At 71.1% G+C, this 57671-nt stretch carries 48 protein-coding genes and 1 pseudogene (2 of these 49 only partly in view); 17 read left to right on the forward strand and 32 right to left on the reverse strand.

What is annotated here, in order from left to right:
- Positions 1-233 carry the 3' portion of a DHA2 family efflux MFS transporter permease subunit gene (locus MKK55_RS14150; protein WP_243935383.1) on the forward strand. The gene continues 1429 nt to the left of window position 1, outside the view, so only the last 233 of its 1662 coding nucleotides appear in the window; the start codon falls outside the window, past its left edge; it ends in the stop codon at positions 231-233.
- A gap of 183 nt (positions 234-416) precedes the next feature.
- The gene (locus MKK55_RS14155) at positions 417-2159 is read left to right on the forward strand and encodes a pyrroloquinoline quinone-dependent dehydrogenase (RefSeq protein ID WP_243935385.1); all 1743 of its coding nucleotides are present in this window, start codon (positions 417-419) and stop codon (positions 2157-2159) included.
- 10 nt (positions 2160-2169) lie between these two features.
- On the opposite strand, the gene MKK55_RS14160 is transcribed toward MKK55_RS14155, so the two are convergent.
- From MKK55_RS14160 to MKK55_RS14180, 5 genes are all read right to left on the reverse strand, one after another.
- The gene (locus MKK55_RS14160) at positions 2170-2430 is read right to left on the reverse strand and encodes a hypothetical protein (protein WP_147727069.1); all 261 of its coding nucleotides are present in this window, start codon (positions 2428-2430) and stop codon (positions 2170-2172) included.
- Positions 2431-2494: 64 nt separating this feature from the next.
- A complete protein-coding gene (locus tag MKK55_RS14165) occupies positions 2495-3823 on the reverse strand; it encodes an O-antigen ligase family protein (protein ID WP_243935388.1) in 1329 nt (442 codons plus the stop codon).
- A 123-nt stretch (positions 3824-3946) separates the two neighbouring features.
- Entirely contained in the window at positions 3947-4852 is a 906-nt protein-coding gene (locus MKK55_RS14170) for an alpha/beta hydrolase (RefSeq protein ID WP_243935395.1), read from the reverse strand.
- Between the two features lie 85 nt (positions 4853-4937).
- Positions 4938-5951: a transglycosylase SLT domain-containing protein gene (locus MKK55_RS14175; protein WP_409566057.1), complete on the reverse strand. Its 1014-nt coding sequence runs from the start codon at positions 5949-5951 to the stop codon at positions 4938-4940.
- Positions 5952-6330: 379 nt separating this feature from the next.
- Positions 6331-7689 carry a CoA transferase gene (locus tag MKK55_RS14180; RefSeq protein WP_243935397.1) on the reverse strand — a complete coding sequence of 453 codons (1359 nt, stop codon included), beginning with the start codon at positions 7687-7689 and terminating at the stop codon, positions 6331-6333.
- An 88-nt stretch (positions 7690-7777) separates the two neighbouring features.
- On the opposite strand from MKK55_RS14180, the gene MKK55_RS14185 reads away from it, so the two are divergent.
- The 3 genes from MKK55_RS14185 to MKK55_RS14195 are packed head-to-tail and all read left to right on the forward strand — an operon-like array spanning position 7778 to position 10822.
- Positions 7778-9400 (forward strand): ABC transporter ATP-binding protein, encoded by a 1623-nt coding sequence (locus MKK55_RS14185; protein WP_147843085.1) that lies wholly within the window; start codon positions 7778-7780, stop codon positions 9398-9400.
- Positions 9401-9404: 4 nt separating this feature from the next.
- Positions 9405-10622 carry a phosphopentomutase gene (locus MKK55_RS14190; RefSeq protein WP_243935405.1) on the forward strand — a complete coding sequence of 406 codons (1218 nt, stop codon included), beginning with the start codon at positions 9405-9407 and terminating at the stop codon, positions 10620-10622.
- A gap of 11 nt (positions 10623-10633) precedes the next feature.
- The gene (locus tag MKK55_RS14195; protein WP_147842954.1) at positions 10634-10822 is read left to right on the forward strand and encodes a DUF1192 domain-containing protein; all 189 of its coding nucleotides are present in this window, start codon (positions 10634-10636) and stop codon (positions 10820-10822) included.
- A gap of 10 nt (positions 10823-10832) precedes the next feature.
- Here the strand turns inward: MKK55_RS14195 and MKK55_RS14200 are convergent, their stop codons facing one another.
- The 4 genes from MKK55_RS14200 to MKK55_RS14215 form a co-directional block, all read right to left on the reverse strand.
- A complete protein-coding gene (locus tag MKK55_RS14200) occupies positions 10833-11552 on the reverse strand; it encodes a cytochrome c biogenesis CcdA family protein (RefSeq protein ID WP_243935408.1) in 720 nt (239 codons plus the stop codon).
- Positions 11553-11562: 10 nt separating this feature from the next.
- Positions 11563-11952, reverse strand: a complete 390-nt coding sequence (locus MKK55_RS14205; protein ID WP_243935410.1) for a thioredoxin family protein — start codon at positions 11950-11952, stop codon at positions 11563-11565.
- A 61-nt stretch (positions 11953-12013) separates the two neighbouring features.
- On the reverse strand, positions 12014-12832 hold the full coding sequence (locus tag MKK55_RS14210) for a quinoprotein dehydrogenase-associated SoxYZ-like carrier (protein ID WP_243935316.1): 819 nt from the start codon (positions 12830-12832) through the stop codon (positions 12014-12016).
- A 146-nt stretch (positions 12833-12978) separates the two neighbouring features.
- Entirely contained in the window at positions 12979-13281 is a 303-nt protein-coding gene (locus tag MKK55_RS14215) for a hypothetical protein (RefSeq protein WP_243935412.1), read from the reverse strand.
- A 247-nt stretch (positions 13282-13528) separates the two neighbouring features.
- Here MKK55_RS14215 and MKK55_RS14220 point away from each other — a divergent pair, with 247 nt between their 5' ends.
- The 5 genes from MKK55_RS14220 (at position 13529) to MKK55_RS14240 (ending at position 16990) form a co-directional block, all read left to right on the forward strand.
- Positions 13529-14155, forward strand: a complete 627-nt coding sequence (locus MKK55_RS14220; RefSeq protein WP_147727475.1) for a TetR/AcrR family transcriptional regulator — start codon at positions 13529-13531, stop codon at positions 14153-14155.
- A gap of 83 nt (positions 14156-14238) precedes the next feature.
- On the forward strand, positions 14239-14709 hold the full coding sequence (locus MKK55_RS14225; RefSeq protein ID WP_147842950.1) for a DUF2852 domain-containing protein: 471 nt from the start codon (positions 14239-14241) through the stop codon (positions 14707-14709).
- A gap of 125 nt (positions 14710-14834) precedes the next feature.
- Complete coding sequence (gene upp / locus MKK55_RS14230) at positions 14835-15470, forward strand: uracil phosphoribosyltransferase (protein WP_147727477.1); 636 nt, start codon at positions 14835-14837, stop codon at positions 15468-15470.
- 81 nt (positions 15471-15551) lie between these two features.
- Positions 15552-16562, forward strand: a complete 1011-nt coding sequence (locus MKK55_RS14235) for an NAD(P)H-quinone oxidoreductase (protein WP_243935414.1) — start codon at positions 15552-15554, stop codon at positions 16560-16562.
- Between the two features lie 122 nt (positions 16563-16684).
- Positions 16685-16990: a hypothetical protein gene (locus tag MKK55_RS14240; protein ID WP_243935416.1), complete on the forward strand. Its 306-nt coding sequence runs from the start codon at positions 16685-16687 to the stop codon at positions 16988-16990.
- A 25-nt stretch (positions 16991-17015) separates the two neighbouring features.
- Here the strand turns inward: MKK55_RS14240 and MKK55_RS14245 are convergent, their stop codons facing one another.
- The 8 genes from MKK55_RS14245 to MKK55_RS14280 all read right to left on the reverse strand — a co-directional run bounded on the left by MKK55_RS14245 (position 17016) and on the right by MKK55_RS14280 (position 25689).
- Positions 17016-17897, reverse strand: coding sequence for a 3-hydroxybutyryl-CoA dehydrogenase (locus MKK55_RS14245; protein WP_147727480.1), 882 nt, complete (start codon positions 17895-17897; stop codon positions 17016-17018).
- A gap of 213 nt (positions 17898-18110) precedes the next feature.
- Positions 18111-19064, reverse strand: a complete 954-nt coding sequence (locus tag MKK55_RS14250) for an electron transfer flavoprotein subunit alpha/FixB family protein (RefSeq protein WP_147858070.1) — start codon at positions 19062-19064, stop codon at positions 18111-18113.
- A 66-nt stretch (positions 19065-19130) separates the two neighbouring features.
- Positions 19131-19880: an electron transfer flavoprotein subunit beta/FixA family protein gene (locus tag MKK55_RS14255; RefSeq protein ID WP_147842944.1), complete on the reverse strand. Its 750-nt coding sequence runs from the start codon at positions 19878-19880 to the stop codon at positions 19131-19133.
- A 210-nt stretch (positions 19881-20090) separates the two neighbouring features.
- A complete protein-coding gene (locus MKK55_RS14260) occupies positions 20091-20663 on the reverse strand; it encodes a cob(I)yrinic acid a,c-diamide adenosyltransferase (protein ID WP_147728509.1) in 573 nt (190 codons plus the stop codon).
- 47 nt (positions 20664-20710) lie between these two features.
- Positions 20711-21343, reverse strand: a complete 633-nt coding sequence (locus MKK55_RS14265) for an acyloxyacyl hydrolase (RefSeq protein ID WP_147842942.1) — start codon at positions 21341-21343, stop codon at positions 20711-20713.
- 131 nt (positions 21344-21474) lie between these two features.
- Positions 21475-21660: a twin transmembrane helix small protein gene (locus tag MKK55_RS14270; RefSeq protein WP_147728507.1), complete on the reverse strand. Its 186-nt coding sequence runs from the start codon at positions 21658-21660 to the stop codon at positions 21475-21477.
- 92 nt (positions 21661-21752) lie between these two features.
- Positions 21753-24371 (reverse strand): TIGR02302 family protein, encoded by a 2619-nt coding sequence (locus tag MKK55_RS14275; protein ID WP_243935418.1) that lies wholly within the window; start codon positions 24369-24371, stop codon positions 21753-21755.
- 109 nt (positions 24372-24480) lie between these two features.
- Positions 24481-25689 (reverse strand): polyhydroxyalkanoate depolymerase, encoded by a 1209-nt coding sequence (locus MKK55_RS14280; protein ID WP_243935419.1) that lies wholly within the window; start codon positions 25687-25689, stop codon positions 24481-24483.
- A 224-nt stretch (positions 25690-25913) separates the two neighbouring features.
- On the opposite strand from MKK55_RS14280, the gene MKK55_RS14285 reads away from it, so the two are divergent.
- Positions 25914-27140: a TetR/AcrR family transcriptional regulator gene (locus MKK55_RS14285; RefSeq protein WP_243935421.1), complete on the forward strand. Its 1227-nt coding sequence runs from the start codon at positions 25914-25916 to the stop codon at positions 27138-27140.
- 25 nt (positions 27141-27165) lie between these two features.
- On the opposite strand, the gene MKK55_RS14290 is transcribed toward MKK55_RS14285, so the two are convergent.
- The 4 genes from MKK55_RS14290 to MKK55_RS14305 all read right to left on the reverse strand — a co-directional run bounded on the left by MKK55_RS14290 (position 27166) and on the right by MKK55_RS14305 (position 32581).
- Entirely contained in the window at positions 27166-28317 is a 1152-nt protein-coding gene (locus MKK55_RS14290) for an acyl-CoA dehydrogenase family protein (protein WP_243935426.1), read from the reverse strand.
- Between the two features lie 171 nt (positions 28318-28488).
- The gene (locus MKK55_RS14295; protein ID WP_147726369.1) at positions 28489-29685 is read right to left on the reverse strand and encodes an acyl-CoA dehydrogenase family protein; all 1197 of its coding nucleotides are present in this window, start codon (positions 29683-29685) and stop codon (positions 28489-28491) included.
- 26 nt (positions 29686-29711) lie between these two features.
- A complete protein-coding gene (locus tag MKK55_RS14300) occupies positions 29712-30896 on the reverse strand; it encodes an acetyl-CoA C-acyltransferase (protein WP_243935428.1) in 1185 nt (394 codons plus the stop codon).
- Positions 30893-32581 carry an AMP-binding protein gene (locus tag MKK55_RS14305; RefSeq protein WP_409566058.1) on the reverse strand — a complete coding sequence of 563 codons (1689 nt, stop codon included), beginning with the start codon at positions 32579-32581 and terminating at the stop codon, positions 30893-30895. The genes MKK55_RS14300 and MKK55_RS14305 overlap by 4 nt, the downstream gene beginning before the upstream one ends.
- Before the next feature lie 187 nt (positions 32582-32768).
- On the opposite strand from MKK55_RS14305, the gene MKK55_RS14310 reads away from it, so the two are divergent.
- Together MKK55_RS14310 and MKK55_RS14315 are read left to right on the forward strand one after the other, a co-directional pair.
- Positions 32769-33962: a CaiB/BaiF CoA transferase family protein gene (locus tag MKK55_RS14310; RefSeq protein ID WP_243935432.1), complete on the forward strand. Its 1194-nt coding sequence runs from the start codon at positions 32769-32771 to the stop codon at positions 33960-33962.
- Positions 33963-34047: 85 nt separating this feature from the next.
- The gene (locus MKK55_RS14315) at positions 34048-36144 is read left to right on the forward strand and encodes a 3-hydroxyacyl-CoA dehydrogenase NAD-binding domain-containing protein (protein WP_243935434.1); all 2097 of its coding nucleotides are present in this window, start codon (positions 34048-34050) and stop codon (positions 36142-36144) included.
- A 49-nt stretch (positions 36145-36193) separates the two neighbouring features.
- On the opposite strand, the gene MKK55_RS14320 is transcribed toward MKK55_RS14315, so the two are convergent.
- Genes MKK55_RS14320 through MKK55_RS14335 form a run of 4 tightly spaced genes read right to left on the reverse strand, consistent with a single transcriptional unit; the run spans position 36194 to position 40059 of the window.
- Positions 36194-36976, reverse strand: a complete 783-nt coding sequence (locus MKK55_RS14320; protein ID WP_243935436.1) for an SDR family NAD(P)-dependent oxidoreductase — start codon at positions 36974-36976, stop codon at positions 36194-36196.
- Between the two features lie 4 nt (positions 36977-36980).
- Entirely contained in the window at positions 36981-37757 is a 777-nt protein-coding gene (locus MKK55_RS14325; RefSeq protein WP_409566059.1) for an SDR family oxidoreductase, read from the reverse strand.
- Positions 37754-38815, reverse strand: coding sequence for a phosphotransferase family protein (locus MKK55_RS14330; RefSeq protein ID WP_243935440.1), 1062 nt, complete (start codon positions 38813-38815; stop codon positions 37754-37756). The genes MKK55_RS14325 and MKK55_RS14330 overlap by 4 nt, the downstream gene beginning before the upstream one ends.
- On the reverse strand, positions 38812-40059 hold the full coding sequence (locus tag MKK55_RS14335) for an acyl-CoA dehydrogenase family protein (RefSeq protein WP_243935441.1): 1248 nt from the start codon (positions 40057-40059) through the stop codon (positions 38812-38814). The genes MKK55_RS14330 and MKK55_RS14335 overlap by 4 nt, the downstream gene beginning before the upstream one ends.
- 1091 nt (positions 40060-41150) lie before the next feature.
- On the opposite strand from MKK55_RS14335, the gene dnaE reads away from it, so the two are divergent.
- Positions 41151-44684 carry a DNA polymerase III subunit alpha gene (dnaE, locus tag MKK55_RS14340; protein ID WP_243935443.1) on the forward strand — a complete coding sequence of 1178 codons (3534 nt, stop codon included), beginning with the start codon at positions 41151-41153 and terminating at the stop codon, positions 44682-44684.
- Between the two features lie 810 nt (positions 44685-45494).
- Positions 45495-45638, forward strand: coding sequence for a hypothetical protein (locus MKK55_RS14345; RefSeq protein ID WP_187274632.1), 144 nt, complete (start codon positions 45495-45497; stop codon positions 45636-45638).
- A 40-nt stretch (positions 45639-45678) separates the two neighbouring features.
- On the opposite strand, the gene MKK55_RS14350 is transcribed toward MKK55_RS14345, so the two are convergent.
- Together MKK55_RS14350 and MKK55_RS14355 are read right to left on the reverse strand one after the other, a co-directional pair.
- A complete protein-coding gene (locus tag MKK55_RS14350) occupies positions 45679-46383 on the reverse strand; it encodes a gamma-glutamylcyclotransferase (protein WP_243935444.1) in 705 nt (234 codons plus the stop codon).
- Positions 46384-46422: 39 nt separating this feature from the next.
- The gene (locus tag MKK55_RS14355) at positions 46423-46848 is read right to left on the reverse strand and encodes a hypothetical protein (RefSeq protein WP_409566060.1); all 426 of its coding nucleotides are present in this window, start codon (positions 46846-46848) and stop codon (positions 46423-46425) included.
- A 150-nt stretch (positions 46849-46998) separates the two neighbouring features.
- Here MKK55_RS14355 and recO point away from each other — a divergent pair, with 150 nt between their 5' ends.
- Positions 46999-47724, forward strand: coding sequence for a DNA repair protein RecO (recO, locus tag MKK55_RS14360; protein WP_243935472.1), 726 nt, complete (start codon positions 46999-47001; stop codon positions 47722-47724).
- Positions 47725-47769: 45 nt separating this feature from the next.
- A complete protein-coding gene (gene parC, locus MKK55_RS14365) occupies positions 47770-50016 on the forward strand; it encodes a DNA topoisomerase IV subunit A (RefSeq protein WP_243935474.1) in 2247 nt (748 codons plus the stop codon).
- Between the two features lie 141 nt (positions 50017-50157).
- Here the strand turns inward: parC and ada are convergent, their stop codons facing one another.
- The 5 genes and pseudogenes from ada to mgtE all read right to left on the reverse strand — a co-directional run.
- A complete protein-coding gene (gene ada, locus MKK55_RS14370) occupies positions 50158-51234 on the reverse strand; it encodes a bifunctional DNA-binding transcriptional regulator/O6-methylguanine-DNA methyltransferase Ada (protein WP_243935600.1) in 1077 nt (358 codons plus the stop codon).
- Positions 51235-51378: 144 nt separating this feature from the next.
- Positions 51379-52198 (reverse strand): annotated as a pseudogene (locus MKK55_RS14375) (DNA-3-methyladenine glycosylase family protein); the annotation flags it as partial.
- 68 nt (positions 52199-52266) lie between these two features.
- Positions 52267-56043, reverse strand: a complete 3777-nt coding sequence (locus MKK55_RS14380) for a PAS domain S-box protein (protein ID WP_243935602.1) — start codon at positions 56041-56043, stop codon at positions 52267-52269.
- A 73-nt stretch (positions 56044-56116) separates the two neighbouring features.
- Positions 56117-56446, reverse strand: coding sequence for an Hpt domain-containing protein (locus tag MKK55_RS14385; protein WP_147727214.1), 330 nt, complete (start codon positions 56444-56446; stop codon positions 56117-56119).
- A 128-nt stretch (positions 56447-56574) separates the two neighbouring features.
- Positions 56575-57671, reverse strand: the 3' portion of a protein-coding gene (gene mgtE, locus MKK55_RS14390) for a magnesium transporter (protein ID WP_147727215.1). Its footprint extends 304 nt past the window's final position; 1097 of the gene's 1401 nt are visible here — the last part of the coding sequence; its start codon lies off the right edge, out of view; it ends in the stop codon at positions 56575-56577.

Here is a 57671-nt window from a genome sequence, read left to right on the forward strand (position 1 = left end):
ACCAGGAGACCATGCGGCAGGCGACGCAGTACTTCACGGTGCACGGCACTCCCGGCGTCGACGCGCAGGGGCAGGCCACCGCCTGGATCGGGCAGCAGCTCGCGACGCAGACGGCGTTCTTCGCCTACATCGACGTGTTCTGGGCGCTCTGCCTCGTCTCGGCCTCGGCGGTGCCGCTGGCGATGATCCTCAAGCGGGTCGAGCGCGGCGGCGACGCGCCGGCGGGGCATTGAGCGAACGCCCTCTGAGATCCGGTGCGGCCGCGGATCGATGCGCCGGCGACGTTCGTCCGGTTCGACAGTTCGCGGGATAACGCTTACCGGCTGCAACCAGAAGAAATCATCTCGGCCCTGCGCGCCGAGCGGGAGGAAGCCGGCGTGCCGCGTTCATCCAGGACGACATCGACCGTTGCCGCCATGTCGCTCCTTGCGCTCGCCCTGCCGGCGCGGGCCGCCGAGCCCGCCGGCGATTGGCCGACCTTCGGGCACGACCATTCCAACCGGAATTTCTCCGATCTCACGGCGATCGACCGGAGCAACGTCGGGCGGCTCCGGCCGGCCTGGATGTTCCAGACCGGGGTGACCGGCTACTTCCAGGCCCAGCCGGTGATGGTCGACGGCGCGCTCTACCTCTCGACCACGCAGAACAACGTTGCGGCGCTCGACGCGAAGTCCGGCCGGGTGCTGTGGACCTACACCCACAAGCCGCGCACCGAGAAGATCTTCGGGCCGCCCTCGAACCGCGGCGTCGCCGTCTCCGACGGCCTCGTGTTCCAGGCGACGATGGACGGGCGGGTGATCGCGCTCGACGCCAAGTCCGGAAAGGTCGTGTGGGACCACGAGGCCGTGCGCCCGGAGGAAGGCGAGTCCGAGACCGCATCGGGGCTGACGGCGCAGCTCGGCGGCAAGCCGGTGCAGGGCTCGAGCCGCCTCGGCTTCAAGATGCCGCCGCTCGTCGCCGACGGTCTCGTCATCGTCGGGGTGAGCGGCGCCGGCTACGGGCTCCATGTCGAGGACGAGAAGGGCGGCCTCGACGGCGGCTCGGTCGTTGGGATCGAGGGCGGCTACGGGCGCCGCGGGTGGCTCGCCGCCTACGATGCGAAGACCGGCGAAGAACGCTGGCGCTGGTACGTCACCAAGGCCGACGGCTGGGAGGGTGGATACGTCGAGACCACCGCCGACGGCGTCCCGCTGCATCGCGACGTCGCCGCCGAGAAGGCGGCAGCGCCGGCCAACCGAGAGGCATGGCGGGTCGGCGGCGGATCGCTCTGGATGACCCCGGCCTTCGACCCGGATCTCGGCCTGATCTATCTCGGCACCGGCAACCCGGCGCCGCAGAATTTCGGGCTCTCGCGGCCGGGCGACAACCTCTACACGATGAGCCTCGTGGCGCTCGACGCGAAGACCGGCGCGCTGCGCTGGTACTATCAGCAGGTGCCGCACGACGAGTGGGGCTACGACGTAGCGAGCCCGCCGTTCCTGCTCGACCTGAACGGGAAGGACGGCCCGGTGAAGGCGGTCGCCTCCGCCAGCAAGACCGGCTGGATCTACGTCCACGACCGCGCCACGGGCCGGCTGCTCGAGCGCTCGGCCCCGCTGATTGCGCAGAAGAATCTGTTCGCCCCCCCGACGGCGGAAGGCACCGTGGTCGCGCCGGGCCCGCTCGGCGCCGTGTCCTGGCCGCCGACGGCCTACGATGCCGCGAGCGGTCTCGCCTTCGCACAGGTCCGGCACGGGGCGACCACCTACACCGTCAAGACCGTGCCCGGCGGCCCCGGACGGCCGGAGATCCGCTACACCGAGACCGGCGAGGCGAAGGGCGAGCCGAGCTTCAGCACGCTCACGGCGGTCGACCTCGCCAAGGGCGGCACCATCGCCTGGTCGATGAGGTCCGAGAGCCGGCTTGCCGGCGGCACGCTGGCGACGGCGGGCGGCCTGGTCTTCTCCGGCGAGGAGGACGGCCATCTCGACGCGCACGATGCCGGCACCGGCGAGATCCTGTGGCGGTTTCAGTGCGGCGCCGGCATCAGCGGCCCGGCGATTACCTACAGCCTCGACGGGAAGCAGTACGTCGCGGTGGCGGCCGGCGGCTCGTCCTTCACCAAGGCTTCCGGCTTCGGCACCGGCGACGCGCTGGTGGTGTTCGCGCTGCCGGACTGAGCGTGATCGCTCAGCCCTTCGGCCGCGCCTGCAGGATCGCCGCGCGGACGAACGGGCGCTTCAGCGCGATGCCGACATCCTCGCGCTCCATGAAGACCCGTGCGCCCTGGTGGTTGCGCACCGCCTTCATCAGGTTCAGCCGATAACCCTGCCGGAACACGAAGATCGGCGGCAGCGGGTCGGCGAGGTAGGCGGCCACCGCGGCGTCGACCTCCTCCTCGGCGATGTGGTGGGCGTTGCAGAGGTCGCCGACGGTCTGGAAATCGATCATCCCATCGACATAGGGCGTCGCGCCCCGCCTGTCCCGGGCCGCGACCGCCGCCGTCGCGTTCGGGTCAGGCGACCGGGCGGTAGGCGGTGCGCAGGCGCAGGCCGAACACCGCGAGCATGGTCATGCCGCACAGGACGGTGTTGGCGTTCAGCAGCACGTTCTCGAACGAGGCCGAGATCACCGCCAGCATCCAGATGCGCAGGAAGAACAGCGTCTGAGCGTCGAGCGGCCGCCCGGCGCTGGCCCGCTGCAGGTCGCGGATCGGGGCCACGACGAGAGCGTTCAGGAGCAGCAGCGCGCCGGGCAAGCCCATGATCAGTGCGGCGTCGAGGAAGGAGTTGTGCGCCTGCGTCGCGGTCTGCACCCAGTCCGAGCCCGGGTCGGCGCCGCCGCCGTAGACGGTGCGGTCGGTCAGCCAGAAGGCGCCGTAGCCCCAGCCGCGGATCGGGTGCACGACGACGTGCTCGATCGCGAAGGCCCAGATCTCGTTGCGCGCGGTGAAGGTCGCGTCGGGAATGATCGCGTCCAGCACCGTTCGGATCGGCGGCAGCAGCACCGAACCGATGGTCGCGACGATGAGCAGCGCCACCGGGCCGACCAGCAGCAGCCCGCGCATCGTCCCCCCGCGCAGACGGCTGCACAGGACCGAGACCAGCAGGACGAGGGGCAGCACGGCAAGCGGCGTCTTCGAGCCGGCGAAGACCATGAAGACCAGCGCCCCCGCCGTGATGGTCCAGCCCAGGCCCCGGTGCAGCACGGCGGCGACGTAGAGGCCGCAGACCGCGATCATCGACATCGCCGAGCCGGCCTCGTTCTTGTGGGTGAAGATCCCGCGCCACAGGCCGATGTGGTTGTATTCCCCGGTGACGTCGAAGGCCGAGTGGATGGTGAGGTTGGGGACGAGCGCGACGCCGAGATAGCTCGCGGCCAGCACGATGCCGGCGGCGAGCGCCAGCGCGGTGGCGAACTGGCGCCCGTTGCGCGCGACCACGAGAACGCCCGCGGCGAGCAGCGCGACGATGCCGAACAGCACGATCCGGCGGATCGACAGCATCGGGTCGGTGGAGAGGAGGGTGGTGATGCCGAGCCAGCCGCCGAGCAGCAGGAGCGGCCAGGAGGCGAGGGGGCGCAGCCTGGCGAAGCCGAGCCGCCCGAGGACCATCAGCATCGCCGTGCCGAGGATGACGAAAAGCGCCTGGGTGAAGAGGCTGCCGGCTTCCGGGTCGCTCAGGAGGCTGCGGTTGGCGAGGTCGCTGAACCAGAGATGGTTCCAGAGCAGGACCAGCACGACGGTGACGAACGGCAGGCGGACGGCGTCCGGGATGTCGCGTCCCGGCAGCGATCGCGACCGACTGACGGCCGCCTCAGCCCTGATGCCGTGCGCCGCTGACACGAACCCGCCCTCACCGGCCATCCGCGGTCTGGAACCGCGCACCATAATAGTCCGGACGGAGCACGCCGTCGCCCCGAACCTGCCCGCGGTCTCGTCCGATTGCGGGTAACCTTGACGGAGCGATCAGCGCCGCCCGATCGTCATCGATTGCCGGCTCGTCGCCTGCGTCCGGAGGAAGGCCGCCATCTCGGCGAGCTCCGGCGCCTTCGACCGGAAGGTGACGGAGAGCGCGAGCAGGGTGTCGGCGTGGTCGAGCCCGGGATAGATCCGCTCCTGCACCGGCACGCGGGCGTTGCGCAGCGTCTCGGCGAGGCTCTGGGTGTTGCGCGGGCGGACGATCGTGTCGTCGGCGCCGGTCGCGAGGAAGGCCGGCGGCGCGCTCGGGCCGGCGAAGGTCACCGGCTGAGTCGCGCGCAGGTCCGGCGCCTGGCCGAACACCTTGCGCGAGGTGTCCTGGTCGAACGGCAGGAAGTCGTAGGGGCCGGACAGGCCGGCGACCGCACGGATCACCTTCGGGTCGACCCCGGCCGCCTTGAGGTAGCGGGTGTCGAAGCCGAGCATCACCGCGTTGTAGGCACCGGCCGAGTGCCCGGCGAGCACGATGCGGCGCGGGTCGCCGCCATAGGTTGCGATGTTGTCGCGGACCCAGGCGACGGCGGCTGCGCCGTCCTCGAGGAAGCCGGGGAAGGGCGCCTCGGGATAGAGCCGGTAGTCCGGCAGCACGGTGACGAAGCCCTGCGCGGCGAGCGCCTGTCCGACGAAGGCGTAATCCGCCTTCGAGCCGTTCTGCCAGGAGCCGCCGTAGAAGAACACCAGCACCGGCGCGTTCTCGGGCGCGTTCACGGGCGCGTAGACGTCGAGGCGACGCCGCGGGCCCTCGCCGAACGGCTCGTCCCGCAGCACCTGCCGGCCGCCGGAATCCCGCGGGCCGATCGCATCGAACAGGGCGAGCGGCGAGCAGGCGGCGATGCCGATTGCGGCGAGCGCGAGGCATGCCAGGCTGGCGAGAGCCGTGAGGATTCGTGTCATTCGATGTCCGATTGGGCCGCAAAGGCCAGATGCATGCGGCTCGGGGCGGATTCATGACCGGATCGCGCCGAACTCCGTCGACGCGTCAGGTGCGCAGCACGATGCAGGCGCCGCCGACGCTGCGGATCCGGCCGCACAGCCCGTCGGCCGCCTGCCGGCTCTCGGCCGGGATGCGGATGCGGTAGAACGCGCGGGTGCCGCGATTGCGCAGGCGCGTGCCGATGATCATCGGGCGGACCTCGCCGACCACCTTGGCGTACGTGGCGCGCGCCCGGGAGAAGGTCGCCAGCGCCAGCGATTTCGAGAAGTTGCCGGCGAGCTGGATGCCCCACGGCGCGGCCGGCCCTTCGTTGGGGCCGATGGCGAAGCGGTCGCCGCGCGACGGGATGCGCAAGGCGGCCGTGACCTGAAGGCAGGTCTGCGCCGGCTCGGGTGCGGTCTCGACCTTCGCCGACGCGGGCACCCGGGCGTCCGCGGGCTTCGTCTCGCCGGGTTTGGCCTCGCCCGGCTTGGTCTCGGCGCTCTTGGTGTCAGCGCTCTTGGCGTCAGTGCTCTTGGCCCCGCCCCCTTCCGGCGGCCCGATCTCGATCCGGGATGCGCCGCCGCGCCAGTCCTCGGCGGGCGCGCCGGTGATCGCGAGCACGTAGGCGCGGGTCTCGGCGGGCAGGCCGCCGCTGCCGGCAAGCCAGCTCGTCACCCGGCCCGGGCCGCCGTTGTAGGCGGCCGCGGCCAGACCGAGATTGCCGAACTGCCGCTTCAAGTCGGCCAGCAGGTGGGCGGCATGCGGGATCGCCTGCTCGGGGTCGAACGGATCGGCCAGCCCGCGCTCGCGCGCCGTGCCGGGCATGAACTGGGCGACGCCCTGCGCCCCGACCGGGCTGACCACGCCGACGCGGAACGCGCTCTCGCGCCAGATCAATCGCGTCAGGAACGGCACCGGCAGCCCGCGCGCCCGCGCCGATCCCTCGATCAGCCGGCACAACGCCTGCTCGACGGTCTCGGTGGCGCCGTCGGAGGGGACGGCGTGTGCGGGCGTGGCGAGGAGGAGGGTGGTCGCCAGGAGGGCGAAGGCGGCGCGATGCCGAGGGGATTTGAGCAACCCTCCGGCGATGCGAACCCATGCGTTGCACCAGGCATAATCAAGAATGCTGGTGTGATACCGATCCGAACACGCGCGTTTCCCTCCCCCCTCTGCGGGGGAGGGTGGGCCTCGCGTCAGCGAGGGTCGGGAGAGGGGAGCGACAGTGCCGGATGCGGCGCTCCCCTCTCCCGACCCGCTGCGCGGGCCACCCTCCCCCGCAGAGGGGGGAGGGAAGGGTGCTGAACGAGGGGCTATCTGGAAACACCTCACGCCACGAATGGGAACGGTCATGCCTCGCGATCGTGCCCCTTGCGGTCGCGGGCGCCGTGCGCCGCAAGACCGATCCATCCCACATGCACCGTTCTAGCGCCCTGCAACCGGCGATCAATCCGCCGCATCACGTCCAGGCGGGGCGGTCGGTCCCGAGGCGGCGCGCGGGGAGGGACCATCGGACCGGCGCGCCGGCGACCGCCAGGGGCGGGCGCAGGCGATGGGCCGGGCCCCACGGCGTCGCCTCGACGCCGGCATCGAAGTCGTCGTCGGTTTCCGGCGCGAACGCCTCCATCGAGCCCGTCCGCTCGGCGTCGAGGAGCAGCCGCGCCGTCCGGGCCAGCGAAAGGCGCGCCGCGCCGGCACGCCCGTCGCGCAAACGTCGCTCAAGGAGGCGGATCGCGGCGGCGGCCAGAAGGTAGCCGGTGGCGTGGTCGAGGGCCTGGACGGGCAGAGGCACCGGCCGGTCGGCGTTCCGCCACGCCTGCCCGGCCTCGGCGATGCCGCAGCTCATCTGCACCAGGCTGTCGAAGCCGCGGCGTCCGGCCCAGGGGCCGGTCCAGCCGTAGGCGTCGAGGCTGACGTCGATCAGCCCGGGCGAGAGGGCACGCCGTGCCGCGGCGCCGTAGCCGAGGCGGTCGAGCGCTTCGGGCCGGTAGCCGTGCACGAGGATGTCGGCGCCGGTGAGCAGCGCCTCGAACCGGTTGCGGTCGGCCTCGCGGCGAAGGTCGAGCCGGGCGCATCGCTTGCCCAGCGTCATATGGACCTCGACGCCGGGCTCGTTCCAGCCCGGCGGGTCGATCCGCAGGACCTCGGCGCCGAAGCCGGCCAGGAACCGGGTCGCCACCGGCCCGGCGAGCACCCGCGTCAGATCGAGGACGCGCAGGCCCGCGAGCGGCCGCGCGGGTTCGGGCTTCCAATTGGAGCGGGCGGCTGCGCCGGGATCGAAGGCGACGAGCGGCTCGGCCGCGACCGCCGCCCCCTGCGGATGCGCGGCCCAAACCTCGACCGAGCGCATCACGGCCGCGCAGCCGCCCTCCGCCACGATCGCCGCCTCCAGATCGGATTTGTCCCAGCCGGCGACGGCGGCCGCCATGCCCGCGCGGTCGGCTTGCGCGCCGAGCACGCGCTCGGCCGCCGCGCGGTGATGCGGCGCATTGGTGTGGAGCCGGATCCAGCCGTCGCGGGTGCGGTAGTCGCCCGCCACCGGGTCCCACAGGACCGGCAGCGCCCATCCGATCGGGCGGAACGAGGTGCGGAACCACAGCGAGGCGAGGCGGCGGTCGACCGAGACGGCCGGCGTCGCGCCGACGGTGCCGACGAGGTCGGCGATCGCCAGCCCCGCCGCGGCAACGGAGCCGGCGGCGAGGTCGGTGACTGGAAAGGCCGAAGGCAGGGTCCCCGTCCCGGTGATCGTCAACGCCTCGGTGCCCGGCGCGCTGCCCAGCGCCGCACGGATCGTCGCCGCGAAGGTCTCTGCCGACATGCCGCCCCCCTGTTGGCCCCCGGGTGGTTCGCCGTCGGGCCGCCGCCGCGCTATAGAGACCGCACCTGCCCCGGAACGAACGCGATTGATGCCCGAGCCGCTGCTTTCCGTCGAGGATCTCTCGGTCGCCTTCCGATCGCGCGAAGGCGAGAGCCGCGCCGTCGATGGCGTGTCGTTCACGATCCTGCCGGGCGAGACCGTGGCGCTGGTCGGCGAGTCGGGATCGGGCAAGTCGGTCACCGCGCTCTCGATCCTGCGACTCCTCGACGGCGCCGCCCACCATCCGGGCGGGCGGATCGTGTTCAAGGGGCGCGACCTGCTCGCCCTGCCGGAGCGCGCGATGCGCAAGGTCCGCGGCGCCGACATCACCATGGTGTTCCAGGAGCCGATGACCTCGCTGAACCCGCTCCACACCATCGAGCGGCAGATCGGCGAGGTTCTGGGATTGCACCGCGGCCTGTCCGGCAAGGCGGCGCGGGCGCGCATCCTCGAATTGCTGGAGCTGGTCGGCCTGCGCGATGCCGCGCGCCGCATGGGCGCCTATCCGCACGAATTGTCCGGCGGCCAGCGCCAGCGGGTGATGATCGCGATGGCGCTCGCCTGCGAGCCGGATCTGCTCGTCGCCGACGAGCCGACCACGGCGCTCGACGTGACGGTGCAGGCGCAGATCCTCTCGCTGCTGGCCGACCTGCAGAAGCGGCTCGGCATGGCGATGCTGTTCATCACCCACGACCTCGGCATCGTCGAGCGCATCGCCGCGCGGGTCTGCGTGATGCTGAACGGTCGGATCGTCGAGGCCGGCCCGGTCGCCGCGGTGTTCGCCGACCCGCAGCACGCGTACACGCAGCGCCTGATCGCCTCCGAGCCGAAGGGCCGGGGCAACCCGGTCGCGGCGGATGCCGAGGCGCTGGTCGAGGCCGGCCCGCTGAAGGTGTGGTTTCCGCTCAAGGAGGGCTGGCTCCGGCGCACCGCCGGCTACGTCAAGGCGGTCGACGGCGTCGCCCTGCGGGTCCGTGCCGGCGAGACCGTCGGCGTCGTCGGCGAATCCGGCTCGGGCAAGACCACGTTGGGCCTCGCGCTGCTGCGGCTGACGGCGTCGGAGGGGCCGATCGTCTTCCTCGGCCGCGACATCGAGACCTACGGCGTCGCGGCGATGCGGCCCCTGCGCAAGGACATGCAGGTGGTCTTCCAGGACCCCTACGGCTCGCTCTCGCCGCGGATGTCGGTGGCCGACATCGTCGCCGAGGGGCTGGTGGTGCAGGGCGTGCCGAAGCGCGAGCATCGCGCCATCGTCGCGCAGGCGCTCACCGATGTCGGGCTCGATCCGGCGGCGATGGACCGCTACCCGCACGAGTTCTCCGGCGGCCAGCGCCAGCGCATCGCCATCGCCCGGGCGATGGTGCTCGACCCCCGCTTCGTCGTCCTCGACGAGCCGACCTCCGCGCTCGACCGCTCGGTGCAGTCGCAGATCGTGACCTTGCTGCGCGACCTGCAGCGCACCCGCGGCCTCGCCTACCTCTTCATCAGCCACGACCTCAAGGTGGTGCGCGCGCTCGCGAACTACGTGCTGGTGATGCAGAACGGCGTGGTGGTGGAAGAGGGACCGGCCGATGAGATCTTCTCCCGGCCGAAGACCGCGTACACCCGCACCCTGTTCTCGGCGGCCTTCGCGCTGAAGAGCGACACCGTCGCCGACGTCGAGCCGGTCTAGGACGATGGCGCGGGCACTGCTCATCGTCCTCGATTCCGTCGGCATCGGCGGCGCGCCGGACGCCGAACGCTACGGCGACGCCGGCTCCGACACGGTCGGCCACATCGCCGAGGCCTGCGCCGCGGGGCGGGGCGACCGCACCGGCCTACGTTCCGGCCCGTTGCGCCTGCCGCATCTGGCCGCCCTCGGCCTCGGCCTCGGCTGCGAGGCCGCCACGGGTCGGATGCCGCCGGGGCTCGCGCCGCCCGGCGCGCTCGCCGGCGCCTGGGGCCACGCCGTCGAGACCGCGGCCGGCAAGGACACGCCGTCCGGGCATTGGGAGATCGCCGGCCTCGCCATGCGCGAACCGTGGGGATATTTCCCGGATACGCGGCCGGCCTTTCCCGAGGCGCTGACGCGCGACCTGATCCGGCTCGGGGACCTGCCGGGCATCCTCGGCGACCGCCACGCCTCCGGCATCGCGATCATCGATGCGCTCGGCGCCGAGCACGTCCGGACCGGCAGGCCGATCTGCTACACGTCCGCCGACAGCGTCTTCCAGATCGCGGCCCACGAGGACGCCTTCGGCCTGGAGCGCCTCTACGACCTGTGCCGGATCGCGCGCGAGCTCTGCGACGCCTACCGGATCGGCCGGGTGATCGCCCGGCCCTTCGCCGGGACGGCAGAGGCAGGCTTTCGCCGGACGAGCCACCGCCGCGACTTCTCCGTCGCGCCGCCGGCCGACACCCTGCTCGACCGCCTCCAGGCCGCGGGCCGCGACGTGGTCAGCGTCGGCAAGATCGGCGACATCTTCGCCCACCGGGCCACCGGCCGCGAGATCAAGCCGGGCGCCAACATGGCGTGCCTCGACGCCGCGCTCGATGCGCTCGGAAGCCTCTCCGAGGGCGGGCTGGTCTTCGCCAACCTCGTCGACTTCGACAGCGAGCACGGCCACCGCCGCGACGTGCCGGGCTACGCCGCCGAGCTGGAAGCGTTCGACGCCCGCGTTCCCGACATCCTGGCGACGCTTCGCCCGGGCGACCTCTGCCTCGTCACCGCCGACCACGGCAACGACCCGACCTGGCACGGCACCGAGCATACCCGCGAGCAGGTGCCGGTCCTGGCCTTCGGGCCGGGGATCGCGCCGGGCCCGCTCGGGCGGCGCGCGACGTTCTCCGACATCGGCGCCACCGTCGCCCGCCATCTCGGCCTGCCGCCCGGCGTCGGGACGCCGGCCTTGTGAGGAGTTTTGCGATGCGGGACGACGACGAGCGGGTAAAGCGCCCGGTCCACCACGAGATCGGGCAGGGGCTCGACACCCTGTCGGTGGACGAGATCGATCACCGGATCGCGCTGCTGCAGGACGAGATCCGGCGGCTCGAGGCGGCCCGGACGGCCAAGCAGGCGGCGCTCGGCGCGGCGGACGCGTTCTTCAAGCGCTGAGGCGGCGCGTTCAGTAGCGCGTCGTGAGCGCGTTCAGCCAATCCGGCGAGGCGTCGACCAGCACCGCCTCGATCCGCTTGTCGGCGCCGAGCACGATCACCAGCCCGGTGGCGACGAGGATGAGACCGAGCGCCGCCTTCATTCCCTTGCCGGCCCGCATCAGCCGGTCGCGCCAGCGCATCAGGACGGATCGCGAGAGGGCGCCGAGGATCAGGAGCGGCAGGGCCGCGCCGATGCCGAAGACCAGCATCGTCAGGCCCACCGCCCCGAGGTCGCGTCCCTGTGCGGCCAGGATCGAGGCGGCGCCGAGCGTTGGGCCGACGCAGGGGCTCCAGACGGCGCCGAGCAGCAGCCCGACGCCGAACTGGCCCCACAGGCCGGTGGCGGAGAACCCGCCGAAGCGCGCCTCGGTCCAGTTCGCGACCGGCCCGGCGGCGACTGCGAGGCGCGTCTGCGCCGACGGCACCAGCAGGACGATCCCGACGAGGATCAGCAGGATCGCGGCGACGCGGCGGAACACGTCGCCGTCGAGCCCGAGACCGAAGCCGATCGTGGCGACGAACAGGCCGATCGCCACGAACGACAGGGCCAGCCCGCCCGCCAGCGCCGCCGGCCCGTAGCGATGCTCGGACGCCGCCGCCCCGAGCACCAGCGGCAGCAGCGGCAGCACGCAGGGCGAGAGCGTCGAGAGCAGTCCGGCGAGCAGCGCGAGGCCGAGGCTGACGAGCATCGCGTTCGGCCTAGAGGGTCTTCTCGACCAGCCCCTCGATCCATTCGGGCTGCGTCTCGCCGACCGAGCGGCCGGTCTCGACGGCGCCCTTGTAGGCGATCAGCGTGCTCTGCATGCGGACGTCGAGCTTGCGCAGCAGGTCCTTCTGGCTGTCGAAGTCGATGTCGAAGATCTGCAGGTCCTTGAAGCGCGGGTCGGCGCTGAGCTTGGCCAGGATCGGCTTCTGCGTCTTGCAGATCGGGCACCACGGCGCGCTGACCTCGACGAGGATCGGCTTGCTGGCCTTCTGCGCGGCGTCGAACGCCTCCTGCGAATAGGGCTTCATCTCCCCGGCCTGCGCCTGGGCGAAGGCCAGCGGCGCGAGGGCGAGGAGGGCGATGAGCGTACGGCGGCGTGTCATGAGCGTCGGATCCCCGGTTGGCGAAAGCCCGGCCCGCTCGGGCCGGGCGCGTCGTCGTCGATCAGTTGCTGACGGCCGGCACCGGGAAGGTGTGGTCGAACGTGCCGCCCTGGCTGTCGGTGGCCGCGACCGTGATCGGCGCGCTGCCCTCGGGGCGCATCTCGAAGCCGATCACCGGGTTCGACGAGATCGAGATGTCGCCTTCCAGCGTGAAGACGTTGCGCGCGCCCTGGCTGACGCTGATCCGGTCGAGGTAGCGGGCGGGCGTGTACTCGCGCGAAACCTGGTTCATCTGCATGCCGGAAAAGTTCGGGTGGCGGATCATCAGCGTCGCCGGCATCGCCTTGTCGGCGGTGAGGTCGGAGAACTTCATCCGCATGTCGCCCATGCCCTTCATCGCGTCCGCGTCGGTCATCCCCATCGGCGCCGAGCAGCCGCCCGATGCCTTTACGAAGATCTCGGACGCGACGAGGCGCCCGTCCTTGGTCTCGGCCACGGCGTGGACGTTGGAATAGGTGTTGACCCGCACCCGCATCTTCAGCTGCGCCGGGTCGCCGGCCGGCCCGAAGTCGACATGGGCGGCGAGCGGTGCCGGGTTGTCGTCGATGATGAGGTACAGCCCCTTCACCTGGTCCTTCCTGGCGACGGTGAGCGTCACCGGGACCAGGGCGGCGTCCTCGGCGCGCACCGGCATGTCGATCGACACAAGCTTGCCGGGCTCGACCTTTCGGTCGCCGAACACCTGCTTCTGCAGCTCCTGCCAGCGTGCCGCGCGCTCGGCGTCGCCGTCGCCGGCCGCCGCGAAGGCAACGCCGGCCGAGGCCAGCACGGGCAACGCGACGGCGAGGCCGACGACGGTCTTTCGGATGATGTGGCGCATGGCGTTTCCTCGTAATCTCTTCGTTCGTTGCATCGGTGCTCTTGATGGCACCGCCGTCACGATAGACTTATAGAGGAGATTGCCGAATTTCCTCGGTCAAAACATAGTGCGCCGCGCGTCGTGCCGAGCCGCCGGCACGGTTGCGTCTAAGATGCGTTCGGCTTGCGGAGCACCCGCTCGTCCGCGACGAGCCGCTCCAGCTCGGCCTCGCCGACCGCATCCATCGGCGCGCGGATGCGGATCGCCCGCGTCGGCTCGCCGGCGCGCATCACCAGCACCACGGTCTCGATGTCCGGGCAGCCGGGGTCGGCACAGGCGATCTCGTTGACGGTGATCGCATCCTCCGGGCCGAGCCCGAGGGCATCCGAGCATGCGACCTTCAGAAGCTTGGCGCGCTGAGCCTGCTCGGCCGAGCGCGCCCGCCACGCCTTCAGGCTGACGAAGGCCATGCTCGCGATTCTCCGTTCCGCGCCGAGGGGTCGCACGGCATCCCGAGCCCTGCCGATCACCGGATGAAACACTGTTGCATCGGGCGTGGCTGTCAAGCCTCATTCCTGCGAGCATCGTCGACTGGTAGACGCAACGATGTCGGGGAAAGCCGGATTTCTGGTAAGCTCGCACGATCGCCGAAACAAACGCGACGCTCGCTCGTAAACGTCGCGCGCCCGCGTCCGGGGTGCAGGTGAGGAGTACCCGGTGCGACCCTGGCGAGACGGACCCGCTGATCGACGTGGCTACCACCACGGCAACCTGAAGGAGGCGCTGATCGAGGCCGCGCGCCGCTTCATCGCCGAGCGCGGCATCGGCGGCTTCACCCTGGTCGACGCCGCCCGCCTCGTCGGCGTCACCCCGGCCGCGCTCTACCGGCATTTCCGCGGCCGCGAGGCGTTGCTCGAGGAACTCGCCGGGCGCGGCTTCGCGGATCTGGCCGAGCGGCTGGCGCGCGCGCTCACCGCCCGCGGCACCCCGCTGGAGCGCTTCACCCGGATGGGGGAGGCCTACCTCGCCTTCGCGGAGGAGGAGCCGGGCTACTACGCGGCGATCTTCGAGACCCGCGGCGTCCACGCCCCGAACGAGGCCGGGCCGCGCCCGAGCCCGTTCGACCTCCTGGTCGAGGCGTTGCAGGCGACCTTCCCCGACGGGTTCGGCGGCGTCGCCCCGCGCTTCATCGCGCTGGAGGTCTGGGCGCTCTCGCACGGGCTGGCGACCCTCGCGGCGGCGGGACACCTACCGAAGGGGCCGGGCATTCCCGACAAGTACGAGCTTCTGCGCGCCGGCGTGCTCGCCCTCGTCCACGGCGCCGGGGCGGGCAAGCCGGGGTGATGCGCATCGCGCGTCGCACCCCTTGAAAGGCCTGCGGGCCGCCCGCATGTTAACGCTGTTCACATGAACAGCGGAGCCTTACCGTGAGCACTTCCACTTCCTCCCCCTGGGCGAGCGGCAAGGTCAGCCGCTGCGGCCCGTTTCCGCGCCGCTCGATCGAGATCGGCGCGATCGTAGTGAGCTTCATCTACTGGTGGCCCGTCGGCCTCGCCCTGGTGGCGTGGAAGATCGCCGGGTATCCGGCCCTCGGGGAACTGCGCGACTACGCCAAGCGCGGCGCCGCGGGCTGGGAGGGCGGCACCGCCCGAGCCTCGCGCTTCGCCCGCGCATTCGAGGCCTCGAACCGCCGCGGAACCACCGGCAACTGGGCCTTCGAGGAGTATCGCAAGGCCGAGCTCGACCGGCTCGACGCCCAGCGCCGCGCCCTGCAGGAGGAAAGCCGCGCCTTCGCCGAGTTCGTCGAGGAGCTAAAGCGCGCCAAGGATCGCGACCAGTTCGACGCCTTCATGGCCAAGCGCCGCGCCGACGGGACCGACAAGTCCTTCACCGCCTGATCCCGACGCGCGACCGACGAGATCGAGGGCCTTCCGTGCGAGCGGAAGGCCCTTTTTCGTGGGGTTCGCGTTGCGCCCGGGATCGCCGTTCGGCAAAGCGGGAGGGCACGCGTCGGGAGGACAGGATGAGCCAGGCAACGGTCACGGTGGTCGACCACCCCCTCGTCCAGCACAAGCTGACGCTCCTGCGCGACAAGAACCGCTCGACGCAGGGTTTCCGCAACCTGCTCAACGAGATCGGGATGCTGCTCGCTTATGAAGTGACGCGCGACCTGCCGCTGGAGCCGGTGACAATCGAGACGCCGATCCAGACGATGGAGGGGCGCCAGATCCAGGGCAAGAAGCTGGTCCTCGCCCCGATCCTGCGCGCCGGCGTCGGCTTCCTCGACGGGATGCTGTCGCTGCTGCCCTCGGCTCGCGTCGCGCATGTCGGGCTCTACCGCGACCCGGAGACGCTCGAGGCGGTCGAGTACTACTTCAAGGCGCCGTCGGACCTCGCCGATCGCACGGTGCTGGTGCTCGACCCGATGCTCGCCACCGCGAATTCCGCCATCGCCGCGCTGACGCGGCTGAAGGCGCGCGGCGCGCAGGACCTGCGCTTCGTCTGCCTGCTCGCCGCGCCGGAGGGCGTCGCCCGGCTTCAGGCCGCTCACCCCGACGTGCCGATCTGGACCGCGGCGATCGACAGCCACCTCAACGACCACAGCTACATCGTGCCGGGCCTGGGCGATGCCGGCGACCGGATGTACGGCACCCGCTGAGACGCGCGGGCCTTGGACCCGGGCTTGCCAACGGAGCGTCCGGCGGCAACTAGGGGCGAACCCTCGCGAGGAGACCGCCCGATGATGACGACGCTGCCCGAGACCATGCGCCAGGTCTGCTTCAACGGAGCCGGCGGCCCCGAGGTGATCGGCATCGAGACGGTGCCGCTGCCGAAGGCCGGGCCGGGACAGGTGCTGATCGAGGTGGTGTCGGCCGGCGTCAACCGTCCGGACGTGATGCAGCGCGGCGGCAAGTATCCGCCGCCGAAGGGCGCCACCGCAGTGCCGGGCCTCGAGGTCGCGGGCCGCATCGCGGCGCTCGGCGAGGGCGTATCCCGCCTGTCCCTCGGCGACGAGGTCTGCGCGCTGGTGATCAGCGGCGGCTACGCCGAGTTCGCGGTGGCGGAGGCCGGGCATTGCCTGCCGAAGCCCGAGGCGCTGTCGCTCGTCGATGCCGGCGGCATCCCCGAGACGTTCTTCACGGTCTATTCCAACGTGGTGCAGCGCGGGCGGCTCGCCGCGGGCGAGACCTTCCTCGTCCATGGCGGATCGAGCGGCATCGGCTCCACGGCGATCCAGATCGCCACGCACCTCGGCGCCCGCGTGCTGACGACGGCCGGCTCGGCCAAGAAGTGCGCGTTCTGCGAGTCGCTCGGCGCTGACGCCGCGATCAACTACCGCGAGGCCGACTTCGCCGAGGAGGTCCAGCGGCTGACCGACGGCAAGGGCGTCGACGTCATCCTCGACATGATCGGTGCGAGCTACCTCGCCAAGAACCTCGCCTCGCTCGCGATCGAGGGTCGCCTCGTGCTGATCGCCCTGATGGGCGGCAACAAGGTCGAGGCGCTCAACATCACGCCGATCATGATCAAGCGGCTCACCTTCACCGGCGCCACGCTGCGGCCGCGTCCGAACGCCGAGAAGGCGGAAATCGCCGACGGGCTCCGCCGCGACGTGTGGCCGGAGCTCGATGCCGGCCGCATCCGCCCGGTGATCCACGCGACCTTCCCCCTGGAAGAGGCGCAGAAGGCGCATGCTCTGATGGAGTCGAGCGCCCACCTCGGCAAGATCCTGCTCGTCACCGGCCGCTGAGGCCGAGCGCGGCCGTATCGGGAGGAACCCCCGGCGACGGACCGGCGTTTGCCGGGTCGAGAACGCGTGCCGCCCTTCGGCACGCGGCGACGCCCTGACGGCGTATCGGTGAGGTCCTTGGAATGGTCGAGAAGCTTCCCAATCAGAACGCGCGCCAGGGCGAGCGCGGCAAGTCGGTGCTGTGGGTGCTGGTCGGCAGCCTCGTGCTGCTCGCGGTCGCCACGATCGGCCTGCTGACGTGGAACGGAGCCAACGCGCCGAAGGACTATGCCAGCCAGAGCCAGGACGCGTCGCGCAAGGAGATCACCGGGTCGGTGACGGGCTCGAGCAACGCGCCGGCGTCGAGCAACACCGGCGCCGTTCCGGCCGGCAACCCGACCTACCCGCAGCCGGCCCAGCCGAGCGCCAACGGCAATCAGCCCAAGTAGGCGATGAAAGCGACCCGGCCCGCGCTCAGCGGGTCGGGACCGGCGTCTCGCCGCGATAATCGTAGAAGCCGCGCTTGACCTTGCGGCCGAGCCAGCCGGCCTCGACGTACTTCACCAGCAGCGGGCACGGCCGGTACTTCGAATCCGCCAGACCCTCGTAGAGCACCTGCATTACCGACAGGCAGGTATCGAGGCCGATGAAGTCGGCGAGCTGCAGCGGGCCCATCGGGTGGTTCGCGCCGAGCCGCATCGCGGTGTCGATCGATTCCACCGAGCCGACGCCCTCGTAGAGCGTGTAGATCGCCTCGTTGATCATCGGCAGCAGGATGCGGTTGACGATGAAGGCCGGAAAATCCTCCGACATCGTCGAGGTCTTGCCGAGCTTTGCGATGAACGCCTTGGCCGACTCGTAGGTCGGGTCCTCCGTGGCGATGCCGCGGATCAGCTCGACGAGCTGCATCACCGGCACCGGGTTCATGAAGTGGATGCCGATGAAGCGCTCCGGCCGGTCGGTCGAGGCGGCGAGCCGGGTGATCGAGATCGAGGACGTGTTGGTGGCGATCAGCGCATCGGGCCGCAGCGACGTGCACAGCGTCGAGAAGATCTGCCGCTTGGTCGCCTCGTTCTCGGTCGCGGCCTCGATAACGAGGTCGCAGGGGCCGAGGTCGTCGTAGCTGCGGGCGGCGACGATGCGCTCGCGGACGTCGCGGCGCTGTCCCTCGTCCATCGTGCCCTTCGAGACCTGGCGCGCGAGGTTGCCGTCGATGTTGGCGAGGCCGGCGTTCAGGCGGTCGGGATCGCGGTCGTTCAGCAGAACGTCGAGGCCGGCCGCTGCGCAGACGTGAGCGATGCCGCTCCCCATCTGCCCGGCACCGATGATGCCGACCCGCTTGATATCGATGCCCATCTGTCGATCCATGCCCCCGACGCCGACGACCGAAGCGGTTGTCGAGCTGCCCTACGCCGCACGGCCCACCATCCGACGCGAAAGCTGGAAGGACTGTGCGGCGTTTCTTTTAGACCCTTCGTCGGCCCAAGTGGAACCCGTCGCGCACGCGATCGCGCGACGGGTTCGACCGGGTGACCCGATCCGACGACCTTCGGATCGCGACGAACGACTTCAGTTGCCCTTGGCCTTGCCGATCTCGGCCTGCAGTTCCGGCACGATCTGGAACAGGTCGCCGACGAGCCCGTAATCCGCCACCTGGAAGATCGGCGCGTCCTCGTCCTTGTTGATCGCGACGATGACCTTCGAATCCTTCATGCCGGCCAGGTGCTGGATCGCGCCGGAGATGCCGACGGCGACGTAGAGGTCGGGCGCGACCACCTTGCCGGTCTGGCCGACCTGCCAGTCGTTGGGGGCGTAGCCGGCATCGACCGCGGCGCGGGAGGCGCCGACGGCGGCGCCGAGCGAGTCGGCCAGCGGCTCGATCAGCTCCTTGAACTTGTCGGCCGAGCCGAGCGAGCGACCGCCGGAGACGATGCTCTTGGCCGCCGCCAGCTCCGGCCGGTCGGACTTGGCGATCTCCTCGCCCTTGAAGGTCGAGCCGCCGGCAGGGGGCGCCGCCGCCGTCACCGCCTCGACGGGGGCCGCCGCTCCGCCCTCGCCGGTGGCCTTGAAGGCGGCGGTGCGGACGGTGATCACCTTCTTGCCGGCGCCGGCCTGGACGGTCTGGATCGCGTTGCCGGCATAGATCGGGCGCTCAAACGTGTCGGGCGACACGACCGCCATGATGTCGGAGATCTGCGCGACGTCGAGCAGGGCGGCGACGCGCGGCAGGATGTTCTTGCCGGTGGTGGTCGCCGAGCACACGATCGCGTCGTAGGGCTCCGCGATCGCGACGATCAGCGCGGCGACCGGCTCGGCGAGGTCGTGGTCGTAGGCCGCGTCCTCGGCCAGCAGCACCTTGTCGACGCCGTCGAGCTTGGCCGCCGCGTCGGCGGCGGCCCGGCTGCCGGCGCCGACGACGAGGGCGTGGATGGGGGCGCCGAGCTGCTTGGCGGCGGTGAGCGCCTTCAAGGTGCCGTCCTTGATCTCGGACTGGCCGTGCTCGACGAGGAGGAGGGTGGTCATCGGTTCAAACCTCGGATCTCGGATGAGGCGCGCGCTCGACCGGATGCGGGAGCGCGCGCTGCGGGACTAGATGACGTTGGCCTCGGTCTTCAGCTTCTGCACGAGCTCGGCGGCCGAGCCGACCTTGATGCCGGCCGAGCGGCCCGGCGGCTCGGCGGTCTTGAGGACCTTCAGCTTCGGGGTGACGTCGACGCCGAGGGCGTCGGGCGCCATCTCCTCGAGCGGCTTCTTCTTCGCCTTCATGATGTTGGGCAACGAGGCGTAGCGCGGCTCGTTGAGGCGCAGGTCGGTCGTGACGATCGCCGGGAGCTTGAGCGACACCGTCTGCAGGCCGCCGTCGACCTCGCGGGTCACGTCGAGGCTGCCCTCGCCGGCCTCGATCTTGAAGGCGAAGGTGCCCTGCGGCCAGCCGAGCAGCGCCGCGAGCATCTGGCCGGTCTGGTTCGAATCGTCGTCGATCGCCTGCTTGCCGAGGATCACCAGCTCCGGGTTCTCCTTCTCGACGATCGCCTTCAGGATCTTGGCCACCGCCAGCGGCTCGCAGACCGTGTCGGTCTTCACCAGGATCGCGCGGTCGGCGCCCATCGCGAGCGCGGTGCGGAGCGTCTCCTGGGCCTGCTGCGGGCCGATCGACACCGCCACGATCTCGGTGACCTTGCCCTTCTCCTTCAGGCGGATCGCCTCCTCGACGGCGATCTCGTCGAAGGGGTTCATCGACATCTTGACGTTGGCGAGCTCGACCCCGGAGCCGTCGGCCTTGACGCGGATCTTAACGTTGTAATCGACGACCCGCTTGACGGGCACCAGAACCTTCATGGCGGTCTACTTCCTCCGCGGCCGGATTGTTGTGATCGGCGAATTTCGGAGCGCCTTCGCAGGCGGCTCGCACAGGGCGCGGACCGTAACGGCCACATTTCCGCCTTGTCAACGCGGCGCGCGCACGCGCTTTCGAAAAGCCGCGGACGGTCGGCGAAGGGAATTCGGATCTGCGGTACGGCGGCGGGCGCGAATCGGCCCGGGCCCACCCTAGCGGTTCTTGCCGGGAACCCAGAGCACGTCGTCGGCGCCGTCGGCGTTGGCCGCGCGGCTCGCCACGAACAGGAAGTCCGACAGGCGGTTAAGGTACTTCAGCGCCTCGGGCGAGACGATCTCGCCCTCGGTCGCCGCAAGCGCGACGGCGAGCCGCTCGGCCCGGCGGCTCACGGTGCGGGCGAGGTGGAGCGCAGCGGCGGCCGGCGAGCCGCCGGGCAGCACGAAGGACTTCAGCGGCGCGATGTTGGCATTGAGCGCGTCGATGTCGGCTTCGAGCCGCGCCACCTGCGAGGCGACGATCCGCAGGGGCTCGTAGGCCGGCGGCGCGTCGCTCGGGGGCGTCGCGAGGTCGGCGCCGAGATCGAACAGGTCGTTCTGGATCGCGCCGAGCATCGCGTCGATGCGCGGCTCGGCGTGCTGGCGGGCGAGGCCGACGCAGGCGTTGGTCTCGTCGACGGTGCCGTAGGTCTCGACCCGCAGGTCCGCCTTCGACCGGCGCTGGCCGTCGGCCAGGGCGGTGGTGCCCTTGTCGCCGGTGCGGGTGTAGATGCGGTTGAGGGTGACCACGGGTGCGCCGACGCTTTCAGGTCAGAAGATGTAGCCGAGCTTGCAGATCAGAAGGTGTAGCCGAGCTTGCCGCCGAAGTTGGTCAGGCCGCGGTTCTCGCCGCACAGGCCGGCATTCGACATGTGCTCGACGGTCGCCATGATGCTCCAATGATCGGTGATGCGGAAGCCGAGCGCCGCGGCCTCGCGGAACAGAGGCGAGCAGCCGAGCGAGTTGAAGCCGTACGGGGCGAGCGCCTTCGGGCCGGTATAGCCGTTATGCGCGGCGCCGCCGAAGAAGCCGTCGATGAAGACGCGGCGGTCGAAGGTCTCGGGGAAGAGGTCGACCGACCAGGTCGCGCCGAGATAGGCGTAGCTGGTCCGGCCGCCGGTGTTGTAGCTGCCGCCCACCGTCGGGCGCGGCACGAAGGCCTGCCAGAACGGATCGGCGCTCACCAGCGGCTTCGAGAACAGGATCTCGCCGTTGACGTTCTGCTTCTCGAAGCCCGGGAGCTTGCCCTCGGCGCTGCCGGGATCCTGCACGGCGCCGCCGATCCGGACTTCGGAGACGATGCTGAGGGGCTGCACCGGCGGCGCGTAGGCCGCGGGCCGCGGCGCGTACCCGAGATCGGCTGCCGCGACGGGCGAGGCGATCGCGAGGGCAAGAGCGCCGGCGACGAGACGATGCGAGGAGGACTTCATGCGGGGCGGATCCGGTTGAACCCGCAATTCCTAGCATGGGCCGGCCTGCCGGGGGCGCCGTTTCATCCGGCCCGCGCTCGAATGCGCCCCGGTGCGGCCCGGCGGTCACAGTCCCGGGCCGCCCCGATCCATCAGGCCGAGCGCCACCAGGCCACGCCCATGATCACCAGGATCGCCACGAACTGCAGCAGCACGCGCAGGCGCATCAGGCGCTGGGACAGGTTGGCGTCGCCCCCGCGCATCATGTTGGCGAGGCCGAGGAGGAGGATGACCGCGACCGCGAGGCAGGCGACGAGGACGACGGAGTTGCCGGACATGGACGGACGATCTCGACTGCAAGCGATTCCGCCGTTGTAGGCGCTTCGCCGGGCGAACGGCAGGGGCGATGCGACGCGGGCCGTGCCCCGGCTCAGTTCCGGCGCAGCAGGCGCTCGAAGTAGTCGAGCTCCTCCTGCGAGCGAGTCGGGTCGCCGAGCTTGCGCCGCAGCTCCTCCATGATCCGGCGCGCCCGCTGCACCGCCGATTCGTCGGCGGTCGGCACGCGCACGCGGCCGTCGCTCATGTCGCGCCCGCGGGTCGGGCGGCCGAGCGGGTCGTCGTCCTTGGCACCGGCCTGTCCCTGCTGGCCGGGCTGCTGGCCGTCGGGCTTGTCGCCCTGGCCCTCGCCCTCGGCTTCGGCCGATTCCTGCATCTGCTGCTGCATGCCGTCGGCACCGCGCTTGAGCCCGTCGAGGGCGCGGCCCTGCGCGTCGACCGCGTCGCCGTCCTGGCCGTCCTTCAGGGCGTTCTCGGCCTCGCGCATCGCATCCTCGGCATCCGAAAGGCCTTCCTCGCCCTTCATGCCGTTCTCCTTCATGCGGTTCTGAAGGTCCTGTAGGCGCTGGCGCAGGGCCTGCTGGCGCTCGCCGACCCCGCCCTGCTGGCCCGGCTGCCCCTTGCCTTGCTGGCCCTGGCCCTGCTGCCCCTGCTCGCCTTGACCTTGCTGGCCCTGGCCCTGCTGGCCGGGGCTCTGCTGCCCCTTCTGCCCGGGCTTCTGCCCCGGCTGACCGCGGCTCGGCGGACGCTGGCCCTGCTCGCCGCGGGGCTTCTCCTGGCCTTCCTTGAAGGTCTCGTCGCGCAGGCCCTGCTGCTCGCGGGCCATCTGGTCGAGCTCCTTCATCTGCTTCTGCATCTCGCGGGCGGTCGGGTCGGACTTGCCGCCCTGCTCGGCGCTCTGCAGGTTCTCCAGGATGTTGCGCAGCTGCTCCATCAGGCGCTGCGCCTCGGCCGTGTCGCCGCGCTTCATCGCCTCGGCCATGTCTTTGAGCATCTTGTCGAGGTCGTCCGGCGTCACGCTCTTCGATGGCTGGCCCTGCTTGTCGCGCGAGCCCTGCTCGCGCGGCTGCTTGCTCTGCTTCTCGGCCAGCTGCTTCATGAACTTGTCGAGGGCCTGCTTGAGATTCTGGGTCAGGCGCTGGATCTCGTCGTCGGGCGCGTTCTTCTCGATCGCCTCCTTGAGCCGGTCCTGCGCCTGCCGGAGCTTCTTCTCGGCGTCGGAAAGGCCGCCGTCCTCGATCTTGAGGGCCATCTCCCAAAGCAGGTCCGCGACCTCGGTGAGCGCGGCATCGTTGCCGGCCGTCCGCAGGCGCCGCGCCGCGGTCTTCAGGCCGAGGAACACCCCCGGCTGCGGCGTGAACATCTCGGGCGCAACGAGCAGTCCGTCGAGCGCCATCTGCACGCGGGCGCGGCCCTCGTCCGGCGTCACCACGAGGCGACGGCGCTCCTCGGCCAGCGCCCGCGCCAGCGGATCGCGGAAGGGGCGGGCGGGCAGCACCATCTCGATCGTCGGCGTGCGGCCCTCCTGGCCGGCCTCGTCCTTGACGAGATAGGTGAAGCGCACCTTCGCGCCCGACCAGGGGTTGTCGGTCAGGTCCACGAGCGTCTTGGTGTCGGTCTCGCCGCTCGCATCGCCCGGCAGCGCCAGGGCGATGCGCGGCGGCGGCACAAGCGAGCGCGTCCCCTCCAGCGGCTCGACGATCCCCTCGGCCGAGGCGATGCCGTAATCGTCCTTGGCGCGGTAGCTCAGGTTGAAGGTGCCACGCCCGTTCACCTCCGGGCCGCCGACCGCGTGGACCTCGGGCGGGGTGTCGGGGATCGCCTCGACGATCAGGCGCTGGGTCTGCCCCGGCGCGGCGATGGTGAGCTCGGCCGTCGGCCCGACGATCTGGAACCGGTCCTCGCGCAGGTCGGGTCGCGGCTCCTTGCCGGGCACGGCCTTGAGCCCGGCATTCGGCGTCAGCACGGTCTGCGCCGGGCTCTCGCCGGCGATGCGCACGATCAGCTGCGAATTCACCGGCACGCGCAGGCGCTGCTCGCCGCCCGACATCGCGACCGCGAGCGGCGGAAGCCGGGTGTAGAGCGGCGGGTCGATCCAGCCGTCGATGCGGTAATTCGGGCCGGCCGAAGCGGCTTCGCGCCAGTCGAAGGCGCTGCCGAGGCGCTCGCGCCATTCCGGGCCGGCGACGAACAGGCTCGCCACCGCCGCGACCACGAGGCCGGCGCGCAGCGCGAACGGGTCGTGGCGCGGCATGCCGGGCCGCGGCCGGCCGACGCGTAGCGTCGCGACGGCGCTTGCCGCGCGCGCCTGATGCAAGGCCCAGAGCGCCCGCGTGTCGGGATCGGTGGTGCCGACGGCGAGCGTGTCCTCGATCGTCGAGGCCGGGGCGTGAACCAGCGTCGCGTCGCGCGCCCCCGCCTCGCGGTCGATGCGGGCGAGCGCGGCGCGCCGGTCCGTCCGGCGCAGCCGAGCGAGCGGGGCAAGCACGGCGACCAGCGCGGCACCGAAGGCGACGAGGCCGACGATGCGCCAGGTGGCGGAGAGATCGAGCCAGAGGCCGAGCCAGGAGACGGCGAGGAATGCCAGCACGACGCCGAGGCCGCGCCACAGCACCGGCCAGGCCCGCTCCCACAGGCCGGCGGCGTTGGAGCGCGCCACCAGCCGGTCGAGCCGTGCGGCGGTGCCGGATCGCTTCGGATCGTTACTGCTCACGCCCGCAATCGCCTCGCCGCCCTCGAACCAGCACGTTCGTGCAGGCAAGCTAGCATGGTGCGCAACGTGCGCGTGCGGGTCAAATCCGCTCAGGGCGGGGCGGCCGTCCTCAGTTGTGCGACTGGATGAAGTTGCGCACCAGCGGGTAGGTCTGCCCCTCCCACTTGCGGCCCGAGAACACCCCGTAATGGCCGACGCCGGCCTGGAGGTGGTGGCTGCGCATGTGCGGGGGCAGGCCGGTACAGAGGTCGTGCGCCGCCATGGTCTGGCCGACGGCGCAGATGTCGTCGCGCTCGCCCTCGACCGTCATCAGCGCGGTCTTGCGGATCGCGCGCATGTCGATCCGGTTGCCGCGATAGGTCAGTTCGTTCTTGGCCAGGGTGTAATCCTGGAACACCGTCTTGACGGTCTCGATGTAGAACTCCGCCGCGAGGTCGAGCACGGCGAAGTACTCGTCGTAGAACCCGGCGATCGCGTCGGCTTTCTCGACCTCGCCGTTGGCCATGTGCCAGAACAGGTCCGCATGGCCCTGGACGTGGCGCTTGGTGTTCATCGAGACGAAGGCCGAGACCTGGACGAAGCCGGGATAGACCCGGCGGCCGGCGCCCTTGTGGCGCCGCGGCACGGTGGCGATCAGGTTCTTCTCGAACCACTCGATCGGCTTCGAGGTGGCGAGCGCGTTCACCGAGGTCGGGCTGATCCGGCAATCCACCGGGCCGGCCATCAGCGTCATGCTGCGGGGCGTGGCCGCATCCTTCGATTCCGCCATCACCGCGGCGGCGGCGAGCGCCTGGACGGTCGGCTGGCAGACCGCAAGCACGTGCGCGGGGCCGCCCATCGCCCCGAGGAACTGCACGAGGTGGCCGACATAGTCGTCGAACCCGAACGCGCCGTCCGAGAGCGGCACGTCGCGGGCGTTGTGCCAGTCGGTGATGTAGACGTCGTGGTCGGGCAGCAGGGTCTTCACCGTGCTGCGCAGCAGCGTCGCGAAATGGCCCGAGAGCGGGGCCACGACCAGCACCTTCGGCTGCTCGGAATCGATGTCCTTGCGAAAGCGCAGCAGGGTGCCGAACGGCTTGACGAGGACCGGCTCCTCGACCACCGAGACCTCGCGGTTGCCGACCGTCACCGCCTCGATGCCGAAGGACGGGCGCACGAAGGTCAGTCCGGCGCGCATCATCATGCGGGCGCCGGCCGACATCCAGTTCACCGGATCGCCGAAGGCGGTCCAGGGCGAGACCGCATCGTGCAGCACGCGCCCCCAGGCCCGCGTCTGCTGGGCCAGGTCGCACTGCATCTCGAACGCGTCGTACAGCATGGGGCGGGCACTCGTGCGCGACCGGCCCGACAGGCGGGCGGTCGCGGCTTCGGGATGGGGCTGATACGCCGCTTCGTGCTGCATCATCATGCGGTCAGGATCAAACGGGCGCGCACCCACCGCAACCGTCTAAAAGTACGAAGCCGTCGGCCTGTGTCTTCGCAGTACCACGTTTGACGGCGCGGCGCTTGTCAGTTCGTGCGCCGCCATGCTCAACCGCTGAGATGATCGACGGAGGCAGGCCCGCGGCCGGGCAGACCAAACGCTATGCCCTCAAGCGCGGGGCGATCCTCGATGCGGCGGCACGGCACTTCAATGCCCGCGGCATCCGCGGCACGGCGCTCAACGACGTCGGCGGCAGCGTCGGGCTGATGCCCAACAGCATCACCTACTATTACCGCCGCAAGGAGGACCTCGCGGCCGCCTGCTACGTCAGCACGATCGCGTGGCACGAGGCGCTGCTCGCCGAGACGGCGGCGCTCGCCGACCCGGCAGAGCGCCTCTCCGAATTCCTGGCCGCCTACTTCCGCGACCTCGCGGCGATCGAGATCGGGGCGCGGGCGCCTCAGGTCCGGCTGACCGACATGCGCGCGCTGCCCGAGCCGCAGAGCGCGGCGGTCTACGCCGCCTACAACGCCTTCTTCCGGCAGGCGCGCGCCGCGTTCTTCCCCGAGGCCGCCTTCCCGGGCCTCGACCGCGACGCGTTGCGGGCACGGACGCACCTCGTCGTCTCGGTGGTGCACACGGTCCGCGCCTGGATCGACCGCTACGAGGCGGCGGATTACCCCCGCGTCGGGGCGCGGATCGCCGATCTCCTGCTGCACGGCCTAGCGAGCCCGGAGAGCCGCTGGAGCGGCGACGCACCGGACCCGATCACGGCCCAGGGCGACCCGACCGAGCCGTTCCTGCGGGCGGCGACGGCGCTGATCAACGAGGAAGGCTATCCCGGCGCCTCGGTGGAGAAGATCTCGGCGCGGCTCAGCGTCACCAAGGGCTCGTTCTATCACCACAACGACAACAAGGACGACCTGATCGCCCAGTGCTTCGCGCGCACCTTCGCCATCCTGCGCCGGGAGCAGGAGGCGGCCGAGGCGGCCGGCGGCACCGGCTGGGCGCGGATCACCGCCTGCGCCCGCGCGCTGATGCGCCACCAGGTCTCCGAGGGCGGGCCGCTCCTGCGCTGCACCGCCGTTGGCGCCCTGCCGGACACCCTGCGCGCCGAGATCCCGCTGACCATGCGCCGCCTGTGGGAGCGCCTGGCCTTCCCGATCGGCGACGGCATCGCCGACGGCTCGATCCGCGCCGTCGACCCGTCGATCGCCGCGCAGGTCGTAAGCAGCATGATCGACGCCGCCTCCGACCTCGACCGCTGGTGCGACGTCGCCGGCGCCGATGCCGCCGAGATCTTCGTGCGCCCGCTGTTCATGGGGATCCACGCGGCTGCCGATTAGCGCGTGCCCGGGTCCTCGGATCGCGTCAGGCCGCGATCAGGCCGCCGTCGTCAGCGACGCGGCGCAGGTGGTAGGGCGTGTCGCCGAGCTGGTACTCGATCATCGCCAGGCGCTTGAAGTGGTGCGCGCCGATGTACTCCATGGTCATGCCGATGCCGCCGTGGAGCTGGACCGCCTCCTGGCCGAGGAAGCGGCACGCCTTGTTGACCTGCACCTTCACCGCCGACAGGGCGGCGGCACGCTCGGCGGCGTCACCGGCCTCGACCATCATCGCCCCGTAGATCGCCATGGAGCGCGCCTGCTCGAGGGCGATCAGCATGTCGACCGCCCGGTGCTGCAGCGCCTGGAAGCTGCCGACCGTGACGCCGAACTGCTTGCGCGTCTTGAGGTAATCGACGGTCAGCGCATGCAGCGCCGACATCGAGCCGAGGGCCTCGGCCGCCAGCGCCGCGATCCCGTGCTCGGCGACGCGCACCAGCAGCGGCAGGCCGCCCTCGGGATCGCCGAGCACGTCGCCGCCATCGACGGTCACGCCGGCGAAGGTCACCTCCGCGGCCCGGCCGCCATCCTGGGTCGGATAGGCCTCGATGGTGACGCCCGGCGCATCGGCCGGCACCACGAACAGGCCGATCCCGTGCGGGTCGCGGCGCTCGCCCGAGACCCGGGCGCTGACGACGATCAAGCCGGCGGAATCGGCGTTCAGCACGACGCTCTTCTGCCCGTCGAGCACGAAACCCGAGCCGTCCCGGCGGGCCCTGGTCGCGACATCGTGAAGGTCGTAGCGGGACTGCCGCTCGGTCTGGGCGAGGGCGAGGCGGGTCGAACCCTCCACGATCCCAGGGAGCCAGCGCGCCTTCTGGGCCGAATCGGCGCCGAGCCGGATCGCAGTGGAGCCGAGAACGCCGCTGGCGAAGAACGGCTCGACCGCGAGGTTCCGGCCGATCGCCTCCATCACGATCATCGTCTCGACGGCGCCGCCGCCGAACCCGCCATCCTCCTCGGAGAAGGGCAGGCCGCAGACGCCGAGCTCGGCGAGCTTGCCCCAGCTCGGCTCGGAGAACCCCAGAGGCTCGCGGGTCCGGGCCTGGCGCGCCTCCAGCGACGGGTAGCCATCGGCGCAGAAGCGCTCGACGCTGTCGCGCAACAGGTTCTGCTCGCCGCTGAAATCGAAGTCCATGGTGTCATCCGTTCGAAGCCGCGAAGAGGCTTCCGAGAGAAACGCGGGTCCCCTCTCCCGTGCGGGAGAGGGGCAGGGTGAGGGCTCCAGGTCTTTCCGACGACGTCGCATCCCTCTCCCCAACCCTCTCCCGAACGGGAGAGGGTGGCGCAGTGCGTCCTGCGGGAGGTCTCACAAGCCCAAGATGCCCTTGGCGATGACGTTGTGCTGGATCTCGTTCGAGCCGCCGTAGATCGAGACCTTGCGGTTGTTGAAGTAGCTCGGCGCGGCCGCGTCGACCCAGTCGAAGCCGCCGGGCGGGTTGTTGGCGCCGGCGCCGCGCTGGGGCGCGGCGAGCGAGAACGGGCCGGCGAGCTCCACAAGCAGCTCGGTCGCCGCCTGCTGCAGCTGCGAGCCGCGGATCTTCAGGAGCGAGGAGGCCGGGTCGGGCTGCACCGAATCGGCGCGGCCCTGCTTGGCCGCGACCCGCATCTGGGTGATCTCCAGCGCCTTCAGCTCGATCTCGACCTCGGCGACCCGTCCGCGGAAATCGCCGTCGTCCCACATCGAGCCGGCGCCGGAGGGCATCTCCTTGGCGAGGCGCTTGATGCGCTGGATGCGCTCCTTGGTCAGGCCGATGCGGGCGATGCCGGTGCGCTCGTTGGCGAGCAGGAATTTCGCGTAGTCCCAGCCCCTGTTCTCCTCGCCGATCAGGTTCTCGACCGGCACGCGCACGGAATCGAAGAACACCTCGTTGACCTCGTGGCGCCCCTCCAGGGTGATGATCGGGCGCACGGTGATGCCGGGCGACGTCATGTCCATCACGAGGAAGGAAATGCCGCGCTGCTTCTTCGCCTCCATGTCGGTGCGCACGAGGCAGAAGATCCAGTCGGCATGCTGGCCCAGCGTCGTCCAGGTCTTCTGCCCGTCGACGACGTAGTGGTCGCCGTCCCGCACCGCCTTGGTCTTGAGCGAGGCGAGGTCGGAGCCGGCGCCGGGCTCGGAGAAGCCCTGGCACCACCAATCGTCGAGATTGGCAGCCCGCGCGAGGAAGCGCTGCTTCTGCTCCTGGTTGCCGAAGGTCGCGAGCACCGGGCCGAACATGTAGCAGTTGAACTGCTGCGGCAGCGGCACCGCCGCCTGCAGCAGCTCCTCGGTGTAGATGTAGCGCTGGATCGGCGTCCAATCCTGGCCGCCCCATTCCTTGGGCCAGTGCGGCACGGCCCAGCCGCGCGCGTTCAGGATGCGCTGGGACGTGACGACGTCGTCCTTGCCGAGGCCGCGGCCTTCCGAGACCTTGCGCCGGATCTCGGCCGGGATCTTCTCGCGGCAGAAGCTGCGGACCTCGTCGCGGAACGCGATCTCGTCGGCGGTGTAGCGCAGATCCATCGGTGTCTCCTGATCGTCGCGGATCGCTAGGCGGCGATCTCGAAGAGGCCGGCGCAGCCCATGCCGCCGGCCACGCACATGGTGACGACGGCGTAGCGCGCCTTGCGCCGGCGACCCTCGAGCAGGGCGTGGCCGACGAGGCGGGCGCCGCTCATGCCGAAGGGGTGGCCGACGCTGATCGCGCCGCCGTTGACGTTGACCCGCTCGGGATCGATCCCGAGCGTGTCGCGGCAATAGAGCGACTGGCTGGCGAAGGCCTCGTTCAGCTCCCACAGGTCGATGTCGGCGACCTTGAGCCCGTGGCGTTCCAGCAGGCGCGGCACGGCGAAGACCGGGCCGATGCCCATCTCGTCGGGGCCGCAGCCGGCCGAGGCGAACCCGCGGAAGCTGCCGAGCGGGGCCAAACCGCGCCGCGCCGCCTCCGCCCCCGACATCACCACGCAGGCGGACGCGCCGTCCGAGAGCTGGCTGGCGTTGCCGGCGGTGACGAACGCGTGCTCGCCGCGCACGGGCTTGAGCTTAGCCAAGCCTTCCAGCGTCGTGTCGGGGCGGTTGCCCTCGTCCTTGGCGAGCCGGGTCTCGACGGTGCGGGTCTCGCCCGTGGCCTTGTCGGTGACCGACATCATCGCGGAGATCGGCACGATCTCGTCGTCGAACAGGCCGCGCTCCTGCGCCGCCGCGGTGCGGCGCTGGCTTTCGAGCGCGAACGCATCCTGCGCCTCGCGCGAGATGCCGTAGCGCCCGGCGACGATGTCGGCGGTCTCGATCATCGGCATGTAGATCGCCGGTAGGTGCGCCAGCAGCCAATCGTTCCGGGTCAGCTCCTTCTGCACCTTCGGCTGCACGAGGCTGATCGATTCGAGGCCCCCGGCCACCGCCACAGGGACGCCGTCGAGGATGACGCGGCGGGCGGCGCTGGCGATCGCCTCCAGGCCCGAGGCGCAGAACCGCGACACGGTCACGCCGGCCGACCCGACCGGGATGCCGGCGACGAGGCTCGCGTGCCGCGCGACGTTGCCGCCCGTGGCGTTCTCCGGGTAGCCGCAGCCGAGGACCACCTCCTCGACCTCGCTCGGCTCGACGCGCGCGCGCTCGACCGCGGCGCGGATCGCGTGCGCGCCGAGATCGGCGCCGTCGGTGAGGTTCAGCGCGCCGCGGAACGCCTTGCCGATCGGCGTGCGGGCGGTCGAGACGATGACGGCGTCGGTCATGCGGGGTCGGCTCCGGTCTTCGCGCGCTCTTCGGCGACGAGCACGCTGGCGAGCAGCTTGCCCGCCGGGCTGCGGGGCAGGGCGTCCCGGAACTCGAGCGCCCGCGGGATCTCGTGGCGGCCGATGCGGCTGCCAAGAAAGTCGTTGAGCGCCTCGAGGCTGAAGCGCTCGGCGCCGGGCTTCAGGGTGACGAAGGCCTTGGCCGCCTGCCCGCGGTACGCGCAGGGCACGCCGATGACGATCGTCTCGGCGACGGCCGGGTGCTCGTAGATCGCGCTCTCGATCTGCACCGGATAGACGTTGTAGCCGCCGGAGATGATCATGTTCTTGCGCCGGTCGACCAGGTCGAACAGGCCGTTCTCGTCCACCCGCCCGATGTCCCCGGTAAGGAACCAGCCGTCGCGGAACGCGTCCGCGGTGGCGTCGGGTTGCTCGAAGTAGCCGACGAAGACGTTCGGCCCGCGGATCGCGATCTCGCCGGTCTCGCCCGTCGGCACCTCCACCGACGGTTCGTCGAGGGAGACGACGCGCATGTCGACGCCCTTCAGCGGAATGCCGATCACGCCGGGGCGGCGCTCCCCCGCCCGCGGCAGGCGGGTGCCCGCCGGCGCGGTCTCGGTCATGCCCCAGCCGACGGCGAGGTTCACGCCCATCAGCCGGCTGAGGCGGCTCATCACGTCGAAGGGCAGGGGCGCGCCGCCACTCATGCACGAGCGCAGCGACGAGAAGTCCACCGCCTCGATGCCGGGGCGGTTCAGCAGCGCGAACCACATTGTCGGCACGCCCGGCAGCGCCGTGGCGCGGCGGACCTCGATGTCGGCGATGATCTCGTCCAGGTCGAAGCGCTGGCGCAGCAGGATCTGGGTGCCGCCGCGGATGCCGCGCAGCAGCACCGTCGTCAGCGCGTAGATGTGGAAGAGCGGCAGCACGCAGACGGTGCGGGCCGAGGCCTCGCCCTCGTCCCCGTCGTCGGTCCAGAGCCGGTACATCGAGACGGAAGCCGTCAGGTTGCCGTGGGTCAGCATCGCCGCCTTCGGCAGCCCGGTGGTGCCGCCGGTGAACTGCAGCAGCATCACGTCGGAGGGCTTGCGCTGCGGCCAGGCCGCCGGACGCGGAGCCCGGCGCAGGGCCGACAGGGTCACGACGCCCGGGCGCTCGGGGATCGGCAGCGGCTCGGACACCGTCGAGGCGCCCCATTCCGCGTCGTCGCCGACGAGCAGGGTGTCGACGGCGCCCTCGTCGAGGAGCTTCAGCGCCACCGGCAGGAAGCCCGGGAGGTTGGTGGTGACGAGGACGCGCGCGCGGGTGGTGCCGAGCTTGTGCGCGAGCTCGCGCGGCGCATCGAGACCGGACAGGTGCACCACCCGCAGGCCGGCCCGAGCCGCCGCGAAGAAGGCGACCGGGTGGAACGGGGTGTTCGGCAGGTGGAGGCCGATCGTGGCGTCGGGCGTCAGCCCGCGATCGATCAGGCCGGCGGCGACCGCCTCGACGTGGTCGGCGAATTCGGGAAAGCCGATCGCGCGTCCGCGGAAATCGAAGGCCGGGCCCTTCGCCGCGGCGACGCCCGCCGCCAGCAGGTCCGGGATGGTGCCGATCTCGACCGGGCCGTCCCAGTCGCAGGCATTCGGGAAATGGCGCGCCCAGGCCTGTGCCCGCGGCTCCGCCGTCGGCTCGGTCTCCCGGATCGCCTGATGCGACACGCCAACCTCCCAGACGCGGCCTCGTGCGGGCCGCTGTTCCATGATTGCGAAATTCGATCTATGCCGATGCCGGGCGCTGTCAACCGAACATACCGGTTTTTCGAAACTTGAACGGGCGGGCCGCTGTCGAGCGGCGCCGCAGACTTGCCGGACACGGGGCCAGGAGGAGCCGATGGAGCGGACGACGGAACCGGACCTGCCGCTGGCGGGCATCCGCGTCCTCGACCTGTCGCGGGTGCTCGCCGGGCCCTGGTGCGGGCAGGTGCTGGGCGATCTCGGCGCCGACGTGATCAAGGTCGAGCATCCGACCCGCGGCGACGACACCCGCGACTGGGGCGTCGCCACGAGCCCCGGCAACACGACGTATTTCGACAGCGTGAACCGCAACAAGCGCTCGCTCGGCCTCGACCTGGCGTCCGAGGAGGGTGCGGCGCTGGCACGAAGGATCGCGGCCGGCTGCGACGTGCTGATCCAGAACTTCAAGCGGGGCGGCGCCGACAGGCTCGGGCTCGGCTACGACCGCCTGTCGGCGGAGAACCCGGGGCTGATCTACTGCTCGGTCGCCGGCTACGTCGGCGACGGGCCGGAGGCGGAACGCCCGGGCTACGACCTCGTGGTGCAGGGCGAGGCGGGCCTCATGGCGCTGAACGGCCGCCCGGACGAGCCTCCGCTGAAGTTCGGCGTCGCGGCCGTCGATCTGTTCACCGGCCAGTATGCGGCCCAGGCGGTGCTCGCGGCGCTCCTTCAGCGCCACCGCACCGGGCGCGGCCGCCACGTCGAGATGGCGCTCTACGATTCCGGCCTCAGCCTGACCTCCTATGTCGGCCTCGCGGCGCTCGCGCTCGGGCGCGATCCCGAGCGGGTCGGCAACGCGCACCCGGCGATCGTGCCCTACGGCGTGTTCGAGGCGGCCGACGGCCCCCTGGTCATCACCGTCGGCAACAACGGACAGTACCGCCGCTTCTGCACGGTGATCGGCCGGGAGGACCTCGCGGCCGATCCGGACTACGCGACCAACCTCGGCCGCTCGCGCCACCGCGACCGGCTCGCGCCCGAGATCGACCGCGAGCTCGCGCGCATCCCGCGGGCGACGCTGATCGCGGCGCTCCGGGACGTGGGCATTCCCTGCGGCGAGGTCGCCGGCCTGTACGAGGCGTTCCGTTCCGATCGGACGGCCGAAGCGCACATGCTGCATGCGGGACGATCGCCCGTCCTCGCGCCGCCCTACCGCCTCGACGGAGCCCGTCCCCCGGTGCGCCGGCCGCCGCCGGGCCTCGGCGAGCACACGCGCGCGCTGCTCGCGGAACTCGGCCTCGATTCGGAGCATATCGCCGACCTGCGGACGCGCGGCATCGTCGCGGGCTGACGCCGGCCCGTGCGACCGAACCCCGATCTCGAAAACCGCCGACGCCCGGACCCAGCCGGACGCGGCGCACGATGAGGAAGCCAGCATGACCGACACCCCGACCACCCTCCGCCGCGACGGCCGCGTCGCCGTCATCACGCTCGCCTCGCCGCCGGTGAACGCGCTCGGCGCGGCCGTCCGCGAGGGCCTGCGCGACCGGATCGCGGAAGCCGGGGCGGATGCGGAGGTCGGGGCGATCGTGCTCACCGGCTCGGGCAAGCTGTTCTCCGGCGGCGCCGACATCACCGAGTTCGGCAAGCCGCCCCGCGGCATGGGGCTCGGCGAGCTGCTCGACATCGTCGAGACCTCATTCAAGCCGGTGGTCGCGGCGATCCACGGGCAGGCGCTCGGCGGCGGGCTCGAGCTGGCGCTGGCCTGCCACCACCGCGTGGCGACGCCCTCGGCGAAGCTCGGCCTGCCGGAGGTGAAGCTCGGCCTCGTCCCCGGCGCCGGCGGCACGCAGCGCCTGCCCCGCGTGGTCGGCCCGCAGAAGGCCCTGGAGATCATCACCTCGGGCCAGCCCGTCGGCGCGAAGGCCGCGCACGCGATGGGCTTGCTCGATGCGCTGACCGGCGCGGACACGCTGGTCGCCGACGCGACCGCCTTCGCCGAGCGCATCCTCGCCGAGGGACAGGCCTCGCCCCGCATCCGCGACCGCGACGACCGCATCGCGGAAGGGCGCGACGACCCCGCCCTGTTCGACGCCTTCCGCAAGGCGAACGCCAAGAAGTTCCGCGGCTTCGAGGCGCCCGAGGCCTGCATCCGCTGCGTCGAGGCGGCCTGCAACAGGCCGTTCGCGGAGGGCATCGTCTTCGAGCGCGAGACCTTCGAGCGGCTGATGCACGGCGCCCAGTCGATCGCCCAGCGCCACGTCTTCTTCGCCGAGCGCGAAGCCGCCAAGATCCCGGGCCTCGGCAAGGACGTCCCGACCCGCCCGGTCGCCCGCGTCGGCATCATCGGCGCCGGCACCATGGGCGGCGGCATCAGCATGAACTTCCTCAACGCCGGCATCCCGGTGACGATCGTCGAGGCCAAGGCCGAGGCGTTGGAGCGTGGGCTGAAGACGATCCGCCGGAACTACGACGGCTCGGCGAAGAAGGGCCGCATCACCGCCGCCGACGTCGAGACCCGCATGGCGCTACTGACCGACAGCCTCGACTTCGCGGACTTGGCCGGCTGCGACCTGATCATCGAGGCGGCGTTCGAGGACATGGACCTCAAGCGCACGATCTTCCGGACGCTCGACGCCATCGCCAAGCCCGGCGCGATCCTCGCCTCCAACACCTCCTACCTCGACATCGACGTGATCGCCGGCATGACCCGGCGCCCGCAGGACGTGATCGGGATGCACTTCTTCTCGCCGGCCAACGTCATGCGCCTGCTCGAGGTGGTGCGTGGCGCCGAGACCGCCCCGGACGTGATCGCCACGGCGATGGCGCTCGGGCGCCGCATCGGCAAGGTCGCGGTGCTGGTCGGCGTCTGCCACGGCTTCGTCGGCAACCGCATGCTGGAGCAGCGCCAGCGCGAGGCGAACAAGCTGATCCTCGAAGGCGCCCTGCCGCAGGACGTCGACCGGGTGGTGGAGGGCGTCGGCCTGCCGATGGGGCCGTTCGCGATGAGCGATCTGGCCGGCCTCGACATCGGCTGGTCGGCGGAGACCTCGAAGGGCGAGAGCGTGCGCGACATCCTGTGCGAGCAGGACCGCCGGGGGCAGAAGACCGGCCGCGGCTTCTACGATTACGACGAGAACCGGAAGCCCTCGCCCTCGGATGCGGTCGAGGCGGTGATCCGTGACGTCTCCGAGCGCAAGGGCATCGCCCGCCGCACCGTCACCGACCAGGAGATCCTGGAGCGCTGCCTCTATCCGATGGTGAACGAGGGCGCGAAGATCCTCGAGGAGGGCAAGGCTTTGCGCGCCTCCGACATCGATACGGTTTGGATCAACGGCTACGGCTGGCCGGTCTACACCGGCGGCCCGATGCACTGGGCCGACGGCATCGGCCTCGGCAAGATCCTCGACCGGATGAAGGCCTTCGAGGCGGAGCACGGGCCGGAATTCGCGCCCTCTTCCCTGTTGGAGAAGCTGGTCGCCGAGGGCGGGAGCTTCGCCGGGTACGATAGAGCGGCACGGAATATGGCGTAGAACCCGCGTCTCCCTCCCCCCGCAGAGGGGGGAGGGCAATGCGCGGCGTCTACCCGATCGCCCCGCTGGCGATCGTCACGCCGCCGTCCACCACGATGGCCTGGCCCGTCGTGAACCGCCCCGCGGCGGAGGCGAGGAAGATCGCCGCACCGGCGATCTCGTCGGGCTCGCCGATGCGGCGCAAAGGCGCGAGCGAGGTCGCGGATTCCAGGACCTTCGGATCCTCCCACAGGGCGCGGGCGAAGTCGGTGCGGACGAGGCCGGGGCAGATGCAGTTCACCCGGACGTTGTGCGGGCCGTACTCGACCGCGTAGTTCCGCGCGAGCTGCATGTCGGCCGCCTTCGAGACGTTGTAGGCGCCGATCACCGGCGAGCCCTTGAGGCCGCCGATCGAGGAGACGATGACGATCGCGCCGTCGCGCCGGGCGATCATCGCCGGCGCCACCAGCTGGATCAGCCAGTGGTTCGAGACGATGTTGTTCGACAGGATCTTGGTGAACTGCTCGTCCTTGATGTCGGCCAGCGGCCCGTAATACGGGTTGCTCGCGGCGTTGCAGACCAGCGTGTCGACCGCGCCGAAACGGTCGTTGGTCTCGCCGATCAAACGGACGAGGTCCTCCTTCACCGAGATGCTGGCCGGCACCGCGATGGCGCGGCCGGCGCCGTGCGCCGCCTCGATCTCGGCGACGACCACGTCGCAGGCCTCGCGCTTGCGCGACGACACCACCACCCGCGCGCCCTGCTCGGCCATGCGGAGCGCGATGGCGCGCCCGATCCCGCGGGACGAGCCGGTGATGACGGCGACCTTGCCGGTGAGATCGAACAGCGACATCGGATCATCCTCTCGCGCGTCTGAGCTTGGCCATGCCGCCGATCCAGCGGTCGTGGTCGTCGGCCTTGCGGCGCACGTAACCGGCGACCTGCGGGTGCGGCAGGATCAGGAAGCGGCCCTCGGCGAGGCCGGCGAACGCCGCCTCCGCCACCGCTTCGGGGCTGAGCAGCCCGTCGAGGAGCGCCGGCTCGCGCGCCGAGGCGCCGCGCACCAGCGCGGTGTCGACCCCCTGCGGGCAGAGCGCGGCGACGCGGATGCCATGGTCGCGATGGGTGATCGCGAGGTGCTCGCAGAAGCCGAGGGCGGCGTGCTTGGTGGTGGAATAGGTCGCGCTGCCGATCTGGCTGAGCAGGCCGGCCGCCGAGACCGTGGCGAGGAAGGTCCCCGCGCGTCGGGCGATCCAATCCGGCAGCAGCGCGCGCGCCGCGTGGACGTGGGCCATCACGTTGACCGCCCAGGCGCGCGCCCAATCGGCATCGGGCGCGGAGGCCGCATTCTCGGGATCGGGGTCGCGCAGCAGGATGCCGGCATTCGAGCAATAGACGTCGACCGGCCCGTGCTCCCGGATCGTCCGCGCGACGAGGTCGGCAACGCTCTCGGCTGCGCCGACGTCGCAGGTCGCGGCGACGCCGCCGATGCGCGCCGCGGTCTCGGCGGCGCCGGCCGCGTCGACGTCGGCGGCGATCACCGTGGCGCCGTCGGCGGCGAAGCGCTCGCACAACGCCCGGCCGATGCCATGGGCTGCGCCCGTCACCACGACGACGCGCGCCATCGCGGTCAGGCCCCGGCTTTCACGGCGAACGACCAGGCCGCGTCGGCGAGCTTCGGCACGCGGGCGGCCATGTCGGCGGCGTGCTCGCTCGCGGCGGTGCCGGCCTTCATCCGGCCGGCGATGCCCTGGAGGATGCCGACGAGGCGGAACAGGTTGTAGGCGAAGTACCAGTTCAGGTCGGGCAGGCCGTCGCGACCGGTCTCGCGGCAGTAGAGCGCCACCGCCTCGTCCTGCGTCGGGATGCCGAGCGCGGGGAGATCGAGCCCGCCGAGCGCGCTGCGGCCGTCCGCCGGCAGCACCCAGTGCATCAGAAGGTAGCTGAAGTCGGCGAGCGGATCGCCCAGCGTCGACAGCTCCCAGTCCAGCACCGCGGCGACCCGGCCATGGGCGAAGATCATGTTGTCGAGGCGGAAGTCGCCGTGGACGATCGAGACCCGGTCCTGCTCCGGCACGGTCCGCGGCAGCCAGGCGATCAGCCGCTCGGCCGCCTCGAGCCGGTCGCCTTCGGCGGCGCGGTACTGCTTGGTCCAACGGTCGACCTGGCGGGCGAAGTAGTTGCCCGGCCGGCCGTAATCGCCGAGCCCGATCGCGGTGGGGTCGGCCCGGTGCAGGCGGGCGAGGGTCGTGATCATGCCCGCGTAGACGTCGCGCCGCTCGGCCGGCGGCAGCTCGGGCAGGGCCGCATTCCAGTGCACGGCACCCTCGACCGCCTCCATCACGTAGAAGGCCGCGCCGATGACGCCGGCATCCTCGCACAGGGCGTCCGCCCGCGGCACCGGGAAGCCGGTACCGTGCAGTGCGCGGATCAGGCGGTACTCACGCTCGACCGCGTGGGCCGAGGGCAGCAGCGGGCCGAAGGGCTTGCGCCGCAGCACGTAGGCGCCCCCCGGGGTCTCGACCCGGTAGGTCGGGTTCGACTGGCCGCCCTTGAACTGGCGCAGCGTCAGCGGGCCGTCGAACCCGGCGACGTGCTCCGCCATCCAGGCCGACAGGGCTCCCTCGTCGATCCGGTGGCGCGGGTCGACCGGCTTGGTGCCGGCGAAGGCGGAATCCCCCGTCCCGCTCACGCGGCGGGACCCGCTTTGCTGTGGCGGGCGAATTCGAGGCGGGCGATCGAGCGGTTGTGGACCTCGTCCGGCCCGTCGGCGAGCCGCAGGGTGCGGATGTGGGCGTAGGTGCGGGCGAGGTCGAAGTCGTCGGAGACGCCGGCGCCGCCATGGGCCTGGATCGCGTCGTCGAGCACCTTCAGCGCGATGCGCGGGGCGGCGACCTTGATCATCGCGATCTCGAGCTTGGCCGCCTTGGCGCCGACCTTGTCCATCATGTCCGCCGCCTTCAGGCAGAGCAGGCGCGTCATCTCGATGTCGATGCGGGCCTCGGCGACGCGCTGCTCCCACACCGACTGGTCGGCCAGCCGCTTGCCGAAGGCGGTGCGCGCGAGCAGGCGCCACACCATCGCCTCGAGGGCGGCCTCGGCCGCGCCGATGGTGCGCATGCAGTGGTGGATTCGGCCCGGCCCGAGGCGCCCCTGCGCGATCTCGAAGCCGCGGCCCTCGCCGAGGATCAGGTTCTCGGCCGGCACGCGCACGTCGCGTAAGGTGACCTCGGCGTGGCCGTGCGGGGCCTCGTCGTAGCCGAACACCGAGAGCAGGCGCTTGATCTCGACGCCGGGCGCATCGAGCGGCACGAAGATCTGCGATTGCTGCTTGTGGCGCTCAGCGTCCGGATCGGTCTTGCCCATCACGATCGCGATCTTGCAGCGCCGGTCGCCGACGCCGGTCGACCACCACTTGCGGCCGTTGATCACGTAATGGTCGCCGTCGCGGCGGATCGAGGTCGCGATGTTGGTCGCGTCCGACGAGGCGACCTCGGGCTCGGTCATCAGGAAGGCGGAGCGGATCTCGCCCGCCATCAGCGGCTTGAGCCAGCGCTCCTTGTGCATCGGGCTGCCGTAGCGGTGCAGCACCTCCATGTTGCCGGTGTCTGGGGCCGAGCAGTTGAACACTTCCGAGGCCCAGGCCACCCGGCCCATCTCCTCGGCGCAGCGCGCGTAGTCGAGATTCGTCAGCCCGGCGCCGTGGAACGCATCGGTGTCGTGCTCGGGCGAGGGCGGCAGGAACAAGTTCCACAGGCCCGCGGCGCGCGCCTTCGCCTTCAGGCCCTCGATCGCCGCGGAGGGCGCCCAGCGGTCGGGCACGGATTGTGCCGTCTCGGCCTTCACGGCGTCGAGCGCCGGATAGACCTCGGCGGCCATGAAGTCGCGCACGCGCTTGAGCCAGAGCTCCTGCGTCGAGGACGGGGAAAAATCCAATGTTCCACTCCCTAAGCCCGCCGACGTCGTTGCGTGGCTGGGCGGTCCGAGCGTACTCCCGCTTCGAATCGGGCCACAAGCCCCAACCCGGCCGGCCCTGACAGATCGGCGCCCCCGTCTCCGACCGCCCGGCGTACCGAAACCTTGAACCGACGTTCCACGGCGATCGGCGCTTCGACGGCGCGGCCGCTCCGTGCTGTCGAACGAAGGCTCCGTTTGGTACAGAGGCAAGCATTCGCTCGCTGTGACGCCGGAACTGTTGCAGATCGACGCTTGGAAAATCTATAGAAGACTTAACGTGCGTTAAGGCTCGCCCGTCCGATCGATGGCATTCACGGCGGGCCGGGACAGCGTTTCTCCTCCGGCGGCACCTTCGCCGGTCAACGTCCCCCGACCTCCCGGCGAAGGTGCTCTTCGTCGCGGCCGCGCGTCAGGCTTCCATGCCGCGAGGAGCCGCCGCGCCCCCAGAAAGCGGAGTGCCCGTCGTGTCCGAGCCGATCACAGCGCGCTCCCTCGTCGGTCGGGATCCCGCCGTGACGACGATCGTCTTCCTGGTGCTCCTCGTCGAGAGCGTCTTCCTGCTCGCCTGCCTCCTTTACCTGTAGGGCGCCGCGGGCGGAGCGGGGCGACGGACGCCATCCCCCGCCCGGCGTTCGCAGGACCATGCCCGAGGTCGGCGATCCCGCCCGAGGGGTCCGGCCGCGATGAAGCGCTTCGGGCTTCACGTTTCGTCAACCCTATCGCCAGGTCGCCGACGCTCGCGCTTTACATGGAACAAAACAGGAACAAAGTAGGGTCATCGAAACGGAGTGCCCGACATGCTCAAGCGGATGGTTCTGGTCGGCGTCGCGGAGTTCATGGCCTTCGGGCTGCTCGCGGTCGCGGTGGCGGGTTGGGCGGTAGCCTTGGCCCCGATCCGTTGAGGGATGCCTTCGGCGCGGGCGGCCGGACTGCCCGTGCACAGGATAATCGGTCGCAGGCCGCGCGTCCGAAACGCCACATCGGCGGTGGATATCGGCAATCGCGGCCTGCCGGCCATCGACTCCTGCGGCCGAAGGACGGATCTCTGGGGCACCCGCACAAGGACCGTCATGGCGCGCCAGCTCAAGGAGGTCGGATTCGTCCACCTCCACGTCCACTCGTCCTATTCCCTGCTCGAGGGCGCCCTCAAGGTGGGCGACATCGTCAAGTCGGCTCTGGCCGACCACCAGCCGGCGCTGGCGCTGACCGACACCAACAATCTGTTCGGCGCGCTCGAGTTTTCCGAGAAGGCCGCCGGCAGCGGCATCCAGCCGATCGCCGGGATGCAGCTCTCGGTGGCGTTCGAGGCCGTCGACCCGATGGCACGGGTGGCGCGGCCCGCCGGCAGCCTCGTCGTGCTGGCGCAGGACGAGACCGGCTACGGCAACCTGCTGCGGCTGGCGAGCCGCGCCTACTTCGACACCGGGCTCGGCGAGGCGCCCTGCGTGAGCGCCGCGGCGCTCGCCGAATCGTCGGCGGGCCTGATCGCGCTCACCGGCGGCTTCACCGGCCCGCTCGACGCGGCGCTGCGCGCCGGCCGCCCAGACCTCGCCGAGGCGCGGCTCGCCGCCCTGCGCACCACCTTCGGCGAGAGCCGGCTCTACGTCGAGCTCCAGCGCCACGGCCTCGACGACGAGGGCCGGATCGAGGCCGAGCTGCTGCGCATGGCCGACCGCGACGGCCTGTCGATCGCCGCCGCCAACGAGCCGTTCTTCGGCAAGGCGGGCGATTACGACGCCCACGACGCGCTGCTCGCGATCGCCGACGGGCGCGTCGTCTCCGACGACCGCCGCCGCAAGCTCACCGCGCGCCACGGCTTCAAGACCCGGGCCGAGATGGCCGAGCTGTTCGCCGACCTGCCGGACGCCCTGCAGGCGACGGTCGAGATCGCGATGCGCTGCGCGGTCCGCGTCCGCACCCGCAAGCCGATCCTGCCGAACTTTTCGCGGGTGGCGGCGGGCGGGACCGCGCCGATGCAGGACGCGCTCGCCGACGCAGCGCCCTCGGTGCCGGTGGAGGTCGCCGCCGACGAGCCGACCGAGCTGCGCCGCCAGGCCGAGGCCGGCCTCGCCCTGCGCCTGAGGCAGCACGGGCCGTGCGAGGGCTTCACCGAGCAGGCCTACCGCGACCGCCTGGCCTTCGAGCTCGACGTGATCGTCGGGATGAAGTTCCCGGGCTACTTCCTGATCGTCTCCGACTTCATCAAGTGGGCCAAGGACCACGACATCCCCGTCGGCCCGGGCCGCGGCTCGGGCGCGGGCTCGCTTGTCGCCTACGCGCTGCTGATCACCGACCTCGACCCGCTGCGCTTCGGCCTGCTGTTCGAGCGCTTCCTCAACCCCGAGCGCGTCTCGATGCCGGACTTCGACATCGACTTCTGCGTCGAGGGGCGCGAGCGCGTGATCCAGTACGTGCAGGAGCGCTACGGCCAAGAGCAGGTGGCGCAGATCATCACCTTCGGCACGCTGCAGGCGCGCGGGGTGCTGCGCGACGTCGGCCGCGTGCTCGAGATGCCCTACGGGCAGGTCGACAAGCTGACCAAGCTGGTGCCGCAGAACCCGGCCAATCCCGTGACCCTGGTCCAAGCGATCGAGGGCGAGCCGAAGCTGCAGCAGGCGATCGAGGAGGAGCCGATCGTGGCTCGCCTCATGGAGATCGCCAAGAAGCTCGAGGGCCTGCACCGGCACGCCTCGACCCACGCGGCCGGCGTGGTCATCGGCGACCGGCCGCTGGAGCAGCTGGTGCCGCTCTACCGCGACCCGAAGACTGGGATGCGGGTGACCCAGTTCAACATGAAGTGGGTCGAGGCCGCCGGCCTGGTGAAGTTCGACTTCCTCGGCCTCAAGACGCTGACGATGCTGAGGTGCTGCACGGACCTGCTCAAGCAGCGCGGCATCGAGATCGACCTCGCGGCGCTGCCGCTCGATCAGCCCGAGACCTACCAGCCGATGGGCCGGGGCGAGACGGTCGGCGTGTTCCAGGTGGAATCTGCCGGCATGCGCAAGGCGCTCTGCGAGATGCAGGCCGACCGCTTCGAGGACATCATCGCGCTCGTCGCCCTCTACCGGCCGGGCCCGATGGCCAACATCCCGGTCTATTGCGAGCGCAAGCTCGGTCGCGACGCCGGCAACGAGGCGGCGTGGTACCCGCATCCCAAGCTGGAGCCGGCGCTGAAGGAGACCTTTGGCATCATCGTCTACCAGGAGCAGGTGATGGAGATCGCCAAGCTCCTGGCCGGCTACTCGCTCGGCGAGGCCGACATGCTCCGGCGCGCCATGGGCAAGAAGATCCGCGCCGAGATGGACGCCCAGCGCGACCGCTTCGTGAAGGGCTGCGTCGAGCGCGGGCTGACCAAGCCGAAGGCCAACGAGATCTTCGACCTGTTGGCCAAGTTCGCTGATTACGGCTTCAACAAGAGCCACGCGGCGGCCTACGCCCTGCTGACCTACCAGACCGCCTACCTGAAGGCGAACCATCCGGTCGAGTTCCTCGCCGCCGCGATGAACCTCGACATGGACAACACCGACAAGCTCGCCGAATTCCGGCAGGACGCGCAGCGGCTCAAGATCGTCGTCGAACCGCCCTCGATCAACACCTCCGGCGTCACCTTCGAGGTCCATGTCGACGATAATGGCGTCGGGCGCATCCGCTACGCGCTCGCCGCGATCAAGGGCGTCGGGCGCGAGGCGGTGAAGTCGATCGTCGAGGCGCGCGGCGAGCGCCCGTTCAAGGATCTCGCCTGCCTCGCCCGCCGGCTCAACCCGCGCCACGTCAACAAGCGCACGCTCGAGAGCCTGGTCGCCGCCGGCGCGATGGACGACATCGAGCCGGACCGCGCCAAGGCCTGCGCCGCGGTCGAGCCGATGATGAAGCTGGCGCAGGGCGCGGCCGAAGCCGAGAGCGCCGGCATCGCCGACATGTTCGGCGGCGTCACCTCCACCGACGTGAGCTTGCGCATCCCGGCCTACGAGGGCTGGCCGATGGCCGAGAAGCTCAAGCGCGAGTACGACGCGATCGGCTTCTTCGTCTCGGGGCACCCGCTCGACGAGTATCAGGACCTGCTGGGCAAGCTCCGGGTGCAGAGCTGGGCCGAGTTCTGCCGCTCGGTTCGCGCCGGCACCTCGAACGTCGGCAAGGTCGCGGCCTCGGTGCTCGACCGTTCCGAGCGCCGCACCAAGACCGGCAACAAGCTCGGCATCGTCACGCTCTCGGACCAGACCGGGCATTTCGAGGCGATCATCTTCTCCGAAGGCCTCGGGCATTACCGCGAGATCCTGGAACCCGGCCAGCCGCTGGTTCTCCAGCTCCAGGCCAACCTCGAGGGCGAGGACGTGCGCGCCCGGATCCTCGCCGCCGAGCCGCTCGACGCGGCGGTGGCGCGTTACCAGAAGGGCATGCGGATCTACCTGCGCGACGAGGGCCCGATCGGCGCCGTGCAGCAGCGCCTCGCCATGCGCGGCGAGGGCGAGGTCTCGTTGATCCTGCTGCTGGACGGCGGCGAGCGCGAGGTCGAGATCAAGCTGCGCGACAAGTACCAAGCCACCCCGCAGATCGCCGGGATGCTGCGCGCCGTGCCGGGCGTGATCCAGGTGGAGGTGAACTGATCGTGAGGAGCCTGAGCCCGCCACCGGCCCAGTGTGGCGAGCACCTATAGAATCTGGATCCCAGAAAATTCGTATCAGGACCTCGCAAGGAGAGCCTTGAGACGATCACTTTGCATCTTTGAGCAAACAAGAAATGGTTTATTCAATTAGATGAGCTCCGCGGTCGATAAATATCGCTTGCGTCCAGCTTCCGACTAGCGAATTCGTCATGTAGCGATAGTGTTTCGTCTGCTCCTCCGGTGGAAGAAGGATGAAGCCAGCGATTTTGATTTCACCTTTTGTGAAATACCCACCGCAACTCGTGACATCATAAAGAACACCGAATTCCCGCGGGAGTTCGCCTCTGACCGGTTCGATGAGACGAACCCGCGCATACCGTTCCATGATGGATATCGTCCGGACCTGAAGTACCTCCACCTTGCCAACGAGAAATCGGGTCGGCCATTCAACGAAAGAACCGCGCGTCGGTATCGGGACATCGCACGCCGAAGCGCTTGCAACGGACGTGAGCAACACGACCAAGGCCGACCGGATCGATCTCGTAAGCATCGACTGGATCACTCCATGAAAGACGTTCATCTCATGCGACTGAATATAAATCCTGATTTAAAATTTATAAACAGTATACCTGCCATTGCAGCAACGTGATCGCAATACAACTGCACGAAGATGATTCGATAGGGGCCTCGTAACGTCCTCTTTACCATGCCGAGGGAAACGGGCATTCGGTCCGGTCGATGTGCGCCGACGCAACCTCCTCAAAACCGACCGATCCTACACAGCCTCGCTTAACCAAGCGGGACGGGGTCGATGCGGACGAAGGTGGTGCTGGCGCTGACGGTGGTCGTCTACCTGACGACGGGCCGGGCGCCGGGCTTGCGCGAGTTGCGCAACCCGGATGCGGAGCATGGCGGCGGCCGCGTCGTGACGGCGCTGAAGCGCGCCTGGGTCTGAGGCCGCATTGATGGAGGCGTCCGCTCTCGCCGCCGCGAGTCTATCCCGGTGCGCCGCCCGAGATTGGATGGCCGAGATCCAGGCGGGCGGCGACCAGGGCCTGTAGGTTCCAGAGGTGCCGGTCGCGGATGCCGAGCGCCTCGCAGGCCTCTACCGTGCGGAACAGGTACTCGGCGCTCGGCCCGAGATGCCCGCACGCAACCGCGATCCGGTCGGCGATCTCGGCCTCCGTCAGGCGACCGGAATAGCGGTCGCTCGCGCGGTTCACGAGAAAGGTCAGCGCCGAGACCGTGCCGGCCTCCGTCGCCACCGGCAGCCAGCGTGCGACGTAGCCGCGCCCGCGCATCTCGCGGCGCCAGACCGGCATCAGCGTCTCGCGCAGGTTGGTTCCGGCCAAGCGGAACGCGACGCCCCGGCACGAGCCGCCGCGGTCCAGCGCGAGCACGAAGCCGGGCCGCTCCGGCGTCCCGCGAAAGCGCCGTTGCAGCAGGCAGAAGCGCCGGTGGAAGCCGCGCACCGTGCCGATCCGGCTCTCGGCGAAGGCGAATTCCGGCCGCCACATCAGCGAGCCGTAGGCGAACACCCAGAGGTCGCCGGCGCCGCCGCGCTGCTCGATGATCGCGTCGAGGCCGGGCTTCAGCTCCTCGTCGGTCATCACCTGCAGCGCGCTCTCGTCGTCGGCGACGGGAACCGCGTGGGCGCGGGCGATCAGGTCGAGGGAGAGGGCGAGCGGCGTGTTTCGCATCGGTCCGGGGGAGCAAGGACGGGGCCGGAACAACCCGGATCAGCCCTCGATGGTGCCGGCCTTCGCATTGCCCAGGGTCTCCAGCTCCGGGAACGGCTCGGTGCGGTGGCCCTGGCAGACCTCGTCGTCGTCGATCGCCGTGAGCGCGTTCGCCGCCTTGTCCTCGCGGATCACGACCTTGGGTCGCTCGCCCTTGCCGAAGGTGCGACCCTTCATGTGGCTCGAGACGCAGTAGAGCGTGCGCCCGCCATCCTCGAACGGCCCGGCGATCCGGCTCGATTCGAACCGCACCGGCAGCAGCGAGATCGACCCGAACGCGACCTGCCGCAGGGCGAGGGCGGCGATGCGCTCGCGGACGGGTTTTGACGACGCCGGTGCGGCGGGGGAGGGCGCCTCGCCGCGCCCCATGCAACCGGTGAGGATCACGGTGATGGCGAGGATGGGCGCGGACCGTCGAAATGCCAGCCGCGTGGGACGCGCAGCGGGTCCCGAGATCGAATTCCGCACCAGCATCCAATCCCCGCAACCTCTCCCAATGCCCGAAGCTACCGCGGCTTTCAGTCCTAGGAAACACGCACCCTCACGCCGCACACCAAAAACGCCTATGTACGGCGGATGCAGTGGACCGATGACGCGCTCGTGCTCGGCGTGCGCAGGCAGGGCGAGACCGGCGTCGTCCTCGAGGCGATGACCCACGCGCACGGGCGTCATCTCGGCCTCGTCCATGGCGGCCGTTCGCGCCGGCTGCAGCCGGTGCTGCAGCCCGGGAACCTGGTCCGCGCGACCTGGCGCGCGCGGCTTGACGACGGCCTCGGCGCCTTCGCGGTCGAGCCGCTCGAATCGGCCCTGTCGCGGCTGATCGGCTCCGGCCTGGCGCTCTACGGCGTCGGCCACCTCGCCGCCCTCCTGCGCCTGCTGCCCGAGCGCGATCCGCATCCGGAGATGTTCGAAGCGGCCCGGGTCCTGATCGGCCACCTGCACGACCGCACGATCGCCCCGGTGCTGATGGTGCGGTTCGAGTTGGCGATCCTGGCCGAGCTCGGCTTCGGCCTCGATCTCGGCGCCTGCGCCGCCACCGGCGGGAACGACGCCCTGATCTACGTCTCGCCGAAGAGCGGGCGCGCGGTCAGCGCCTCGGCCGGGGAGCCCTACCGCGACCGCCTGCTGGCGCTGCCGGCCTTCCTGCGCGACGGCGGGCGGTTGGAGGGCCCGGACGACGTGCGGAATGGGTTTACCTTGACCGGCTACTTCCTCACCCAGCACATCTGGGGTCCGCGGGCGCTGCCCGTCCCCGAGGAACGCTCACGATTCGTCGCGGCCGGCCTGGATGCCGCGCCGTGATGTTCGTGTTATGTTCCACATGAAACATCTGAGAACGGAGCCGTGATGGGCCAGCCCTTCGAGCCGCCGACCGGGGACGGCATCGAGAGCGTCGAGCTGAAGTCCGCGCTGGAAGAGCGCTACCTCGCCTATGCGCTGTCCACGATCATGCACCGGGCGCTGCCCGATGCCCGCGACGGGCTCAAGCCGGTGCACCGCCGCATCCTCTACGGCATGCGGCTGCTTCGGCTCGATCCGAACACCGCGCACAAGAAGTGCGCCAAGATCGTCGGCGACGTGATGGGCGACTTCCACCCGCACGGCGATCAGGCGATCTACGACGCGCTGGTTCGGCTGAGCCAGGACTTCGCGCAGCGCTATCCGCTGGTCGACGGCCAGGGCAACTTCGGCAACATCGACGGCGACGGCCCGGCCGCCTACCGCTACACCGAGGCGCGGCTCACCGAGGTCGCGCGGCTGATCCTCGACGGGTTCGACGAGGACACGGTCGACTTCCGCCCGTCCTACAACGGCGAGAAGGACGAGCCCTCCGTCCTGCCGGCGGCGTTTCCGAACCTCCTCGCCAACGGCAGCCAGGGCATCGCGGTCGGCATGGCGACCTCGATCCCGCCGCACAACGCGGCCGAGCTCTGCGACGCGGCGCTCTACCTGATCGCCAACCCGCAGGCGACCTCGGCGCAGCTCGTCAGCTTCGTGCAGGGGCCGGACTTCCCCACCGGCGGCATCCTGATCGACTCGGCCGAATCGATCGCCGAAGCCTACCGCACCGGCCGCGGCGCCTTTCGCGTGCGCGCCCGCTGGACCAAGGAGGACCTCGGCCGCGGCACCTGGAACATCGTGGTCACCGAGATCCCCTACGGCATCCCGAAGGCGCGGCTGATCGAGAAGCTCGCCGAGCTGCTGCAGGAGAGGAAGCTGCCGCTGCTCGCCGACGTGCGCGACGAATCGGCCGAGGACGTGCGCGTCGTGCTGGAGCCGCGCTCGCGCAGCGTCGACCCGGTGATCCTGATGGAATCGCTGTTCCGGCTGACCGAGCTGGAAGCCCGGATCCCGCTCAACATGAACGTGCTGGTCGGCGGCCTCGTGCCCCGCGTCATCGGGCTCGCCGAGGCTTTGCGCGAATGGCTCGACCATCGCCGCGTCGTGCTGCAGCGGCGCTCGCGCAACCGGCTCGGGCAGATCGAGCGCCGGCTCGAGATCTTGAACGGCCTGCTCATCGTCTACCTCGACCTCGACGCGGTGATCCGCATCATCCGCGAGGAGGACGAGCCGAAGCCGGCGCTGATGGCGCATTTCGGGCTGACCGAGGTCCAGGCCAACGCGATCCTCGACACGCGGCTGCGCTCCCTGCGCAAGCTCGAGGAGATGGAGCTGAAGCGCGAGCTGGAGACCCTGACGCGCGAGAAGGACGGGCTCGAGGCGCTGCTCGGCTCGGATGCCGCGCAGTGGAAGGCGATCACCCAGCAGGTCCGCCAGGTGAAGAAGGCGTTCGGGCCCGACACCAAGCTCGGCGGCCGCCGCACGACGCTGCAGAACCCGCCCGACACTGCGGGCATCGATTTCACGGCCGCGATGGTCGAGCGCGAGCCGATCACCGTCATCGTCTCGGAGAAGGGCTGGATCCGCGCGCTGAAGGGCCACGTCGCCGACCTGTCGGGCGTCGCCTTCAAGGGCGACGACCAGATCAAGATCGCCTTCCCGAGCGAGACCACCGTCAAGATCCTGGTGCTGGCCTCGAACGGCAAGGTGTTCACGCTCGACGCCTCGAAGCTGCCGGGCGGCCGCGGCTTCGGCGATCCGATCCGGCTGATGGTCGACCTCGACGACGGCACCGAGATCGTCGCGGCGCTGCCCTATCGCCCCGAGACCCGCCTGCTGATCGCCGGCTCTGACGGGCGCGGCTTCCTCGCGCCGTCCGACGGGCTGGTTGCCAACACCCGCAAGGGCAAGGGCATCCTGGGCCTCGACGGGGACGCCAAGGCGGTGCTGCTGGTGCCGGCCGAGGGCGACCACGTCGCGGTGACGAGTTCCGACAAGCTGTTGCTGGTCTTCCCGATCACCGAGCTGACCGAGCTCGTGCGCGGCAAGGGCGTGCGCCTCCAGCGCTGCCGGCAATCGACCCTCGTCGACGCCTGCGTCTTCGCCCTGGCCGAGGGCCTGCCCTGGCGCGACGGCTCCCCCCAGCCGCGCCTCGCCAACGCGGGCGTGCTGGAGAAGTGGATGGGCCACCGCACCGATGCGGGCACGCTGATGACCCGGAGCTTCCCGAAGTTCGAGCGGTTCGGTCGGTAGAGAGGGCCTGGTTCTGGATCGCCGGAAGAGGGGGAGCGGCTTCTCCGAATCCGGCGCTCCCTCTCCCGACTCGCTTCGCGGGCCACCCTCCCCTCGAAAGGGGGAGGGAAGAGCTCGAACGCGATCGCGAGGCTTATCCGCTCACCGCACCACCCCCTCGCGTGTCAGCAATGCGCGCTTGCGCTCGATGCCCCAACGGTAGCCGGACAGGGCTCCGTCCGTCCGCACCACCCGGTGGCAGGGGATCGCGACGGCGAGGGCGTTGGCGCCGCAGGCGCGGGCGACGGCCCGCACCGCCGCCGGCGTGCCGAGGCTCCGGGCGATCTCGGCGTAGCTCGCGGTCGTCCCCGCCGGGATCCTGCGCAGGGCGTCCCAGACGCGCTGCTGGAAGGCCGTGCCGCCGATGTCGAGGGGGAGGTCCGCCGGGCGCCCCGGCGCTTCGACCAGGCCGACGACCTGCGCGACCAGCGCCTCGAACGCGGCGTCGCCGCCTGCGAGCGCCGCGTTCGGAAAGCGGTCCTCCAGGTCGCGCAGCAGCGCGTCCGGATCGTCGCCGAGCAGGATCGCGCAGACGCCGCGGGCGGTAGCCGCGACGAGGATCGCGCCGAGGCTGCACGGGCCGACCGCGAAGCGGATGGTCTCGCCGGTCCCACCCTTGCGGTAGGCGGCGGGCGCCATGCCGAGCCGCTCGCCGGCCCCGGCGTAGAAGCGGCTCGCCGCCCCGTAGCCCGCCTCGTAGACCGCGTGCGTGACGCTGCTGGCCCTCGGCAGGGTCTTCGCCATCCGTTCGGCCCGGCGGGCCTCGCCGTAGGCCTTCGGCGTCACGCCGGTCGTCGCTTTGAACACCCGATGGAAGTGGAACGGGCTCATCCCGGCCGCGCGGGCGAGAACAGCGAGCGCCGGCAGCGATTCGGCCTCGTCGATCAGGCGGCAGGCGCCGGCGATCGCCGCGGCGCGCCTCGCATCGGGCGACGCCTCGTTCGGCCGGCAGCGCCTGCACGGACGGAAGCCCGCATCCTCGGCTTCGGCGCAGGTGGCGTGGAACGCGACGTTCTCGGGACGCGCCGTGCGCGACGGGCAGCTCGGTCGGCAATACACGCCGGTGCTGCGGACCGAGTAGACGAAGCGGCCATCGTACGCCGCGTCGCGCGCCGACACGGCTTCGCGCCGCATGGCATCCGCTGAGAGATCGGGACGGGTGGCCTCGGTCGTCGGCATCGCAGCCTCATCGATGATCGGGGCCGGATGCGGCCCGCGCGGTCTCCCCGTCATGCGCTGCTCGCTCACGGGCCGCATCCCGTCCCTTGCTCTCGAATCCGGCGGGCATCCTGCGCGCGCACGGCGTCCTCCTCCATCCGCCGGCCGCGCCGCATCGGCCGCCCAGAGGTGCAACGCCGCGTAGGCGCGGTACGGGCGCCAGCCTTCGGCGCGCAGCAGCAGCTCCGCCGGGCTCGGGCGCCCGGCGCCGCCATCCAGGGCCCGCAGCAGGCCAACGTCCCCGGGCGGAAACGCGTCCGGCGCGCGCAACGCCCGCATCGCGATGTACTGCGCCGTCCAAGGCCCGATCCCGCGGATCGCGGTCAGGCGGGCGAAGGCGGTGGCGAGGTCCTGGTCGGGCGCGAACGGATCGGGCTCGGCGAGGCTCGCCGCCGCGAGCGCCCGGATCGCGGCGCCGCGCGCACGCGGCATCGTCAGGATCTGCGCGACGTCCGCCGCGGCCACCCGCTCGGCGGTCGGGAAGACATGGGTTAGGCCGGGTTCGGCGAGGGCCGGGAGGGGCGTTCTGAGCTCGGCGACGAGCCGCCCGGCGAGCCGGGTCGCGGCCGCCACAGAGACCTGCTGCCCGAGGATCGCGCGGACGCCGAGCTCGAACCCGTCCCAGGCCCCCGGCACCCGCAAGCCGGGCCGCGAGGCGACGAGGGGCGCGAGACGAAGGATCGGTCGCGAGATGCGCGCCGATCGCCGCCGGGTCGGCGTCGCAATCGAACAGGCGCCGGAGCCGGACCGCGATTCCGGGAAGCTCGGCCTCCGCCACGCCCGTCACGATCGCGACGAGCCCATCGCCGCCGGGCGTGATCGCGATCGATCCGGTTCGCCCTGCGACGGCGATGGTGCGCGCGTAACGATCCGGGCTCACCGCCTCGATCCCGGGGATCGCCCGGCCGGCGAGGAAGTCGCGCATCGCCGGCCAGTCGTAGGGCGGGCGGCAGGGCAGGGCGATCGACGCAGGCACCGCGGCCGCGATCCGGGTCAGCCGTTCACCGCCCGCCGCACCGGCGCGGCGTCGCGGCCCGGAAGCCAGCGCGCGATGGCGGCGTAGAGGACCGCGCGGTCGAACGGCTTGCCGACGTGGTCGTCCATGCCGGCCTCGCGGAACTGGCGCACCTCGGCCGGCAGCACGTTGGCGGTCATCGCGATCACCGGCACGTTCGCCGCCGGGCCTTTCAGGCGGCGGATCATCCGCGTCGCGGTGATGCCGTCCATGCCCGGCATCTGCACATCCATCAGCACGAGGTCGAACGCGCCGTCCTCCACCGCCATCACGGCGGCGGCGCCGTCGGCGACCACGTCGACGGTGTGGCCGGCGGCCTCCAGCACCAGCCGCGCCAGCTCCTGGTTGATCTCGACGTCCTCGACCAGGAGGATGTGCCCGGTGGCGTGCGACGCGACGACGGCCGGCACGGCGGTGGGTGCGTCGACGTCGACGCCGCGCGGCAGCGTCACCGTGAACCAGAAGGTCGAGCCCTCGCCGTCGTCGGAGGCGACGCCGATCGTCCCGCGCATCAGCTCGACGAGGCGCCGGCAGATCGCGAGGCCGAGGCCGGTCCCGCCGAAATCGCGGCTCACCGAATTGTCGACCTGCGAGAAGCGCTCGAACAGCCGGTGCTGCTTGGCCTGCGGGATGCCGATGCCGGTATCGCTGACGCTGAAACGGATGGTCTCGCCGGCGGGCGTGGTGCCGGCATGGCGCACCGCGAGGGTGACGCTGCCGCGCCGGGTGAACTTCACCGCGTTGTTCAGGAGGTTGAGCAGGATCTGGCGCAGCCGGGCCTCGTCGCCGACGAGGCTGGGCGGCAGGTCCGGGTCGATCCGGCCGATCACGGTGAGACCCTTCGCGGAGGCGAGCCCGCGCACGATCGACAGGCCGTTGTCGGCCAGCGCCGCCGGCGCGAAGGCGCGCTGCTCGAGATCGATCGCCCCGGCCTCGACCTTCGAGAAGTCGAGGATGTCGTTGACCACGGTGAGCAGGGCGGAACCCGACGAGCGCGCCAGCTCGGCGTGGCGCTGCAGGTCGGGCGCCAGCCGCTCGGAGCGCGCCAGCAGGTCGGTGAAGCCGATCACCGCGTTCAGCGGCGTGCGGATCTCGTGGGACATCGCGGCGAGGAAGTCGGTCTTGGCGAGGCTCGCGCGCTCGGCTTCCAGGCGCGCGGCCTCCGCGGCGGTCTTGGCCGCCTGCAGCGCGAGCTCGGCCTGCTTGCGATCGGTCGCGTCGAGGTTCAGGCCGATCACCCGCACGGGCCGCCCGGCGGGATCGTAGTACGCACGGCCGATGCTCTGCAGCCAGCGCTCGACGCCGTCGCCGCCCGTGATCCTGAACTCCATCACGAAGCTGCGGCGCGAGGCGATCGCCTCGGCGGCGTCCGCCAGGGCGCGCTCCCGGTCCTCGGGCATCACCAGGGCCTTCCACGCCTCGATCGGCATGCGCAGGGGTTCGGTGCTCGACAGCCCGTGCAGCCGCGCGCTCTCAGGCGAGAGCAGGACGGAACCGGCGACGAGGTCGAGGTCCCAGGAGCCCGCCTCGGCCGCGTCCTGGGCGAGGCGCAGCAGGTCGCTGGTCTCCTCCAGGGCCCGGCGCGCGGCGATGATGTCGTCGATGTCGAGGGCGGTGCCGAGCCAGCCGACGATGGCGCCCGCCTCGCGGATCGGCATCATCACGATCTTGTGCCAGCGATAGGTGCCGTCGTGCCGGCGCAGCCGGCCTTCGATCTCGTGCCCGCGCCCGTCGCGCACGGCCGCCGCCCGGGCCGCCTCCATGCGCCCGGCATCGTCCGGGTGGTTGGCCGCGAGCCTTTCGGCAAGGCCGGTCCCGATCGGCCCGTAATAGGCCTCGAAGCGCTGGTTGACGTAGGCCGCGAGGCCATCCTCGGCCCGCACGATCCAGACGAGCTGCGGCAGCGTGTCGGCGAGCGCCCGGTAGCGCGCCTCGCTCGACCGCAAGGCGTCCTCCGCCTGATGGCGCGCATCGACGTCGCGGACCGAGGCGACGAAGCCGGCGGGTCGGCCGGCGGCGTCCCGCACCAGGCGCCACGAGCCCTCGACCCAGATGTAGGAGCGGTCGCCCCGGCGCAGGCGATAAGTCGCCACCGCGGTCTCGGCCTCGCCTCCCGAGAGGCGGGCGATCATCGCCGAGAGCGCGCCTGCGTCGTCGGGATGGGCCTCGTCCTCCGGCCGCGTCCCGACGAGGTCCAGCGGCGCTAGGCCCAGCAGCGCGTGCGAGGCCGGCGAGGCGTAGATCCGCCGCCCGTCGAGGCCGACCTGGACGATCATGTCGCTGGCGTTGTCGGCGAGCAGGCGGTAGCGCGCCTCGCTCAGCGCGATCGCCTCCTCGGCCCGGCGCAGATGGGTGATGTCGCGCACGCTGATGAAGACGCGCGCCACGCGGCGGCCGCCGGCCTCGCGCAGGGGCACCAGGATCACCTCGAAGCGGTGGGTCCCGTCGCCGCCGACCCGCTCCTCCTGGCGCCGCGCCGGCTCGCCGGAGCGGATCACGCCCTCGATGTCGGCCCGCACGATCGCGGCCATGTCGGGCGGCATCACCTCTTCCGGGGTCTTGCCGCGGACGGCCTCCTGCGAGTGCCCGATCAGCGCGGCGGCGCTCGGGTTGAGGGTCTCGAGGGCGAAACTGCCATCCGCCGCGACGGCGTGGACGAAGAGGTGGTCGGTGGCGTTCTCGAACACGCCGCGGAACAGCGTCTCGGCCTCGCCGAGGGCCCGGTGGGTCTCGACCAGCAGCGCCTCGCGCCGCCGCCGGCGCTCGAGCTCGCGCAGCAGCACCAGGCATCCGAGCAGGATGACCGCGCTCGCGACCGCGCCGACCGCCAGCGCGTTGCGCCGCTCCGCGACGAGCGGCGCGAGCACGACCTCCACCGACTTGCCGACCGTGACGACGAGCGGAAGGTTCTCCGTGGCGCGATATCCGAAGATGCGCGCGCGCCCGTCGAGGCCGCTCTCGACCGCGTAGGTTCCCGCCGGCGCCTCGGACAGGCGCGCGAACAGGCCCTGACCGTCGAGCCGCCGGGACAGGTCGCGCTCGTACATTCCCGGCATCGCCGGCTCGCGGATGCGGACGTAGCCGTCGCGGCCGAACAGCCCGACGACTGCGTCGGCGCCGACGTCGAGCGCCTTGAAGCGCCGGGCGAGGTAGTCCGGGTCGACGGCCACCATGAGGACGCCGCCGAAGCTGCCGTCCGGGCGCGTCAGCCGGCGCGCGAGGTTGAAGGTGAAGGTATCCATTAGCCGGCCGCGGATGGTGCGCCCGACATAGAGGCCGGCTTCGGGATTGTCGGCCAGCGACCGGAAGTAGGGCCTGTCCGCGACGTTGGTCCTGCTGAGGGCGGAGGGCACGGCGTCGCGCGTGGCGACGAGGTCGCCGTTCGCGTCGAAGATCGCGATCTGGCGCGCGCTCTCGGCCAGCATCGTGGCGCGCTTCGACCAGCGGGCGAAATCGAAGGTCTCGGGATCGTCGGCGTAGTCGGCCTCGATCAAGCGCATCACCTGGTCGACGCCCTCGATCAGGCGCGAGACCTGCTCGGCCAGCGCGATCGACAGGTTCAGCACGTCGCGCCGCGCCTGGAGCATTTCGCCCTCGCGGCGCTGCTCAAGATGGAACAGCAGGCCGAGCCAAACGAGCGCGAGGAAGACGAGGCCCCCCGTCGCCACGAGCGCTTGCGGCAGCCGGCCGGCGAGGCGATTCGGCACGAGGCCGACCCTCCGTCGTTCCGGCATCTGCGTCGTCGCCACCATCATCCCGCTCACCCAGAACCCGTTCCGCGCGACCGTGGCATGCCGATCGTCACGAAACTGAATACGCGGCGCAGCGTCAGGACGTTTGCGCGACGTCTTCCAGCGCGCGCACGGTCTCGTCGCGCAGGTCGCGGATCTCGGCGAGCGCGGGCGCCAGGTCGGCGCCGTCCTTCGCCTCCGCTTCGAGAGCCCGGCAGGCCGTGGACAGCCGCTCGCAGCCGAGCATGCCCGACATCGAGATCAGGGTGTGCGCCTCCCGCGCGATCTCGCCCGGCGGGCGGCTTCCGGCCGGGAACGCGGTGCGCAGGCTGTCCGTGAACCGGACGATCAGGCGCCGGAGCTTCTCGGCGCCGATCACGCCGCCGAGGTCGTCGAGGACCGGGCGGCTCAGCAGGGGCAGGGTCACGGTCGCGCTCCGAAGTCACGTCTTGCCGGCGGCGCCTTCGTGGACGACGCCTGCATCGTCCGCCCTACGTCGGCCCGGACTGCGAAGTTTCCGTTGCCGACCGGTCGGCAACGGCAGCGGACGCGGCGCTAGAGCAGCGTGCCGCGCAGGATCAGCAACGCCACCGAGAAGTAGATGACGAGGCCGGTCACGTCGACGAGCGTCGCCACGAAGGGCGCCGAGGCGGTCGCCGGGTCGAAGCCGAGCCGTTGCAGCAGGAACGGCAGCATCGAGCCCGACAGCGACCCGAAGGTGACGATGCCGACGAGCGCGCCGCCGACGGTCGCCGCCACCAGCGGCCAGTGCTCGCCGTAATCGTACAGGCCGGTCTTCTGCCAGATCGCGATCCGCACCACGGCGATCACCCCGAGGATGCCGCCGAGCACGAGGCCGGTGGGCAGCTCGCGCAGGGCCACCCGCCACCAGTCGCGCAGGCGGATCTGGTGCAGCGCCAGCGCGCGGATCAGCAGCGAGGTCGCCTGGCTGCCGGAATTGCCGCCCGAGCTCATGATCAGCGGGATGAACAGCGTCAGGACGATCGCCTTCTCGAGCTCGCCCTCAAATCCCTGCATCGCCGAGGCGGTCAGCATCTCGGAGAGGAACAGCGCGCAGAGCCAGCCGGCGCGCTTCCGGATCATCGTCATGAAGCCGATGTCCATGTAGGGCTCGGGCAGCGCCTCCATGCCGCCGAAGCGCTGCACGTCCTGGGTCTGCTTCTCGACCATCGCGTCGATCATGTCGTCGACGGTGACGATGCCGATCAGGTGGCCGACCGCGTCGACCACCGGCAGGGCGAGCAGGTCGTATTTCGAGATCAGCCGGGCGGCCTCCTCGCGGCTCGCCGTCGGCGACACCGCGAGCGGGCGGCGGCCGGCGGCGACCGAGAGCACGTTGTCCTCGGGGTTGCCCGAGATCAGCCGGCGCAGCGGCACCGCCTTGGTCAGCGCGCGGGTGCGCGGGTCGAGCACGAAGATCGCATAGATCGTCTCGCGGGTCTTCTCGACGCGGCGGATGTGGTCGAGGGTCTGCGCCACGGTCCAGGTGCCGGGCACGGTGACGAACTCGGTGGTCATCAGCGAGCCGACGGTCTCCTCGCCGTAGGCGCTGAGGCGGTCGACCGCGCCGCGGGTCTCGGCGTCGAGGCGGGCGCGCAGGTCCGAGCGGCCGGGCTCCTCAATCTCGCGGA

The organism is Methylobacterium sp. J-059 (genome assembly GCF_022829485.1).
Taxonomy (GTDB): domain Bacteria; phylum Pseudomonadota; class Alphaproteobacteria; order Rhizobiales; family Beijerinckiaceae; genus Methylobacterium.

Coding starts and splice junctions, on each gene's coding strand:
- MKK55_RS14240 (WP_243935416.1), top strand. CDS start 16,685: ATGGTCGAGAAGCTTCCCAATCAGAACGCGCGCCAGGGCGAGCGCGGC.
- MKK55_RS14200 (WP_243935408.1), bottom strand. CDS start 11,552: ATGCTCGTCAGCCTCGGCCTCGCGCTGCTCGCCGGACTGCTCTCGACG.
- MKK55_RS14245 (WP_147727480.1), bottom strand. CDS start 17,897: ATGGGCATCGATATCAAGCGGGTCGGCATCATCGGTGCCGGGCAGATG.
- recO (WP_243935472.1), top strand. CDS start 46,999: ATGCAGTGGACCGATGACGCGCTCGTGCTCGGCGTGCGCAGGCAGGGC.
- MKK55_RS14255 (WP_147842944.1), bottom strand. CDS start 19,880: ATGAAGGTTCTGGTGCCCGTCAAGCGGGTCGTCGATTACAACGTTAAG.
- MKK55_RS14265 (WP_147842942.1), bottom strand. CDS start 21,343: ATGAAGTCCTCCTCGCATCGTCTCGTCGCCGGCGCTCTTGCCCTCGCG.
- MKK55_RS14315 (WP_243935434.1), top strand. CDS start 34,048: ATGACCGACACCCCGACCACCCTCCGCCGCGACGGCCGCGTCGCCGTC.
- MKK55_RS14345 (WP_187274632.1), top strand. CDS start 45,495: ATGCGGACGAAGGTGGTGCTGGCGCTGACGGTGGTCGTCTACCTGACG.
- MKK55_RS14235 (WP_243935414.1), top strand. CDS start 15,552: ATGATGACGACGCTGCCCGAGACCATGCGCCAGGTCTGCTTCAACGGA.
- MKK55_RS14295 (WP_147726369.1), bottom strand. CDS start 29,685: ATGGATCTGCGCTACACCGCCGACGAGATCGCGTTCCGCGACGAGGTC.
- MKK55_RS14170 (WP_243935395.1), bottom strand. CDS start 4,852: ATGACACGAATCCTCACGGCTCTCGCCAGCCTGGCATGCCTCGCGCTC.
- MKK55_RS14310 (WP_243935432.1), top strand. CDS start 32,769: ATGGAGCGGACGACGGAACCGGACCTGCCGCTGGCGGGCATCCGCGTC.
- MKK55_RS14185 (WP_147843085.1), top strand. CDS start 7,778: ATGCCCGAGCCGCTGCTTTCCGTCGAGGATCTCTCGGTCGCCTTCCGA.
- MKK55_RS14270 (WP_147728507.1), bottom strand. CDS start 21,660: ATGTCCGGCAACTCCGTCGTCCTCGTCGCCTGCCTCGCGGTCGCGGTC.
- MKK55_RS14180 (WP_243935397.1), bottom strand. CDS start 7,689: ATGTCGGCAGAGACCTTCGCGGCGACGATCCGTGCGGCGCTGGGCAGC.
- MKK55_RS14285 (WP_243935421.1), top strand. CDS start 25,914: ATGATCGACGGAGGCAGGCCCGCGGCCGGGCAGACCAAACGCTATGCC.
- MKK55_RS14250 (WP_147858070.1), bottom strand. CDS start 19,064: ATGACCACCCTCCTCCTCGTCGAGCACGGCCAGTCCGAGATCAAGGAC.
- MKK55_RS14160 (WP_147727069.1), bottom strand. CDS start 2,430: ATGATCGATTTCCAGACCGTCGGCGACCTCTGCAACGCCCACCACATC.
- ada (WP_243935600.1), bottom strand. CDS start 51,234: ATGCCGACGACCGAGGCCACCCGTCCCGATCTCTCAGCGGATGCCATG.
- upp (WP_147727477.1), top strand. CDS start 14,835: ATGAGCCAGGCAACGGTCACGGTGGTCGACCACCCCCTCGTCCAGCAC.
- MKK55_RS14195 (WP_147842954.1), top strand. CDS start 10,634: ATGCGGGACGACGACGAGCGGGTAAAGCGCCCGGTCCACCACGAGATC.
- MKK55_RS14215 (WP_243935412.1), bottom strand. CDS start 13,281: ATGGCCTTCGTCAGCCTGAAGGCGTGGCGGGCGCGCTCGGCCGAGCAG.
- MKK55_RS14380 (WP_243935602.1), bottom strand. CDS start 56,043: ATGATGGTGGCGACGACGCAGATGCCGGAACGACGGAGGGTCGGCCTC.
- parC (WP_243935474.1), top strand. CDS start 47,770: ATGGGCCAGCCCTTCGAGCCGCCGACCGGGGACGGCATCGAGAGCGTC.
- MKK55_RS14290 (WP_243935426.1), bottom strand. CDS start 28,317: ATGGACTTCGATTTCAGCGGCGAGCAGAACCTGTTGCGCGACAGCGTC.
- MKK55_RS14280 (WP_243935419.1), bottom strand. CDS start 25,689: ATGCTGTACGACGCGTTCGAGATGCAGTGCGACCTGGCCCAGCAGACG.
- MKK55_RS14300 (WP_243935428.1), bottom strand. CDS start 30,896: ATGACCGACGCCGTCATCGTCTCGACCGCCCGCACGCCGATCGGCAAG.
- dnaE (WP_243935443.1), top strand. CDS start 41,151: ATGGCGCGCCAGCTCAAGGAGGTCGGATTCGTCCACCTCCACGTCCAC.
- MKK55_RS14320 (WP_243935436.1), bottom strand. CDS start 36,976: ATGTCGCTGTTCGATCTCACCGGCAAGGTCGCCGTCATCACCGGCTCG.
- MKK55_RS14155 (WP_243935385.1), top strand. CDS start 417: ATGTCGCTCCTTGCGCTCGCCCTGCCGGCGCGGGCCGCCGAGCCCGCC.
- MKK55_RS14210 (WP_243935316.1), bottom strand. CDS start 12,832: ATGCGCCACATCATCCGAAAGACCGTCGTCGGCCTCGCCGTCGCGTTG.
- MKK55_RS14205 (WP_243935410.1), bottom strand. CDS start 11,952: ATGACACGCCGCCGTACGCTCATCGCCCTCCTCGCCCTCGCGCCGCTG.
- MKK55_RS14350 (WP_243935444.1), bottom strand. CDS start 46,383: ATGCGAAACACGCCGCTCGCCCTCTCCCTCGACCTGATCGCCCGCGCC.
- MKK55_RS14190 (WP_243935405.1), top strand. CDS start 9,405: ATGGCGCGGGCACTGCTCATCGTCCTCGATTCCGTCGGCATCGGCGGC.